The 57,671-nt window shown below is 43.4% G+C and carries 43 protein-coding genes and 5 pseudogenes (2 of these 48 cut by a window edge); 23 read left to right on the top strand and 25 right to left on the bottom strand.

Annotated elements, in window-relative coordinates; genetic code table 11:
* Both DP114_RS11985 and DP114_RS11980 read left to right on the top strand, forming a co-directional pair.
* Nucleotides 1-618: the 3' portion of a TldD/PmbA family protein gene (locus DP114_RS11985; protein ID WP_169264558.1), read on the top strand. The gene continues 822 nt to the left of window position 1, outside the view; only the last 618 of its 1,440 coding nucleotides appear in the window; its start codon lies beyond the left edge, outside the window; it ends in the stop codon at nucleotides 616-618.
* A 136-nt stretch (nucleotides 619-754) separates the two neighbouring features.
* Nucleotides 755-2,101: a metallopeptidase TldD-related protein gene (locus tag DP114_RS11980; RefSeq protein ID WP_171976175.1), complete on the top strand. Its 1,347-nt coding sequence runs from the start codon at nucleotides 755-757 to the stop codon at nucleotides 2,099-2,101.
* A gap of 156 nt (nucleotides 2,102-2,257) precedes the next feature.
* On the opposite strand, the gene DP114_RS11975 is transcribed toward DP114_RS11980, so the two are convergent.
* From DP114_RS11975 to DP114_RS11945, 7 genes and pseudogenes are all read right to left on the bottom strand, one after another.
* Nucleotides 2,258-3,658: a sugar porter family MFS transporter gene (locus tag DP114_RS11975; RefSeq protein WP_169264556.1), complete on the bottom strand. Its 1,401-nt coding sequence runs from the start codon at nucleotides 3,656-3,658 to the stop codon at nucleotides 2,258-2,260.
* A gap of 223 nt (nucleotides 3,659-3,881) precedes the next feature.
* Entirely contained in the window at nucleotides 3,882-4,880 is a 999-nt protein-coding gene (locus DP114_RS11970; protein WP_171976174.1) for an ABC transporter permease subunit, read from the bottom strand.
* A 231-nt stretch (nucleotides 4,881-5,111) separates the two neighbouring features.
* Nucleotides 5,112-5,714 (bottom strand): annotated as a pseudogene (gene iscB / locus DP114_RS11965) (RNA-guided endonuclease IscB); the annotation flags it as partial.
* A 369-nt stretch (nucleotides 5,715-6,083) separates the two neighbouring features.
* Nucleotides 6,084-7,637: a sugar ABC transporter ATP-binding protein gene (locus DP114_RS11960; protein WP_171976173.1), complete on the bottom strand. Its 1,554-nt coding sequence runs from the start codon at nucleotides 7,635-7,637 to the stop codon at nucleotides 6,084-6,086.
* 192 nt (nucleotides 7,638-7,829) lie between these two features.
* Nucleotides 7,830-8,801, bottom strand: coding sequence for an ABC transporter substrate-binding protein (locus DP114_RS11955; RefSeq protein ID WP_171978170.1), 972 nt, complete (start codon nucleotides 8,799-8,801; stop codon nucleotides 7,830-7,832).
* A 31-nt stretch (nucleotides 8,802-8,832) separates the two neighbouring features.
* On the bottom strand, nucleotides 8,833-9,852 hold the full coding sequence (locus tag DP114_RS11950; RefSeq protein WP_171976172.1) for an ABC transporter substrate-binding protein: 1,020 nt from the start codon (nucleotides 9,850-9,852) through the stop codon (nucleotides 8,833-8,835).
* A 795-nt stretch (nucleotides 9,853-10,647) separates the two neighbouring features.
* Nucleotides 10,648-10,797: pseudogene (locus DP114_RS11945) on the bottom strand (inositol oxygenase family protein); the annotation flags it as partial.
* A gap of 619 nt (nucleotides 10,798-11,416) precedes the next feature.
* Here DP114_RS11945 and DP114_RS11940 point away from each other — a divergent pair.
* A complete protein-coding gene (locus tag DP114_RS11940) occupies nucleotides 11,417-12,469 on the top strand; it encodes a LacI family DNA-binding transcriptional regulator (protein ID WP_171976171.1) in 1,053 nt (350 codons plus the stop codon).
* 800 nt (nucleotides 12,470-13,269) lie between these two features.
* A complete protein-coding gene (locus DP114_RS11935) occupies nucleotides 13,270-15,024 on the top strand; it encodes an iron uptake porin (protein ID WP_246163131.1) in 1,755 nt (584 codons plus the stop codon).
* A 292-nt stretch (nucleotides 15,025-15,316) separates the two neighbouring features.
* Here the strand turns inward: DP114_RS11935 and DP114_RS11930 are convergent, their stop codons facing one another.
* The 9 genes and pseudogenes from DP114_RS11930 to DP114_RS11890 all read right to left on the bottom strand — a co-directional run bounded on the left by DP114_RS11930 (nucleotide 15,317) and on the right by DP114_RS11890 (nucleotide 25,999).
* Nucleotides 15,317-15,652, bottom strand: coding sequence for a hypothetical protein (locus DP114_RS11930; RefSeq protein WP_169266811.1), 336 nt, complete (start codon nucleotides 15,650-15,652; stop codon nucleotides 15,317-15,319).
* A gap of 318 nt (nucleotides 15,653-15,970) precedes the next feature.
* Nucleotides 15,971-16,126 carry a hypothetical protein gene (locus DP114_RS11925; RefSeq protein WP_169266812.1) on the bottom strand — a complete coding sequence of 52 codons (156 nt, stop codon included), beginning with the start codon at nucleotides 16,124-16,126 and terminating at the stop codon, nucleotides 15,971-15,973.
* A complete protein-coding gene (lnt, locus tag DP114_RS11920; RefSeq protein ID WP_171976170.1) occupies nucleotides 16,123-17,865 on the bottom strand; it encodes an apolipoprotein N-acyltransferase in 1,743 nt (580 codons plus the stop codon). The genes DP114_RS11925 and lnt overlap by 4 nt, the downstream gene beginning before the upstream one ends.
* On the bottom strand, nucleotides 17,846-20,428 hold the full coding sequence (gene gyrA, locus DP114_RS11915) for a DNA topoisomerase (ATP-hydrolyzing) subunit A (protein WP_171976169.1): 2,583 nt from the start codon (nucleotides 20,426-20,428) through the stop codon (nucleotides 17,846-17,848). Before gyrA ends, lnt begins: the two co-directional genes overlap by 20 nt.
* A gap of 195 nt (nucleotides 20,429-20,623) precedes the next feature.
* A complete protein-coding gene (locus tag DP114_RS11910; protein WP_171976168.1) occupies nucleotides 20,624-21,928 on the bottom strand; it encodes a chloride channel protein in 1,305 nt (434 codons plus the stop codon).
* A gap of 132 nt (nucleotides 21,929-22,060) precedes the next feature.
* Nucleotides 22,061-22,909, bottom strand: a complete 849-nt coding sequence (locus DP114_RS11905) for an alpha/beta fold hydrolase (protein WP_171976167.1) — start codon at nucleotides 22,907-22,909, stop codon at nucleotides 22,061-22,063.
* 248 nt (nucleotides 22,910-23,157) lie between these two features.
* A complete protein-coding gene (locus DP114_RS11900; RefSeq protein WP_171976166.1) occupies nucleotides 23,158-24,717 on the bottom strand; it encodes a GMC family oxidoreductase in 1,560 nt (519 codons plus the stop codon).
* A 114-nt stretch (nucleotides 24,718-24,831) separates the two neighbouring features.
* Nucleotides 24,832-25,038 (bottom strand): annotated as a pseudogene (locus DP114_RS11895) (transposase); the annotation flags it as partial.
* 28 nt (nucleotides 25,039-25,066) lie between these two features.
* Nucleotides 25,067-25,999, bottom strand: a complete 933-nt coding sequence (locus tag DP114_RS11890; RefSeq protein WP_169266817.1) for a LysR substrate-binding domain-containing protein — start codon at nucleotides 25,997-25,999, stop codon at nucleotides 25,067-25,069.
* Nucleotides 26,000-26,151: 152 nt separating this feature from the next.
* On the opposite strand from DP114_RS11890, the gene DP114_RS11885 reads away from it, so the two are divergent.
* Nucleotides 26,152-27,009 (top strand): SDR family NAD(P)-dependent oxidoreductase, encoded by an 858-nt coding sequence (locus DP114_RS11885; protein WP_171976165.1) that lies wholly within the window; start codon nucleotides 26,152-26,154, stop codon nucleotides 27,007-27,009.
* Here the strand turns inward: DP114_RS11885 and DP114_RS34380 are convergent.
* A complete protein-coding gene (locus DP114_RS34380; protein WP_211178597.1) occupies nucleotides 26,926-27,336 on the bottom strand; it encodes a hypothetical protein in 411 nt (136 codons plus the stop codon). The genes DP114_RS11885 and DP114_RS34380 overlap by 84 nt on opposite strands.
* 171 nt (nucleotides 27,337-27,507) lie before the next feature.
* On the opposite strand from DP114_RS34380, the gene DP114_RS11875 reads away from it, so the two are divergent.
* A complete protein-coding gene (locus DP114_RS11875; RefSeq protein ID WP_171976164.1) occupies nucleotides 27,508-29,802 on the top strand; it encodes an FUSC family protein in 2,295 nt (764 codons plus the stop codon).
* 22 nt (nucleotides 29,803-29,824) lie between these two features.
* Here the strand turns inward: DP114_RS11875 and DP114_RS11870 are convergent, their stop codons facing one another.
* Nucleotides 29,825-30,082 (bottom strand): hypothetical protein, encoded by a 258-nt coding sequence (locus DP114_RS11870; RefSeq protein WP_169266820.1) that lies wholly within the window; start codon nucleotides 30,080-30,082, stop codon nucleotides 29,825-29,827.
* A 168-nt stretch (nucleotides 30,083-30,250) separates the two neighbouring features.
* Between DP114_RS11870 and DP114_RS11865 the strand changes: the two genes are divergently transcribed.
* A complete protein-coding gene (locus tag DP114_RS11865; protein ID WP_169266821.1) occupies nucleotides 30,251-30,481 on the top strand; it encodes a hypothetical protein in 231 nt (76 codons plus the stop codon).
* Nucleotides 30,482-30,597: 116 nt separating this feature from the next.
* On the opposite strand, the gene DP114_RS11860 is transcribed toward DP114_RS11865, so the two are convergent.
* On the bottom strand, nucleotides 30,598-31,515 hold the full coding sequence (locus tag DP114_RS11860; RefSeq protein ID WP_171976163.1) for a histone deacetylase family protein: 918 nt from the start codon (nucleotides 31,513-31,515) through the stop codon (nucleotides 30,598-30,600).
* 215 nt (nucleotides 31,516-31,730) lie between these two features.
* On the opposite strand from DP114_RS11860, the gene DP114_RS11855 reads away from it, so the two are divergent.
* Nucleotides 31,731-32,774 carry a mechanosensitive ion channel family protein gene (locus tag DP114_RS11855; protein WP_169266823.1) on the top strand — a complete coding sequence of 348 codons (1,044 nt, stop codon included), beginning with the start codon at nucleotides 31,731-31,733 and terminating at the stop codon, nucleotides 32,772-32,774.
* Nucleotides 32,775-32,829: 55 nt separating this feature from the next.
* Here the strand turns inward: DP114_RS11855 and DP114_RS11850 are convergent, their stop codons facing one another.
* Nucleotides 32,830-33,441: a TetR/AcrR family transcriptional regulator gene (locus tag DP114_RS11850; protein WP_171976162.1), complete on the bottom strand. Its 612-nt coding sequence runs from the start codon at nucleotides 33,439-33,441 to the stop codon at nucleotides 32,830-32,832.
* Nucleotides 33,442-33,517: 76 nt separating this feature from the next.
* Between DP114_RS11850 and DP114_RS11845 the strand changes: the two genes are divergently transcribed.
* From DP114_RS11845 to DP114_RS11835, 3 genes are all read left to right on the top strand, one after another.
* Nucleotides 33,518-33,967, top strand: a complete 450-nt coding sequence (locus tag DP114_RS11845; RefSeq protein ID WP_171976161.1) for an acyl-CoA thioesterase — start codon at nucleotides 33,518-33,520, stop codon at nucleotides 33,965-33,967.
* A gap of 27 nt (nucleotides 33,968-33,994) precedes the next feature.
* Nucleotides 33,995-34,420, top strand: a complete 426-nt coding sequence (locus tag DP114_RS11840; protein ID WP_169266826.1) for a hypothetical protein — start codon at nucleotides 33,995-33,997, stop codon at nucleotides 34,418-34,420.
* A gap of 214 nt (nucleotides 34,421-34,634) precedes the next feature.
* On the top strand, nucleotides 34,635-35,813 hold the full coding sequence (locus tag DP114_RS11835; protein ID WP_246163128.1) for an RNA-guided endonuclease InsQ/TnpB family protein: 1,179 nt from the start codon (nucleotides 34,635-34,637) through the stop codon (nucleotides 35,811-35,813).
* A gap of 198 nt (nucleotides 35,814-36,011) precedes the next feature.
* On the opposite strand, the pseudogene DP114_RS36280 reads toward DP114_RS11835, so the two are convergent.
* Nucleotides 36,012-36,908, bottom strand: a pseudogene (locus tag DP114_RS36280) (aminoglycoside phosphotransferase family protein).
* A gap of 211 nt (nucleotides 36,909-37,119) precedes the next feature.
* On the opposite strand from DP114_RS36280, the gene DP114_RS11825 reads away from it, so the two are divergent.
* The 4 genes from DP114_RS11825 (at nucleotide 37,120) to DP114_RS34370 (ending at nucleotide 40,059) form a co-directional block, all read left to right on the top strand.
* Nucleotides 37,120-38,010 (top strand): alpha/beta fold hydrolase, encoded by an 891-nt coding sequence (locus DP114_RS11825; RefSeq protein ID WP_171976160.1) that lies wholly within the window; start codon nucleotides 37,120-37,122, stop codon nucleotides 38,008-38,010.
* A 74-nt stretch (nucleotides 38,011-38,084) separates the two neighbouring features.
* Complete coding sequence (locus tag DP114_RS11820; protein ID WP_211178600.1) at nucleotides 38,085-38,642, top strand: type I restriction enzyme HsdR N-terminal domain-containing protein; 558 nt, start codon at nucleotides 38,085-38,087, stop codon at nucleotides 38,640-38,642.
* A 371-nt stretch (nucleotides 38,643-39,013) separates the two neighbouring features.
* Nucleotides 39,014-39,766 carry a transposase gene (locus DP114_RS11815; protein WP_216669932.1) on the top strand — a complete coding sequence of 251 codons (753 nt, stop codon included), beginning with the start codon at nucleotides 39,014-39,016 and terminating at the stop codon, nucleotides 39,764-39,766.
* Nucleotides 39,763-40,059 carry a hypothetical protein gene (locus tag DP114_RS34370; RefSeq protein WP_211178817.1) on the top strand — a complete coding sequence of 99 codons (297 nt, stop codon included), beginning with the start codon at nucleotides 39,763-39,765 and terminating at the stop codon, nucleotides 40,057-40,059. Before DP114_RS11815 ends, DP114_RS34370 begins: the two co-directional genes overlap by 4 nt.
* A gap of 322 nt (nucleotides 40,060-40,381) precedes the next feature.
* Here DP114_RS34370 and DP114_RS11810 read toward each other — a convergent pair.
* Nucleotides 40,382-40,555 (bottom strand): annotated as a pseudogene (locus DP114_RS11810) (Uma2 family endonuclease); the annotation flags it as partial.
* A gap of 140 nt (nucleotides 40,556-40,695) precedes the next feature.
* On the opposite strand from DP114_RS11810, the gene uvrA reads away from it, so the two are divergent.
* The 3 genes from uvrA to DP114_RS11795 are packed head-to-tail and all read left to right on the top strand — an operon-like array spanning nucleotide 40,696 to nucleotide 45,822.
* Entirely contained in the window at nucleotides 40,696-43,599 is a 2,904-nt protein-coding gene (gene uvrA / locus DP114_RS11805) for an excinuclease ABC subunit UvrA (protein WP_171976159.1), read from the top strand.
* A gap of 28 nt (nucleotides 43,600-43,627) precedes the next feature.
* Nucleotides 43,628-44,821, top strand: a complete 1,194-nt coding sequence (locus DP114_RS11800; protein WP_169266688.1) for an ATP-binding protein — start codon at nucleotides 43,628-43,630, stop codon at nucleotides 44,819-44,821.
* Nucleotides 44,818-45,822, top strand: coding sequence for a ParA family protein (locus DP114_RS11795; protein WP_169266689.1), 1,005 nt, complete (start codon nucleotides 44,818-44,820; stop codon nucleotides 45,820-45,822). The genes DP114_RS11800 and DP114_RS11795 overlap by 4 nt, the downstream gene beginning before the upstream one ends.
* Nucleotides 45,823-45,867: 45 nt before the next feature.
* Here DP114_RS11795 and DP114_RS11790 read toward each other — a convergent pair whose 3' ends face one another.
* Entirely contained in the window at nucleotides 45,868-46,083 is a 216-nt protein-coding gene (locus tag DP114_RS11790; RefSeq protein WP_169266690.1) for a hypothetical protein, read from the bottom strand.
* Nucleotides 46,084-46,292: 209 nt separating this feature from the next.
* On the bottom strand, nucleotides 46,293-46,997 hold the full coding sequence (locus tag DP114_RS11785; protein ID WP_171976158.1) for a diacylglycerol/polyprenol kinase family protein: 705 nt from the start codon (nucleotides 46,995-46,997) through the stop codon (nucleotides 46,293-46,295).
* 387 nt (nucleotides 46,998-47,384) lie between these two features.
* Here DP114_RS11785 and DP114_RS11780 point away from each other — a divergent pair, with 387 nt between their 5' ends.
* Nucleotides 47,385-48,674 (top strand): Glu/Leu/Phe/Val family dehydrogenase, encoded by a 1,290-nt coding sequence (locus DP114_RS11780; protein WP_171976157.1) that lies wholly within the window; start codon nucleotides 47,385-47,387, stop codon nucleotides 48,672-48,674.
* 64 nt (nucleotides 48,675-48,738) lie between these two features.
* On the opposite strand, the gene DP114_RS11775 is transcribed toward DP114_RS11780, so the two are convergent.
* A complete protein-coding gene (locus tag DP114_RS11775; RefSeq protein ID WP_169266693.1) occupies nucleotides 48,739-50,805 on the bottom strand; it encodes a serine/threonine-protein kinase in 2,067 nt (688 codons plus the stop codon).
* A gap of 464 nt (nucleotides 50,806-51,269) precedes the next feature.
* Between DP114_RS11775 and DP114_RS11770 the strand changes: the two genes are divergently transcribed.
* The 4 genes from DP114_RS11770 to DP114_RS11755 all read left to right on the top strand — a co-directional run.
* Nucleotides 51,270-53,150 carry a ShlB/FhaC/HecB family hemolysin secretion/activation protein gene (locus tag DP114_RS11770; RefSeq protein WP_169266694.1) on the top strand — a complete coding sequence of 627 codons (1,881 nt, stop codon included), beginning with the start codon at nucleotides 51,270-51,272 and terminating at the stop codon, nucleotides 53,148-53,150.
* 147 nt (nucleotides 53,151-53,297) lie between these two features.
* Complete coding sequence (locus DP114_RS11765) at nucleotides 53,298-55,466, top strand: two-partner secretion domain-containing protein (RefSeq protein ID WP_172195199.1); 2,169 nt, start codon at nucleotides 53,298-53,300, stop codon at nucleotides 55,464-55,466.
* The gene (locus DP114_RS11760) at nucleotides 55,411-57,084 is read left to right on the top strand and encodes an S-layer family protein (RefSeq protein WP_172195197.1); all 1,674 of its coding nucleotides are present in this window, start codon (nucleotides 55,411-55,413) and stop codon (nucleotides 57,082-57,084) included. The genes DP114_RS11765 and DP114_RS11760 overlap by 56 nt, the downstream gene beginning before the upstream one ends.
* 136 nt (nucleotides 57,085-57,220) lie before the next feature.
* Nucleotides 57,221-57,671, top strand: the start of a protein-coding gene (locus DP114_RS11755) for a two-partner secretion domain-containing protein (RefSeq protein WP_172195195.1). Its footprint extends 2,363 nt past the window's final position; the window shows 451 of its 2,814 coding nt (coding positions 1-451); it begins with the start codon at nucleotides 57,221-57,223; its stop codon lies beyond the right edge, outside the window.

The raw sequence follows: 57,671 nt of genomic DNA, 5'->3' as shown, positions 1-57,671 counted from the left end.
AATCAGAGGGATTTCGGCACTTTGGCGTATGGTTCTCCCCAGATGAACATTACCTTTGACCCCACCGTACTTGGTGAATTTGCCAGCTATGGCTTTGATGATACAGGTGCTGTGGCAACACGGGAGTATTTAATTAAAGAAGGCGTTCTCCAGCGAGGTTTGGGTAGTTTGGAAAGTCAAGCAAGAGCAGGTGTACCAGGAGTCGCCTGTGCTCGTGCTTGCTCTTGGAATCGACCAGCAATTGATCGTATGGCAAACTTGAATTTAGAACCAGGGGAAGGGTCTTTTGAGGAAGTTATTGCTGGTATAGAACACGGTGTCTACATGGAATCCAATCGCTCCTGGTCAATTGATGACCGCCGTTACAAATTTCAGTTTGGTTGCGAATACGCTAAATTGATTGAAAACGGCAAACTCACCAAAACCCTCCGCAATCCCAACTATCGAGCCACAACACCAGAGTTTTGGCACAGTTTAGTAAAAGTAGGAAACTCCTCTACTTGGGAAATGTACGGGACTCCTTTGTGTGGCAAAGGAGAACCTAACCAAACGATTTGGGTAGGTCATGGTTCACCCATTTGTGTATTTGCTAACGTGGAAGTCTTTGGTGGTGGTTGAAGAAGACACAAGGACAAGTTAATTTGCTGATTCAAAATATCTCCTACGGAAACACCTAGCATCTTAGTAGGAGATATAAGAATTTCCACTCAACATTTCCTCTAGCCGCCCAGCTCCCTCTCGATTTAGAATGCTCATGAAACACGAAGAACTATCTGCTTTAGAAGCCAGCTTTAATCAACTAATTGAAACTCTTTTAAATAAGAAACAAGAAAGTGAAGAATTTACTGTGAAACTTAGCAGTGAACGCAGTCAATTTACTCGTTTCAATCATGCCAAGGTGCGGCAAACAGGCTGTGTGACTGATGGTTCAATTGAACTGACTTTAATGCAAAATCAACGCAGTAGTTTTCGGCAGTTTCCGTTTACTGGAGATTCGGAAATCGATTGGCAATTGGCATACAAAGCATTGCAAGAACTACGAGAAGAACTTCCTCTGTTACCTCTAGATCCATATTTGGTTTTACCATCAGGAACAAATACCAGTCGAGAAGTTCATTGTGGAAATTTATTGGCTGAAGAAGTGCTTGTACCAACAGTGCTAGAACAGCTTGCTGAACTAGATTTTGCTGGGATATATGCTGGGGGGGTTGTTATTAAAGCGTATGCTGATTCTTGTGGTCAAAAGCACTGGTTTAGTACCGAAACTTTTTCCTTGGACTATTCTATATTCACAACTGAAGCACAAGCTGTAAAAGGAACTTTTGCTGGTAGTGAGTGGAATCAAGAAGCTTATAGCGAGAAAATTAGCGATGCGAAAAGACAATTACAATTGCTTTCTCGTCCAATAAAAGAATTGCCACGAGGACACTATAAAACCTACTTTGCACCAGCCGCAGTTGCTGATTTAGCGGCAATGCTTTCTTGGGGAGGTGTGAGTGAAGCTGATTTACAACAGGGAGGGAGTTCTTTAGCATCACTGTGGCGCAAAGAAAAGCAGTTATCTGTTGCATTTCATGTCAAAGAAAACTTTCAACGAGGATTGGTACCGCGATTTAATGAATTAGGAGAAATGGCTCCGCTAGAATTACCTGTTATTGAAAAAGGAGTCTTAGTTAATACGCTCGTCAATTCTCGCACTGCTAGAGAATATCAAAAAACTGCTAATGGTGCTAATAGTTATGAGAGTTTACGTGCACCAGAAATTAGTCCAGGAAATTTAAGCTTTGAAGATATTCTTACTCATTTAAATACGGGTTTGTATGTCTCTAATTTACATTACTTGAATTGGAGCGATCGCCCCACAGGTAGAATTACAGGTATGACCCGTTATGCCTGCTTTTGGGTAGAAAATGGTGAAATTGTTGCTCCTATCGAAAATTTGCGTTTTGATGAAAGTCTTTATCGATTTTGGGGAGATAATCTTGTAGATTTGACCAATTTCCAAGAATTCGTGTCTGAAGTCGGAACATATGATGGTCGTCAACTGGGAGGTAGTATGGTTCCAGGTATGTTGGTAGAGGATTTTACGTATACCCTCTAAAAAAAATAGCCCCAATTATAATAAGCTAAAACACATTTAAAATGATTTAGGACTGCCATAGTAGGTGAGATGGGGACGGCATGAGGGAGAGAGCTAAGAATCTTTTCCCACACTCCCACAGTCCCACAGTCCCACACTCCCCTAGTTCGATGCCAATTACATATCCTCTAACTCAATTCCTTTGGTTTCCTTAATAAAAAACAGAACAAAGAATAACGAGATAGCCGCCGCAATTGTATAAACACCATAAGCGGAACCCAGCCCAAAGTATTGCAGTATGGGAGGAAAGGTTGTAGAAATGAGGAAATTAGCAACCCATTGCATTGCAGCAGCAACTGAAAGGGCAGCACCTCGAATCTTGTTATTAAACATTTCTCCTAATAGTACCCAGGTCACTGGCCCCCAGGAGAAACCGAAGCAAAATACATAGAAGTTGGCTGCTATGAGAGCGATAATACCCGCGCTTCCACTCAAAGTTGGGTTGCCAGCAGCATCCACCGCAGCAGTCCCAAAAATAGAAGCCATCGTTCCCAAGGTCACGGTCATGCCAATTGACCCTATAATGAGCAAAGGCTTGCGACCAAATTTATCTACAAAGGCGATCGCAATAAGCGTAGTAATAATATTTACCGCTCCTGTGATCACCGTGATCGTTAAGGAATTTTTTTCGGAAAACCCAACTGCTTGCCACAAAACGCTGCTGTAGTAGAAGATGACGTTAATACCAACAAATTGCTGAAGTACAGATAAGCCTATTCCTACCCAAACAATCGGTAAGAGTCCACCACTTCTGCTTAAAAGGTCAGAAAACTGAGGCTGGCGTTCTCGAAGCACTGTTTGGCGAATTTCTTCGATTTTTGTCAGCACATTACCGCCCAAAATTTTGCTCAGAACGTTAGCAGCTTCTGACTCGCGGTTTTGGGCAACTAAGTAGCGCGGAGATTCAGGAATTGTTAAAGCTGCCATCCCGTAAAGTATGGCTGGAGGAATTTCCGTCCAAAACATCCAGCGCCAAGCAGCGATTCCAAACAAAAATGGTGACTCAGCTGAACCTGCTGAAACAGCGATAAAGTAATCGGAGAGGAGGGCAATGAAAATTCCTACTACAATCGCTAGTTGCTGGAGAGATCCTAACCTTCCCCGCAAATGCGTGGGAGAACATTCTGCAATGTAAGCTGGTGCAATCACACTGGCAACACCAACTGCAATTCCACCCAATAATCGCCAAAAGGTAAAATCCCAGATACCTATCGGAAGCCCGGAGCCAATAGCACTAATGGTAAACAACACCGAAGCTGCAACCATTGCCTTAACTCGACCATAACGATCTGCGATCTTCCCTGCATAAAACGCTCCTACTGCAGATCCCAACAATGCCAGCGATACAGCAAGTCCTGTCTCTAAACTGTTGGCGTTAAAGGCTTTGGAGAGGGCTGCAACCGCACCGTTGATCACTGCTGTGTCAAAACCGAACAAAAAGCCCCCGAGGGCAGCAGCACCAGCAATCAAGATGACATAATACGTGTTGGCTTTACGACGTGTAGCAGTAGGGTTCATGATTATATCTCATATATTAAGTGAGAGTGTTTACTAGATTGGGTAAAAACGAATAGTGATTTACTCCTGGTGTCTGTGTCACAGAAATTCACAGAAGTGTTTTCCTGTGTGCCTATAACGCTTAAATAGATATTCTTTTCTGACACCGAAGGGAGTAAATCCCCCACTAATTACATTGCTCAGTTTTGAGTTCTTTAATTTTTTACTAAAGCCGCGTGATGCTTCACCGTCTAGAACGTCTGCGCAGCCGATCTATCGTCACCGCCAAAATAATGACTAATCCTTTGACGACTAGTTGCCAGAAGTAAGACAAGTTCAACAAAGTCAAACCATTGTTGAGAACAGCAATGATCAATGCACCAAGAAGAGTTCCCCCAATAGTACCAATACCGCCTGTAAAGCTGGTTCCACCAAGGATAACAGCAGCGATCGCATCCAATTCGTAACCAGTACCGACAATACCACTAGCACTATAAAGACGGCTGCCACTCATGATTCCTGCCAAACCTGCCAGTAATCCGCTGACGCCATAGACAAATAGCAACACACGATCAACTTTAATCCCAGTTAATCTTGCTGCTCGCTCATTACCACCCACTGCATATATTTGCACCCCCAAAACAGTTTGTCGCAGGACAAACCAACTGACTACTATACTTAGTAGCGCAATGATGACCAGCCAAGGAAGGGGACCGACATAGCTATTGCCTATCCAAGCAAAATTGATGTCACGGTTAATAACTGTTGTACCTTTGGCAACCAAAAAAGCAACGCCCCGCAAGGCAGTTAGTGAACCCAGGGTAACAATAAAAGGCGGCACATCCAAAAAGGTGATCAGAGCGCCGTTAATTAAGCCCAAAAGCAGTCCTGTCAGCAAACCAGCAGGCACAGCCGCCCAACCAATAGCGGGAAGTAGCGATACCAGTAACGTAACGACTGCAGAAACAGCCAATATTGACCCAACTGAAAGGTCAATACCTCCAGTCAGAATGACAAACGTCATTCCTGTTGCCAGCACAATATTGATTGATGCTTGACGCAAGATATTAACGATGTTTCCGCCTGTGAGGAAGCTGGGAGAAAGTAATGTAAATAAGATGCAGATAATTATTAGAATCGGCAGAATACCTGCAACCTCAAGCAGAGTGTTGATTGATTTGCGGTTGCGCTGCGTTGAATTCTTGTCTGATCTATTATTGACTGGTCTTATTGTCTGACTCATGACGACCTCGCGGGAGTGTGGAAACTCTGTGTCTTTAGACCAGAGAGGAAACACGACACGGTTGATAAATCAACCGTCAAGTTCTCCAAATTAGGCATACGAGTAACCATCCTTTTTGTGAATGTGTTTACAAAACTTGTGGCTAATTCCTTGGACTAATCCGTCTTTGGTTGAAATATTGAAACTACCTGTTGCACGTGTTGCAATCCTTCCGAGGTACACACCAACTTTCTTCATATCAAAACGTACAAGCTCTTGGCTAATCGCTTCAATTCGGGCTACCTTGCGCAGTTTGTTAACCCAGGTTTTGATATTTTCGACTCGACTTTGTAAGCTAGGCGCTAACCAACCTTTAGGACGTGTTCTGTTTAAAAACCTTGGTTGACGATATCTGGTCTTACGGTTTCGTCTGCTGCGTCTTATCTGTCTCCTGGAAGCTAAAGACTCTCTGATTGCAAAACCTCTATGCTTTAGTTCGGCAGCAAAGACAACTTCACCGGGGGAATGACTGGAAAAATGGGGCAAGCCCTCTTGCGTTGATCTGGAAGCATCACGATTTATCGTGTTGTTATTAGGGCTTGCCCCATTTTTTTGTCCCAATGCGTCACCCCTTGAGTCATTCACCAAAGCAATTCCTGTATGCTTAGCACCAGGGTCTATTTTTAGCCTGAGCAGTGAAACAGTAACGTCAATAGCGGATTTTTTAAGAATCAAAGTAAATGGAAAGCGTTTAAAAACGGCTGCTTTCTTATTTCTTAACAGTTGTCTTGCTTGCGCCGGATGTATTGGAGCTAAAGGTCTTTTTTCTGAATCAATTACAAACACTTTGGACATAAATGTCCCTCCTTACGGGTAAAGTTAGCTTTGACAATGTTCAGAATCGGTGAGGCAGCGCGGTCTTGGGGAGCGCTAGCCATGCAGGAGGGTTTCCCTCCGTAGGTGTCTGGCGTTGGTTTCCCCCAGGAGCGACTGCCGTTCGGCCTCAAGCCGTGCGCTTTGCGCATACCCCGAAGGGGTACTATCCAAAAGACACTTCCTTAACCCATACAGATGTTTAATCTTTTGGTTCTAGAGCTACAAACTAGCTACGCATTTGTAGGTAGAAACTTTAACACTTATTCTGAACGTAGTACACGAAGTACTTAGTCTGGTAAGCTGGGCTTCAACATTTGTCGAAGCCCCTAGCCTTTAGGCAGGGGTTGCTTACGATGCTGAAACCTCCGATGCTCCTGTTGCATAATGCATAATGTTTTCTTGGGTAATTTCTTTACCAAGACTGCCGTCGAGTTCGCCCACTAGTTGTCCTTCTCGCATCACTAGGACGCGATCGCTCAACCCCACAACTTCTGGTAGTTCACTGGAAACCATCAGAACTGCAACGCCTTGTGCTGCTAACTCGCTGATAATTCGGTAAATTTCGCTTTTGGCACCGATATCTACGCCGCGTGTCGGCTCATCCAACATCAGTACTCTGGGGTTAATCGCTAGCCAACGCGCCAGTAGTAGCTTCTGCTGATTCCCACCAGAAAGGTTCACTGCTCTGATTTCCAAATTGGCTAGCCGGATATTAAAGTTTTCAACTGCTTGCGTCGCCAACTTATTAACAGAACCCCAGTTGATGATACCAGCCTTTGCATCCTGCTTGAGTGTGTTAATGGCAATATTCTTACGAGAACTCATCTCCAGAAATAAACCTTGGTCTTTGCGGTCTTCCGGAACGTAGCCAATTCCCGCAGTTATGGCATCACTGGGGCTATTAATATTAAGTTTTGTGCCATTCAGAAAAACTTCACCACTTGTCTTGCGATCAGCACCAAAAATCAGCCGGGATACTTCCGTTCGTCCTGCACCAACCAGCCCAGCTAGACCGACAATTTCGCCAGCGCGAAGTTGAAAACTAGTTGGCTCAACCTTGCGTCCATCACTCATATTTCTGACATCCAGCACCACCGGACCTGGATTAGTTTGCCGTTGATGTTCGTAAAAGTCCTGCATCGAACGACCAACCATCATCTGTACCAATCGCTGTGCAGAAATTTCATCCCGTGTGAGACTGCCAATGTATTGACCATCGCGCAACACGCTAATCCGGTCAGCCAAAGCATATATTTCTTCCATGCGGTGACTGATGTAGATAATGGCAATGCCATCGTTTTTTAGTTTACGAATGACCTCAAACAACAGCTCTGTTTCACGATCAGATAGTGCTGCTGTTGGCTCGTCCATAACCAAAACGCGGCTATTGTCTTTCAGCGCCCGCGCAATTTCCACCTGCTGTTGTTCGGCAACTACCAAGCTACCAACCACTGTTTGTGGTGTAAAACTAGCTCCAAGGCTTTGAAGCACTTTTTGTGCTTCCAATTCCATACCCTTGCGGTCTAAAAGCTGACCTCGCTGTAACTCGCTACCCATAAAAATATTTTCGGCAACGGTTAGGTTAGGTGCAACGTTCAGTTCTTGATAAATGAGATTAATACCTGCTTTACGTGCTGTAGCCGGATCGGTAATTTTTACAGGGTTACCGTTAATGAAAATCTCTCCTTCATCAGCAATGTAAGCCCCAGCAAGGATTTTCATCAATGTGCTTTTGCCTGCTCCGTTCTCACCCATCAGGGCGTGAACCTCTCCTGGGTAAATCGTGAGATTGACATTTTGGAGGGCAGGTACACCATTAAATCGTTTACCAATCCCTCGCATTTCTAATACAGGGGTAGCAGTTGGTACATGAGGAAAAGAGGTTTCAATACTTGTTGTCATGAGCAGCTCCTGTAAAAACAATTTGGAGTTGGCGTTTTTTGAGTCAGAAATCAACAAACTCATACCTAATGTGAAATTAAAATCATTCCGCAGATACATACATCTAGATGGATATGTGCAATGACTGTGGGAATATACCAAAGCATTCACATTAGACAAAATTTTTCATTCCAAATGGACAATTTTTATGACTTACCAACCTTTCTCTGTGCTGACATTGTCCTTTGTAATCAGGTTGGGTGTCAGCAGAATGGTGGAAGTACTAGGTTTTTTACCATTCAAAATGTCGTTACCAACCTTAACTGCTTCTGTAGCCATCCCTCGGGGATTTTGAGTAGCAGTTGCGGCATAGATACCATTTTTGTCGGCGATCGCCTTAATTGCTTCTGGCGCACCATCAACCCCAACAATAAAGAAATCTTTACGTCGTGCTTGGTTAGCTGCTAGTTCTGCCCCTACCCCACTTGGATCGTTGATTGCAAAAACAGCATCAATTTTCGGAAAGGTTGTCAGCAAATCAGTCATGACTCTAAGTCCTCCATCCCTACTTCCTTCTGCATTCTGGTTTTTAGAGAGTATTTTTATATTGGGATATTTGGATAATACTTTTTCGCAACCACTCACTCGCTGAAGCACCGATTCCACGGGAGGACCGTTAACTATGACGACATTGCCTTTGCCTTTGAGGCGATCAGCAATATATTGGCAACCTAGTTCTCCAGCTTTCACATTATTAGTCGTAATAGTGGCGTCAACACCTCCATCAGCACCTGTATCTACTGCGATCACAATTTTGCCTGCTTGCTTAGCTTTTTCAACTGCTGGCTGAATACCACTTTTATCAGCAGCATTCAGGACAATGATGTCAGTATTCGCTGCAATGAAATTTTCAATTTGGTTAGTTTGTAGGTTCAAGTCATAGGCACTGGAAGCCACAATAACTTTGACATTATTTCCCCCAAATTTCTTGGCTGCTGTCTCAACTGCCTGTCCCATAACGACAAAGAAGGGGTTACTCAGATCGCCAACTGTGAAGCCAACTGCTCGTAATTTTGCATCTGTAGCCTTACTCTGTGCATTTTGAGAGTTATTTGTGCAACCAATAACAGCAGTACTGACGAGACCTAATATGCTAGCTAGAATCGCAATCCTTTTCACATTCATCATCTCCTTGAGGTGATTGTATTTTTAAGAATTACCAGCCTTTGTAAGTACTGAGATTATCTCGGGTGACCAAATTGACTGGAATCAGAATCTCGGGATGACTCGGTTTTTTGCCTTGAATGACATCGTTGCCAATCTCAACTGCCTTTTGAGCCATTTTTGCTGGATTTTGAGCAGCAGTTGCAACAAATACACCATCTTTGTCTTCCATTGCTTTAGTTGCATCTGGTGAACCGTCAACCCCGACAATAAAAAATTCTTTGCGTCTTGCTTGTCTAGCGGCTAAATCTGCTCCTACACCGCTTTGATCGTTAGTGGCAAAAACTGCATCAATTTTGGGAAAGGTTGTGAGTAAATCGCTCATAACTCTGAGTCCTCCATCCCTTGTTCCTTCTGCGTTTTGGTCTTTAGAGATGAGTTTGATATCAGGATATTTAGACAATGACTTTTCGCAGCCACTCACTCGCTGATTTATTGAGTCCATCGGCGTACCGTTGAGGATGACGACATGACCTTTACCTTTGAGGCGATCGGCAATATATTGGCAAGCAATCTCTCCAGCTTGCATATTGTTAGAGCTAATTATCGCATCCACTTCTGCATCAACCGCTGAATCTACCGCAATCACAACTCTACCTGAAAGCCTTGCTTGATCAATTGCTCCTTTTATTCCTTTTTTGTCAACAGCGCTGAGGATAATTAAGTCAGTATTCGCGACAGTAAAGTTTTCGATTTGGTTAGTTTGTTGGTTTAAATCAAAAGCACTGGAAACCGCATTAACCTTGATGCTATTACCCCCGATTTTCTTGGCTTCTGCTTCTGCTCCCTTATGTACTGCTACGTAGAAAGGATTACCCAAATCACCAAGAGCAACGCCAATGGTTTGCAATTTTCCCTTTGGAATCTTAGTCGTACTCTCTAAGGTGTTGGTAGCAATCTTAGTATCAAGATTTGCAACAGTTTTGCTATTTTGGGAGCTATTTGTGCAACCAAAAATACCGCTGACAAAACCTAAGATACTAGCTGCAATCGCAAATTGTTTCACATTCATTTCTCTTCACAACACATTTTAAGGAAGTCAGCAGAATACAAATCTGCCAATTCATCACAATAGAAACTAGGTCTGAAAACTTACTTCAGACCTAACCTAGTGGCACTACTAGCTTTGGCAATTTAACTCATCTCAAACGTCTTATCATCTGACGTGATTTGAATTATTACTATTAGTCCAACTAAACTAGATTTTTTTGGTTTATTAAAGCCAAACTATGAGCGCAGCACTACGGCAATTCATCACAATATTTATTTGTGAAAATACATTTCCAAGTGCAGATTCTGAAAACAGCTTTTCACTAAAAACTCTAGAATTTGATGTTATAAAAATTGCGGTTTTCTATTCGGTTTGTCTTTCTTTATATTTTATATTGCATCATGGCATAAATGAGTTTAGTTTATCCTTCTTTACAAAATTAAAAATGCTATTCTATGTCTCGTTACTTCCAACTTTTTTTATCACACGAGTTGCACTAATTCAAGAATGTTGACTTGACAAAGAATGTAACAATATTTCATATATGTATGTCAAAAATGATTTACATAAATTAACAGCATAGTAGACGTATGTTGAAATTTTCATTATAGATTTGAGTGTGTATTAACTTGTAGGACAACACGTAAAATCATCCTTATGGGTTATATTCAGAATTCAATAAAATAGGCTTTTCAAACATATTTAGTTCTGATCGCTACACCATTAGCCTGCTCAGAGTGAGCATAGAGCGTTTCTTTCTAATTTTTGATAGAAGACTTCTGTGACGATGAGACGTTTAAAATTTCATGTTTTGGGTCAAATTTTTCCCACTAAAGCTTCATAGTATGGCTTGAGTTTTTGCCAATCTGGAGAAATATTTATTTGGGAATAGAAATCGTAAACTTTTAAGAATTTCACCCATGAAAATTTTTCTTGCTCATCTTGATCTATCAAATGTTCGTATGCATCGTCACGGTGTTAAGGATAATGTGAATGTAAGGGATTGTTTTGAGCTTGATGAATGGAATTATTTAAAGTTTTAAGCATATCTACTTTTTGATGTTGATTTGTGAAAAAGTGATTTCGTATTGTTTTTTGCACAGGTGTGCATAACTATTACACATCAAATCTTCTTTTCTATGTCAAGCGTTTTTTCCTTTGTTTGACCCAGAAGAAATTCGGTCCTAATTATTGACAAGTTACAACATGTGTGGATTTTCTTCAGACTTACAGCGCATTGCAAGTAATTGAGGTACAACGCTCTTGTCTCAAAGTCAGGCAGAAAGCCATTTTTACTTCTGACTTCTGACTTGTGAATTCTGCTGTAAGCACTCGTGACGAAAAATAAGGCTTTGCACTAACGCAAAGTGTGCCGCGTCCCTGCACAAGACATTACTTTGTTGGTACAAACCTCTACAGAACTTGGGTACTGAAGATTTGTATTAAAATCGCTTGACAAATGACTAAAGTTTATTATAAGTCTATAAATGCACACGTGTGCACAAAAATGAGATAGCAAGTCAATAACTCAGATCTAAAGACACTGACCTTGTAAACTGAGTTTCCCGCATACCAGGAAAACACTATGAGCAAACGAAGAATTTCAATTCAAGATATTGCTCGCAGAGCAGGCGTTTCTCATTCTACGGTTTCACGAGCTTTGCGAGATAACTCTGTGATTAGCCCGAAGGTGCGAGAGGAAATTAAGCAACTGGCGCGGGAGATGAACTATGTGCCGAATGCGATCGCTCAAAGCTTACTTTCTTCACGCACCAATACCATTGGGGTAGTGGTAACTTCAATAGCAGATCCCTTTTTTGCTGAGGTTGTAGAGGGAATCGAACAGGTTGCGAGATCGGCAGGTTTGAGTGTTGTGTTAAGTGCTTCACACCGAGATGTTGAGGAGGAAATAGCAGCGATTAATAATTTTAATCGTCGGAGAGTGGACGGTATCTTGGTAGCCGACTCCCGAACCGGCAAACAGCATATGAAGCAATTAGCACAAATTGCTATGCCAACAGTTCTGATTAATAGCCAATCCAAAGAGCAATCCCAGATGTTTCACTCAGTGGAAATAGACGATCGCTTAGGTGGTAAGTTAGCCGTAGAGCATCTAGTCAGTCTTGGACATAAGCGTATTGGTTACTTGGGTGTGGGCGATCACAGCAAATCAAACCAACAGCGTCTGGAAGGATATCGTATGGCTCTGAGTGAAGCTAATCTATCACCAATGAGTGTAGTGGTGGCAATTAGTGATGAAGATAATATCAGGGCAAGCGATGTTGCTACAGGACAACAGATGCTACCTAAACTAGTCACTGCTGGGGTAACAGGCATCTTTTGTTATAACGATATGGTAGCTGTTGGAGCTCTGTTGGCTTGCCAAGAACTAGGCATTTCTGTACCGCAAGATTTAAGTCTAGTCGGATTTGATGGTATTGCTCTGTCTGGTTACGTTACGCCACCACTTACGACAATCTGCCAGCCAATGTTAGAAATTGGTTGCTCTGCGATGCAAATGTTACTCGATTTATTACAAGAAAAAACTGTGGAAAACCGCGTTTTATCTCCTTTTCTAGTCCAGCGGGGTAGTAGCGCCGCATTACTCCCTAAGGTGCCCAAACAATACCTGATTTAACGAAGTGCCAAAACTCCAAAGATATCAAGTTTAGTTAATTTTTAAAAATGTTTACTTAACACATATTTACTTTTAAAAAGTAAATATGTGTTAAGTAATCTACCAAAAATAGTAAGCTAATCAAACATCAAGAAAATGATCATAAAATTAAATTTACTGACTAACTTAAGAACTTACTTAATTAAACAGCAATAAAATTGAGATATTGAGTTATGTATAAATATTTGAATGGCAGCAAAAACACAACAAAATTTAGTATTGAGTCAAAATTTTGATGACTATTATACTTAAAATTTTGTTGAGAAGTTGAGTCTATATAAAGATAATATTCGGCTGAAACCCTCAGTAGACCTCTCCAAAAATGGCTATGAAACCTTTACTGCGCTTGCAATAAAAATCGATTTTTGGAGAGGTCTAGTTAACAAACCTTGTATTTCATATACAAGGAAGTATGCTTGCAACAAAGTAAGGAATTGAGGCATTTTTTAAAAAGAAAAATATTTTTAAAAACTGGCTTAACAACCAACCGCTTATATTATTTACGCTTGCGTCGGAGTTATTCTATTTTTTCTTCTTAAAAACTTGGCGAACCTTGGCATCAGCCCCCGTGATTCAATGATTCGTGAAAAAACAAGTTCCCGGACAACTCTTACGAAGTCGGCGATCTGAATACAAGTGTAAACGGCAATTTACTTTGTGAGTATTTAGCAAAAAACGAGATTTCTGAAAATCAGGGTAATAACATGATAAAAATGCATAAAATACTACAACTAATTTTGGCAACTCTAACGTTCAATTTAATGAGTATTGAGACGTTATGTGCTCAAGAAATTCATGGGATAATGGAAGTTGCCAAGAAACCAATTACTGTTAATGAACAAAATACTGATTTCGTTCAATCACCCCAAGTAGTTGAGTCTAACTCTGCAAGTAATGCCAACACTGAAGAGCTTGTAGACAAGAATCTTTTAGGACAAACTGATACCTCTGCTAGCCAGACTTTGCCAGTGGTTACAGATTCCCCAAATGTGCGAGAAAAAACGGTGAACAATCAGACAATAGCTCAAATAACTTCTGTTTCTCAGCTATCGGATGTACAACCTACTGATTGGGCATTTCAAGCATTGCAGTCTTTGGTGGAGCGTTATGGGGCGATCACTGGTTATCCTAACGCCACCTTCCGGGGTAACCGGGCACTCACTCGCTATGAGTTTGCAGCTGGTTTAAATGCTGCTTTAAACCGGCTCAACGAATTGATTGCAACGGGTACTGCTGATTTAGTTAGGCAAGAAGATTTGGCTACACTGCAAAAACTACAGTCAGAGTTTGCTGCAGAACTTACCACCTTACGAGGTCGTGTCGATACGCTAGAAGCGAATACGGCTACACTAGAAGCCAACCAATTTTCTACTACTACCAAGCTTAACGCTGAAGTCGTCGTTGGTTTTGCAAGTGTGCTTACTGGCGATAATGCTAACGGTCAGCCCATTGACAGAATTCCTACCTTAAGTAGCCGGCTACGCCTCAATTTAGACACTAGCTTCACAGGCAAAGATCTCCTGACAACCCGCCTCCAAGCCAACAATGTCACACCTCTTGGTAGCACAAATAGTGGTCCAACGCTCACCAACGAAGGTCGGCTAGAGTATGACGGCGATAGCGGTAATGACCTCGGAATAGGGCTGTTGCGATATCGCTTTCCTCTTAGTCCTACAACCAATGTTTACCTTGCTGGGACAGGCAATGGTTTTGTGGATCTGGATGCTTCGTATGAATTAAACCCTTATTTTGATGGGGGAGCAGTATCGCTGTTCGGTTTACGCAACCCAATCTACAACTACAGTGGTGGTGCAGGCCTTGGATTGAGACAGCTTTTTGGTGACAAACTGCAACTGAATTTGGCCTATTTGAGTCCTGATAGCAATGCTGGAAAACCTACTGCTAAAAATGGTCTGTTCGACGGTGTTTATGCAGCTTTAGCTCAAGTTATTATTAGTCCTAGTGATAACGCCAAAATCGGGCTGACGTATATCAATAGCTATAGCCCTTCTTACTACACCACTGGTGATAATTTAGCCTCTGCTCTTAATCCTGACTTTATACCTTTTGGCACGAGTACTGGCAGTAATCTGTCCAATAGCAACTTTAATACACCAGTTGTTACCAATGCTTACGGTTTATCAGGAATTTTTAAACTTAGCACCAATTTTGCCATAGGTGGCTGGGTTGGATATGCTAACCAGCGTTACATCGGCAAAGGAGATGCGGATGTTTGGAACTGGGCAGTTACATTTGCTTTTCCTGATATAGGTAAAAAAGGAAATTTGGGAGGCTTCTTAGTTGGAATGGAACCCAAGGTAACAGGGATTGATAGTACGTTGAATGGTGGTAGAGCAGATAAAGACACCTCACTGCATTTTGAGGCTTTCTACAGATACCAGTTAACAGACAATATTCAGATTACTCCTGGTGTGATCTGGCTGACTGCTCCAAATCATGACCAAAACAATGACGACATTGTTATTGGTGTACTCAGAACTGTCTATAAGTTTTAGTAGTGGGGATTTGTAGTAGTCCGCCAGACTAACTTTGACGGGTTGATGAGGTGAAAAAATTCTTACTCTCCCCTACTTCCCCTACTTCCCCTACTTGCCTTAAGCTGGCAATTTTGGGTTGGTCGAGCAGTAAGTATTGTTCAAAACTTGGCAAGTTGAAGCCAAAAAAACCACCGAGTGCTCACCCTGGTGGTTTTGAATTTTGTGTTTTTCGGGATCCTCGCGCCCAGAAGTTCCATCACATCAAAATCACAAGCCTGACCTGGGCGTTTACCATTGGTTCAACAATTCTTTATCGAACAACTTCGTACTTCAATTCGTAGTTGACACCGCTCTTAATAAACTTGAGTTTACCTGCCCCTGTTTTTGATGAATCTACGGTATTTGTGCCTAAAAAGTCATCAGCATCTACAGAATCTTGGTCAAAAAGCCTAACCTCTGCTTTTCCCGTAAAATTGATGGTATTGTTTTTAAGACTTACCGACTGACTTTTGGCAATAGGGAAAGAACCTGCAGTGGGAACTCGAAGTGAACGATCAGTAGTGATGATTCGGATATAAGCCTCGTCCTTCATATCTGTGTCTTCAGGATCTATGCACAATAACTCGATCAGTTTTAGTGTTGCCATGATTTGTTCGATTTAAGTTTGATAATCTTAGATACAAGCGGTATTTGCGATTTTACGGATTTGGTTGTGTTGCACCACACTCCAATTAATATAAGGATTCCCGAACTTTAACGATTAATCCATTTAAGTTGGGAAATCCTTGATAAACAAGTATTTTTTCCTGATCTGAGCCGCGTACCAGATTCCACCGAGTAAGTGGTAAAACCTTCTTAATTGAGGAATTCGGCTATTCTGTTGTAGCCTTCCTTTGTTAGAGTAATCACCAACTTCAAAGTACCCCACACCATCTACCAGGAGGATTATGGTCAAAACTATACGTCAACCCACTCGCAAAGCAATCACCTGCACGGCTAAAAATTTATCACTGATAATAAATAAGGTTGTCAATTTTCTCATCAACCACCCTTGGTTCATTTCCCGCCCTTGGACTTTAGGAGTAGTGCGCAAGTTGCTAAAAATAGACCTGGAAATCATCCGCTTTGTGGTGAAGATGAATCAGCCTTAGATATCAACCATGCTAATATTCCCACTCCCAACAATAACGGCGTCAACCAATCGCCCCAACGGACGTATAAAGTTTCAGTTTGTCGTTGATAAATCGTTTCTGCATGGACTTCATACGTATTATGTCCAGAGATCCAGACTGTTTCGCCGTGGGGATTGACAAAAGCTGAATATCCTGTATTAGTTGCTCGCACTGCCCATCTGTCAGTTTCTATTGCCCGCATGATATCCTGTGCGTGATGTTGAGCAGGCATCGCTGCACTGTAATGAGCATCATTTGAAGGACTCAGTATAAATTGCCCACCCGCAGCAGCTTGACGGCGAAATTGGCCAGAAAACGCAGATTCATAACAGATACCAACAATAGCGCGACCAAAAGGTGTGTCAAATAGCTGATTTGACGAACCAGGAACTTGATGTTCATCTAAAGGCGATAAACGGCTAATAATACCACCTAAAATTGATTCAAACGGAATGTATTCCCCAATCGGAACCATTTTTGCTTTACCGTAGCGGCTTTTGATCTCACCATCGCCAGCGACTGTAAATAAACTATTTGTATAGCTGGTTCCCTGTTTGTAAAAACCGCCAATCCATGCAACCACACCTTTTTCGCGCACTGCTGCGACCAATGAACTACGTATAATTTCATTCTGGAAAAAAGGTAAAGCGCCTTCTGGGGTTAACACTGCAGCTACATTTTGATTTGCTAGTTTCAAATATCCAGTGGTGTAACCTTCAATAGCGCGACGAAAACCTTCTGGGTAAAGCTTGATTTCGTTGGGGACATTTCCCTGAACAATCCCCACTTTGAGTGCTGCTTCTGCTGGTTGGGTAAGCGGACGGCTGTATAAACCAAATCCGATGAGGTGAACAGTGATCAACAATGCTGCAGCGCTTGATAAATAAACGAACCGCCAAGACGCAGAGGAAGACACTTCCGTGCGGGGGTTCCCTCCGTTGTTCGCCTTTGGCGTCTCCCTTTGGGAGAAGAAAGTGTCCGTTGACGCGGAGGAAATCTTGGCGTTCTTGGCACGGCAGGTGCTACAACGGGGGGAACCCCCGCAACGCACTGCCTCGTCTTGGCGGTTTATTAAACCTTCAGCAATTAAGCCATTCACAGCAACAATAGCAGCTGTCACCACACTAGGTCCAGAAAGTTGACCAAGGTGTAAAATAACAAGATTATGCGGGCTTTGGGTGTAAGAAAGAGAACTCCACCAAAGAGGACCTGCACTCCAAAACGCTTCTAACCCACACCATAAAGCTGTGCCAATTAAGACACGAGCAAAGCCATTATGAATAGAACGAGAAATCACTCGCATTCCTGTTGCCCAACTCGCGACTAATGCAGCTCCCCAAAGGGTAATGAATAGCCAGCAAAAAAGGGCGATCGCCAAACTTGCCAACCAAGGAACCCCCATCCAAGTCATCGGGTGAATCCCGGTAATCCAGGATAGAGCAATTCCGTGATATCCAATACCCCAGGCGAGGGCGAGGGCGAGAGAGGGAGATAAATTTTTGCGTTGTGCAGAACGAATAACTAATACCCAGAGGGGAGCAAGGGAGAACCATGCAAAGAACCATGCACCAAAAGGTGCGACAGTCAGTCCCATCAAAACTCCACTACATAGAGCAATCACGTAAGGGATCAAGTTGGTAAACTTCATCCCCTGCTTTCCCTGCTTTTTACTCTGCTTCTGCTGCATCTCCAGTATCGGGGGGAACTATTGCCACTCCCGTGATCACGTCATCTTCGTCTAGGCGCTGCACTCGTACTCCTGTTGCCGATCGCGATTGGACGGAGATCGCATTTACCGCCTGACGTATGATGATACCGCGACTGGTAACCATCATAGTTTCATCGTCACTGTTGACAATATGCAGAGTTGCCAGCTGGTCTTTTATTTTGCGATTTTTGAACTTAGTTGCTGTTAAACCCTGACCTGCACGGTTTTGCAAACGAAACTGGGCAACTGGTACGCGCTTGCCGTATCCTCCCATTGTAATCACTAACACCCAAGGTCCTATACTGCCGTTGGCTGGGACTTCGGTAGACTCTTCATTTTCAATCTCTTCCGTTTCTACTTCCTCAATTTCGGGTTCTGTTTCTGTATTCAAAGTGGCAAGAATGGCAGCGGGAAGAATATCCATTCCCACTAGTTCATCTCCTTTCTTGAGTTTCATGGATTTCACCCCACGAGTTGCCCGACTCAAAGGACGCAGTTGTTCGTGGTCGCATCTAAAGTGAATTGCTACACCCCGACGCGAACCGATGATCACGCTGTCTTCGACTCTGGCGCGTCGCACCCAACGCAGTTGGTCGCCTTCTTCCAAGGAAATGGCAATCAAGCCGTTAGCACGAATGTTGCTAAACGCTGCTAACTCGGTTTTCTTGATATAGCCGCCCTTGGTCAGCATGACCAAATATTCATCACTGCTAAACTCTGTAACAGGGACAATTGAAGTGATTTTTTCCTCTTTGGGAATGGGTAGCATTTGCACAATTGGTGTGCCGCGACTTGTACGGGAACTAATGGGGATCTGATACGTTTTCAGGCAGTAAACAACACCTCGTTCGCTAAAAAATAGAACGCTGTCATGATCGCAGCAAGTCAAAAAATGCTCAACGTTATCATCTTCTTTCATCTTGGCAGCTGCTTTGCCTCTGGTTGCACGGCTTTGTGCCTCAAAGGTATTAACTGCCATTCGTTTGATGTAACCTTGCTCGGTCAGCAGAATCAGAGCTTTTTCATTGGCTATGAGGTCACGCTCATCAATTTCTCCTTCCAGGGGTGAAATGACCGTGCGACGAGGTGTGGCGTGTTTTTCCCTAAGTTGCTTAACTTCGGTTTCAATAATTTCTAAAATCCGCTCTCGCCGTGCCAAGATATCCTGCAAGTCAGTAATTATTGCCTGCAATTGCTCGTGTTCCTGGCGGATTTTGTCTGCTTCTAGAGCTGTTAAACGCCGCAGTTGCATTTGCAATATTGCATCTGCTTGCGCTTCGGAAAGTCCGTAGGTTGTCATCAACTCGCCTTTGGCTGTTGGTGCATCAGGTGCGTGGCGAATTAAGTTAATGATTTCATCTAAACGCCCTAGGGCAATCAACAAACCTTGCAGTATGTGGTCGCGTTCTTCGGCTTTGCGCAGTTCGTAACGAGTGCGTCTGGTAATAGCTTCAACGCGGAAATCCAAAAATACTTGCAAAAAGTTCTTCAGGGTAAGTATCTGGGGTTCGCCATTGACTAGCGCCAGCATATTTGCCCCAAAGTTGGCTTGCAGTGGCGTTTGCTTGTAGAGGTTATTTAACACAACTCGGGGATAAGCATCGCGCTTGAGTTCGATCACAATTCGCATGCCATCGCGATCGCTTTCATCCCGAATATCGGCAATTCCCTCGAGCCTTTTTTCGTTCACCATCTCGGCGATTTTTTCTATCAGCGCCGCCTTGTTGGTTTGGTAAGGCAATTCGGTGATGATAATTGCGTCTCTGTCAGGGCGTCCCCGTTGTTCAATAGTTTCAATTGTAGCCACGCCGCGCATGGTGATTGAACCGCGCCCGGTGGTATAAGCTTCTTTAATTGCCGTCGTCCCTAGAATCTGACTCCCAGTAGGAAAGTCAGGTCCGGGGATATACTGCATTAACTGAATGTCGGTTATTTCTGGATTTTCAATCAGTGCTACCAACCCATCAATCAATTCAGCCAAGTTATGCGGGGGGATGTTGGTTGCCATACCCACCGCAATCCCAGAGGAACCATTGAGCAGCAACTGTGGGATACGTGCTGGCAGGACTGTAGGTTCTTGCTGGGAAGCATCGAAGTTGTCGATGAAATCTACTGTTTCCGATTCGATATCTTGTAGCAGAGAATCGCTGGTTAAAGCTTCCAAGCGGCATTCTGTGTATCGCATTGCCGCTGGTGGATCGTTGTCTACCGAACCAAAGTTTCCATGCCCTGCGATCAGGGGAGATCTCATGGAAAAATCCTGCGCCATCCGCACCAAAGCATCATAGACTGCTGTGTCGCCGTGGGGGTGATATTTACCCAACACTTCCCCTACCACACGAGCGCATTTACGAAAGGGGCGATCAGCACTCAACCCGAGTTCATGCATTGCGTAGAGAATGCGACGATGCACAGGTTTCAGACCATCCCTGGCGTCTGGTAGTGCCCTACCTACAATGACGCTCATTGCGTATTCCAAATATGACCGGGACATTTCAATCCGCAGGTCAGTAGGGATAATCCTCTCCTGAGAGGTTGTCATAACCCAAAAAACTCCAAAAATTGCAAATTTTAGGCTTTTTACTGGAAAAAAATGATTTTTTTTCCCAGTTATTGCTGAATCACTGCTATAATCTGATACAATTATAGCATCTTTTGCCGTTTTCTGGGTTTACGGTAAGCAGTGAGCCGTTATAGTAAGCTGTTATTAGGATGTTAATTGATAGCTGATATGTGACTACTGATGACTAATCACTGTTTGTTTTTCAGACTTGAGTTGAGAAGCAATAAAGGGTACCTTAGGGGCAAGAAAAAATCCAATCAGACTGGCAAACAGAATTGGAGTTAAGGGATTAAAATTTGTCAATTTTGACAGTAGCAAGGTCGTACTGATAGGTGTGCGCGTGACAGATACATTGATAGCCGCCATTGTACAAATCATGGCAAGCGTGGGATTTAGTCCAGGAATAAAGACTGCGACAGCTTTACCAACACAAGCACCAATGAAAAATAACGGAATGATAAATCCACCGCGCCATCCACCAGCTACAGTTATGCTAATGGTAGCCATTTTCGCGAATGCAAGCATAAATAAGAAAATAACAGGAAAGCTTTGATTAACAACCTCATCTAACTCCTCATGTCCAAAATAACGAGTCAAAGGTAAGAATGTTGCTAAAATGCCCAATCCCAACCCCGCTATGGTAGTGCGTAGATAAATTGGTCCAGGAATCAAGGCAAAAATTCGGTCACATCCGCGAAAAATGCCCATAAAAATCCATCCTGCCACGACTCCTATGATCCCAAACATGATCGCTACAGCTAAATCATCAATGCTATCTAGGTGGTACTGAGGAAAATGCCAAGTTGGTGCAATTCCCAAGTGTGTGATAGCTGCAAAGACCACATAACTCGCGCAACTCGAAACAATAGCTGGCATAAGCGCTTCGTAGTACTCGACAATATGCTGATGGTGCAAAATTTCTAGGGCGAACATTGCACCACCAAGGGGTGCGCCAAATAAAGCAGTAAAACCTGCAGCCATCGCTGCTAAACTCATAGATCTGACATCTTCACCTTCGAGTCTTAAACGGTCAGCTACCCAAGTGCCAAAAGAACCTGTAACTTGTACCAGTGGTGCTTCTGGTCCGGCGCTGCCGCCAGCTGATATACTGACTAAGGAAGCAAGAATCATTGAGGGATTTTTGCGAGCATCCAGCCGTCCGCCCCGAAAATGGATGTTATCGACAATAACGGCAATTTCGCCAGGATTGCCAAGGAAATGAATCACCAAACCAATTACTAAACCGGCTAATGGCATGACCAACAAAAGACTCAAACCCTGAAATCTTTGCAGTCCGTGAGTCATCAGTTCTAGAATATTCCAGTACAGCCCAGCAAATAAACCACAAAAAGTTCCCACAATAGCCCAGCTTAAAACCCAACGTGAAATCATGAAAGGATGACGTCTTGCTCGTCCAAAAAGCTGAGAAAAAGTCCAACGTTGAGTTTGCTCTGTAGGAGGGCGCTTGTTTGGTAGCACTGCTAATTTCCCTGTGTAAGTGAAACGAAGGATACAAAATTTGTTCTTTTTCTATGCTATGCCTCATTTGCACCTGACTTTTCACGGAATTGAGGAAAAAGCGGGATTTAAACTATTTAGCTCAACTCTGTACTATGCTTTTTCGAGAAACTGCAAGACTCGTCGATTAAACTTTTCCGGATTCTCGATGAACATGAAATGTCCTCCGCCTTCAGCTTCCTCAAAGATTTCCAACTCAGAGTCAGGAATGCTTTTATTAATCCAGACTTGCGATCGCCACGGGATAACACTTTTTCTGCCAGCAATAATTAGGGCAGGCTTGCGAATCTTCACAATTTGATCTCGCCAGTCCATATGAAACTGGTTATAGAGTAGAGTTGCAGCAAGCTGTCGCGGACACCGAAGATTGCACTGTACTATCCACTCGAATTGTTCGGTTGACATGGCATTCGTGACCATCGAAGCCAGGGTGTTTCGGGTCACTTCCTCGGCAGAAGAACTTTCTAGAGCGTACACCATTTCATTGAGCTGTTCGGATGTAACAATCGCTCCAGCTTCCTCCATTTCTTGAGAACTCCAATGCGGTCTAGATGTGTATAGTGGAGATTGATCGACCAATACTAATCGATCTATTTCATCTTGCCCAAACAGATCGAGGTAACTCCAGACAACGGCACACCCCATAGAGTGAGCAAGCAGGTGTGGCTTTTCTAGTTGCAGAAAGCTGATCAGTTCCTGGATGTCTTTGGATAAGCGAGAAATTCGGTAACCGTAGGTGACTTTCTCTGACTCGCCGTGTCCTCTTAAATCGACAGCTATGACATGATACCTTTGGGCAAAGGCAGAAATTTGATATTTAAATTGTTGAGCTGACTGCGACCAACCGTGAATCAGGACAATCGATTTTCCCCTCCCTGCACTGATGTAGCTTAATTCAGCACCATCGGATGTTTTGAATGTCTTTCTTTGGAACTCATCCATCAGTTAGTAATCCTTTGGTAAAACACCAACAACGTAAATTCAGACAGTTAGGCGATCGCAGTTCTCAAAAGCGTTTACTCACCGAACACGATCACCGGCTTTAATCAAACAGATGCGCTCTTAAAGAAATTGATTAGGAGTGTGGTAAATGTGGCACTGTGAATCCGAGTATGGAAAAGCATAACGTATGATTTACCGTTAAACTCAAAGTCTCTTTACGCGCAATCAGGTGTAAAAGAGGTTAGATTTCATGACAGCTTTGTTAATTCCAATCTTTGATATGGAACACGACCTGCGGCTTTAATCAAATCTGCTGCCTTTTCACCAATCATAATTGTAGGTGCATTCGTATTTCCCGTAGTGAGGCTTGGCATAATTGATGCATCCACAACTCGCAACCCCTCAACACCATGTACCCGTAGTTCGGGATCTACAACTGAATCGGCGTCAGTTCCCATTTTGCAAGTGCCGACAGGGTGGTATACACTGTCGCAGGTTTCTCTGATATAAGCTCGCAGTGCTTCATCGCTAGTTACATTGGCACCAGGAGCAACTTCCTCGCCTCGGAACTCATCAAATATACTTGAGTCAAACAACTGGCGGATAATTTTAATTCCTGCAACTAGCTTTTGCATATCGGATTCACTCTGGAGATAGTTCATTCGGATTATCGGTGAATCATTGGGGGAAGCAGAACGCAGACTGACACTGCCACGACTTTGGGGATTAGTCAGACACACTGAAGCAGCGAATCCTGGACCAGAGCGGGCATAAGCAGGATGTGTCCACAATACAGGAGCAGAGTAAAGCTGTAAATCTGGCGCAGCATCTAAACGACCTTCAGTATGCAGGAATAATCCAGCTTCCGCGATATTGCTGGTTGGGGCAGGTTGCAGATCCTGGGTGGCTTGATGTGCCACGGCAACGTGAAGGTGATCTTGAAGATTCTGACCGACACCAGGTAAATTAACGACTACGGGAATGTCGAGCGATCGCAGGTGTTCTGCATTTCCAATTCCAGAAAGCATCAGCAGCTTGGGGGAATCGATTGCCCCAGCAGAAAGAATCACTTCCTGTTGCACAAAGGATTGGTGTATCGTTCCCTGGTGTATGTATTCCACTCCTACCGTGCGCGTTCCCTCAAATAATAACCGAGTCACTAACGCACCAGTAGTAACTCTTAAGTTAGGGCGATCCAAAATAGGTACTAAAAATGCTGCCGCTGTACTGTGCCGCTTACCATCTTTGATAGTCAACTGATAAAGTCCAGCACCTTCTTGTTGCTCTCCGTTGAAGTCGAGATTGCGTTTGTAGCCAAGTGCGACGGCTGCTTCTACAAATCTTTGTGATGTCACCGCCGGGGCAATTGGATCGGTAACGCTCAACTCCCCATCGACTCCGTGAAACTCGGATGCGCCATGCTGCTGGTTTTCAGATTTCTTGAAGTAAGGCAACACATCTTCGTAACTCCAACCGGGATTACCTAACTCTTGCCAGCGATCATAATCATGACAGTTGCCTCGGATGTAGATCATGGCGTTGATCGAACTGGAACCACCCAGGACTTTGCCACGTGGACAATAGATTTTGCGCCCATTGAGGTATGGTTCTTCTTCTGTAAAATATGCCCAGTCCGCCTCAGTACCCCACAGTTTAACCCAACCTAGAGGAACTTCGTGCTCTGGTAAGTTAGGCGGATTGCCTGCTTCCAGCAACAACACAGTTGTTTTACCGTCTTCTGTCAAACGATTGGCGACGACACAACCCGCTGAACCTGCACCAATGACAACATAATCGTATTGATTCATAAGATCCTCACTTGTGTTTTGGTATCAGCTATTTTTGCACTTTAAATAAGCTCAATTTGTTACTTTATAAAACAACCAAGTTCCCCAAATCTGCAATTGAACACCATTCATTCAACCAGTCCATAAATAACTTAAACCCAAAAGTCTCTTTACAGTATTAAAAGCATCTTCAATTCGCCATCTTCGGTGGTACAGATCTGCTACAACGTATGGTGGTAAAACAGTTGGGTCAAGTACACTTGTTAAATAAGAATGCCAGGTATTCTGTGAACGAACTTCAATTAAACGTAAAGTGATAAATGGAGTTGTTTTTGTTTCAGATTACTGCTGAGACAGTACTTGGAGGCTATTAGGTGAGGTGATTGATCCCTAACTGCTCACGATCATCACGATTTAACTCCCCTTGTGTCGTCTTCCGTGCCAAGCTGAGAAATGCTCTCACTGCTGGAGAGGAATCATGCTGCCGCCAAGTAAGATAAAGTCCGGTTTTAGGTGTCTGCTCTTGTAAGGGTCTGTAAATGACTCCGCTTCTGTGAAAGTTTTGCAACGAGGCGGGAACGAAAGCAATGCCCAGTCCTGCTGCAACCAAGCCGATGATAGTTTGCATCTGAACTGCCTCCTGAGCAACTTTCGGACGAAATCCAGCTTGTTGACAAATGTTAATAATCTGTTCGTAAAAGACGGGTCCCATTTTGGCAGGAAATAGGATAAATGATTCCGAAGCCAAAGTGGAGAGAGACACTTTGGTCTGGGCAGAGAGCGGATGGGTTTCTGGCAACGCCAAGATTATTGATTCTTGCAAAACGCATTCTGTACTTAGACCTGGGTCGATGATAACAGAACGAACAATGCCAACATCAACCTGTTTGTGATGCAAGGCTTGAATTTGCTCTTGCGTCGTCAGTTCATGCAATCGCAGTTCTACAGCAGGAAACTGTTCTCGAAACACACTTAAAATATCTGGCAGTACGGTATACGTTGCAGATCCGACAAACCCAATCGCCAACCGTCCAACTTCACCCCGCCCTATCCGTTGTGTCACTGCGATCGCCTGTTCGAGTTGGGCTAACACCAAGTAGGAGCGATCTAAAAACACTTTGCCTGCTTCAGTCAGATGCACGTGTCGCTTCGTTCGTTCAAACAACTTGACGCCTAGTTCATCTTCCAAACTGCGAATCTGCTGACTGAGCGGGGGTTGGGAAATGCGCAACCGCTCTGCTGCTCGGCTAAAATGCAGCTCCTCAGCCACGGCGATGAAGTAGTGCAGGTGCCGTAGTTCCATCACAATTTATATCTCTAACCTATTAATCTTAGTCAAATATATATTGGACAGTCACATGAGTGTCTCCTATCGTAAGAAATATGAGGCGCGTCTCATGATTAGACGGTGCATACGCCCACTAAAATTCAGACTTTAAGCCAGGAGAAAGTTAAGTGATTCGACTCGACGATCAAGTAGCGATTATTACTGGAAGCGGACGAGGTTTGGGAGCAGCCTATGCCTGCTTGCTAGCGAGTAGAGGAGCGCAAGTCATCGTACACGATGCAGGCGTTAATAAAGATGGAACTGGTTTCGATCCGAACGTGGCGGCTGATGCTGCAAGGAGAATTCACGAAGCAAGCGGGATTGCGTTCGCGATCACCGAATTTCTTGATAGTAGAGAGAACTGCAGACACCTAGTGGAAACCGCGCTGGAGAAATTTGGCCGCCTTGACATCTTGATCCACAACGCTGGATGGGTCGCATACCAATCAGTAGAAGAGCTAACTCCTGATTTTTTGCAGCGGGCCATTAAAGTTAACGTTGAAGCGCCAACGTGGTTGGCTCAAGCGGCCTTTCCAATTATGAAGCGGCAAAACTACGGACGAATCGTGCTGACGACTTCGGATAGAGCTATTTATCAGCAATATGCACTTAGTGGTCTCGCCCCTTATGCGATGGGAAAAATGGCACAGATAGGTCTGATGAACGTGCTGGCGGTTGAAGGCAAAGAGCATGGAATTCTCGTTAATGCGATTTCGCCAGTAGCCAAAACGCGGATGTGGAACGTACAAGATGAGCCAGAGGATTTGCGACCCGACCAAGTAGCCCCCGGTGTTTTATATCTCGCTTCTGGTGAATGCCGAGAGTCTGGATTTATATTAAGGGCAAGCAATGGTCAATTCACAGCCGTGCGCTGGGTCGAGCGAGACAACGTAGATTATCCGTTAAACCTTGCCGCTGTTGAGGTGTCTACTGGGGAGGATGTGGCTACTCGCTGGCAGCAGATTGCTGCGGATGTTGCGTTTTAAGGACTGGGCTTGTACTTCGAGATGGTCTTTGGGGAAACAATCGAGGTTTTTGGTGGGGGGGTAGTTCAAAGGATGTGGTAAAGGGCGATTGGGAACTTCTTCCAGGCTTTTGAGCTTACAAAATAATGCTGACAAAGTTGAGCTATAATCACGGGGCAACTCGACTGGTTTATTATTAGCTCCTAACTTCAACCCAACATTCGGGTTGAGTTCTTCAGTGAATTCTGCCAGCTTATTGTCTGCAACAGCACCAGCGATCGCTCCCGCAATTCTACCAATAGCAGCACCCATCTTATCGATGGAGCGACCTAGCGCAGATCCTGGCACGCCCGACAGCAGCTAAACCCGTAGTAATTTGGGAATCCGTCGCTTCTGAGTCAAAACTTATAGCTGATTCACCTCAAAAGGCATATTCCTCTACACAGTTCTATCTGGCTAAAATTCTGTAAGAGGCGTTCTGCTTTGTACTTTTTTCATTTACAATCGCCAGCCTAATAAATGCCATCTACAGATAAACGTCCTTTCTTGTGGTTGTTGCAGCAGTTTCAACTCAAGCCAGGTAAGCCCGCCATTTTCTCCGGATTACGTAGCCTTTTTATACTGGGTGTCCCTATTGGAGTTGGAGTCATTACAGGTCATGCTGCTACAAGTGCGATCGCCACTATGGCAGCTTGGTTCGTTGGTATGGTAAATGTTGACGGAACCTATCGCCAGAGAGCAACTGCTATGATAGCAGCCACTGTGGGGATAACTACGGTGTTCCTGATCGCGAGTCTGGTTAGCAGTCATCTCGCTTTAGCAGTCCCAACGACATTCCTTGTGATATTTATAGCAGGTTTAGCTGGACTGTATGGCAGCGTGGCTGCATCTGTTAGCTTGGTGACTTCGATCATGTTTGTGATTGCGCTTGCTAAACTTGCTTCATTTTCCAATTTCTCTACTCTTATTCAACACTGCGCGCTATGTCTGGCTGGTGGAACATGGACAACTGTGTTGTCATTAGGAGTATGGGTGCTGCGTCCTAACGTACCTGCAATGCAGGTAGTCGCTAACTGCTATCTCTCGTTGAGTAAATTTGTAGACTTGGCAAGCGAGAGAACATTAAATCCAAAGGATCATCAGGAGTGGGAACAGCGATTTTTGCAAGCGCAAGATACTGTTATTCAAGATTTGACATCTGCCCGTAGCGTTTGGACAACTATATGGACTAGGCAAAAAGGAGCTGACTTACGGGGAAATAGCTTACTGTTGTTAATTGAGGATGTCAATCAAATTGTGAATTCTGTTGTAGCACTGAGGGAACTGTTGGTGATTGCATCCGAACATCAACTATTTCCTCGGTTACACAAAGAAATTCAGCAAGTCATACAACAGTTGGCAATTGGTTTGAAAATGTTGTCAAAAGCAATCACCAAAGGAAAAAACTCACCTCACCTGGGGGATCTGGATCGGACGGTTGAAGCACTAGAACACCAGTGGAAAGTTCTACGTTCTCAAGTCTTCAATCAAAAGATAAATGTTCAGACAGACGAATATTCCGATCTAGTCAACCTTGGGAAAATTACAGCCAGTCTTAAAAACCTGGCACAGCAAATTCATACTGATGCGGATATTGTTACAGATTTAAGACAGGGAAAACAGCGTAGCATTGCTCAGCGAAACATTTCCCCTCCAGCACAGTCAGAACGTTCTACAATTATTGATACACTGCGGCATAACTTTACTTTTGATTCAGTTTTGTTTCGTCATGCCTTGCGCCTAGCACTGATCACAACCCTGGCTGAATTACTTGCCTCACTATTGCAACTACCTAGAGGTTACTGGATAACCCTAACAGCTTTAGTTGCGCTTAAGCCCAACTATGGTGGAACATCCGAGACAACAGTACAAAGAGTCATCGGTACTATTTTGGGTGGAATCATTGGCATTATTCTGATCTTATTAGTTAAGAATTCTTTGGCGATAGCACTCTGTTTCCTGCTGCTGGTGTTTACTGCTATGTCGGTGCGACCATTAAGCTATAGCATATTCACTATACTGCTCACTCCTGCAATCATCTTGCTACTCAACCTTATTAGTGCGGGTGGCTGGCAGGTTGGAGTATTGCGTATCGTTGATAGCCTAGTTGGGGGTGTTTTAGCACTGCTTGGCAGCTATTTGCTTTTCCCCCGTTGGGAACGACACCAACTTCCTGCACAACTGGAAAAGACCATTCGAGCAAATCTTGCCTACTTTCAACAGGTCATTGCTAACTATCTCCATCCACACCAGGATGCATCAGCTGATTCTATCAATATGCTACGCCATCAAGCGGCATTAGAAAACGTCAACGCTGCCGCCGCCGCCCAACGATTGTTCAGCGAACCTCGTCACGTCCAGGGAGAAATCGAACCTGTAATGACGCTGATGGTATACATTCGTGGCTTTTTCAGTTCGGTGACAACTCTGGCAGAACATCTGCGGGAATTCAGTGGTAAGTACCAATTTACTGAACTCAAACCACTTGCCGATACCATTATCCAAATTTTGGAAAACTTAGCAGATGCCCTTAGGCAGGGACAGCCACCCCAACAGTTACCAGCGCTGGATAGCTATCTTGAAGCAATTAACAACCAAATTCAACAGCTACATACCGCTCGAATATCAGAGATTGCCAGAAATTGCAACACTTTAACTCCCACATTACAAGCCGTTCGAGAACAAACTCCTCTATCCATAGAATTGGATCGAATTGTTAATGAAATTAAAGTTATGCACTGTGTCATTGCTCGTGTCGTCTCAAAACGTAGTTAATCGGATGCGGGATCGTTCATTCCTATGCAGCCAAAGCCGACTCTTGTTGTCCATAACCCATACTGCACAAGCTTCTATCACCTTTGAAGGTCGCTACGAATATGGCATCTAACACCATCTGCCAGCAGTACTTGCGCCGCATGTCCAACTTGCCCATCCCATGTTCTATTGCCCATTTCTTGACCAATTTGGTATCTAGTACGCCCAGCAGGTCTTTCACGTTATGGCGCAGCATACCTATTGTGACTTTATTGAAAGTTTTGGTAATATGTTTGTACATGATAAATGTCCAAGCCGATGATTAACGTCTTGGTCTGGGTATTGTTCAAATCCCACCGCCAAACTTTTTACAGGAGTGGTGGGGCTGGTTATTAACCTTTGTATTTATTAAACCTCTTTTAGAATAGGTTAACCTATTTTATAAGTCAAGAGTAAAAAATATATTTTTATGTCACACACTTATGGTAAGGCAGTAAAAGGTCACCGAGGCTTTGTATCACAAGGTAAGGATATTGGTGGCGACGTTAAAGTTATTGGTTGTAAGTTTCCACCTGAAGTTGATGCAGTCTTAAGGACTCTTCCTAACCGCTCAGAGAAGCTTCGGCAGTGGGTGATTCGATGTATGCTCGAAGAGGGTCTGCTTGACCAACATTCATCAACTCAGTCTCCCAACAGCTAGTTAATTCTAGTACAGCTATTAATAAAGATACATTCTTGGGCGGACACCTGGAACGATGTCTGCCCCTTTTGCTTTTGTAAACCACACTGGAGTTTAGACTAAATTATTTACGAAGGTCAAAGTCTGTATTGCTGATAAACTTCACTCGCAGCCCGATGCACTAAGGAGTGACGATACACAAGTGATTTGAGATCATCCGCATATCCACCACCAATCACACAGGCTACTCTATAGCCAGCCGCAATACAAGTACTCAACACTTGCATTTCTCTGCGGTATAAACCAGTATCAGTTAAGGCTAATTTTCCTAGCTTGTCCCCAATATGAGGGTCAACACCAGCATCGTATAACACTAAATCTGGCTTGACATCAGACAACAAATCTGGTAAGTATTGAGCTAATGTTTGCAGATAAGCATCATCTTCCATCCCCACAGGTAGGGGAACATCCAAATCACTTTTTTGCTTAGTTCCAGGGAAATTGACTTCGCAGTGCATAGAGAAGGTGAAAACACTATTATCCCCTTCAAAGATAAAAGCAGTACCATCCCCTTGATGCACGTCTAAGTCTACAATCAAGATTTTCTGAACTAGGCGGAGTTTTTGCAATACTCGAACTGCAATTGCCAAATCATTGAAAATACAAAAACCAGATCCATAACTGGGAAAGGCGTGATGAGTACCACCAGCAGTGTTACAAGCCAAACCGTACTTGAGGGCTAATTGTGCCGTCAGGATTGTTCCACCAACGGCGACACATGTACGATTAACCAGTGAGGAACTCCAAGGTAACCCAATACGTCGCTGTGCTTTGGCATCCAGAGTGCCTGTACAATAAGCTTGCACGTACTCTGGGGTATGAACTAACTCTATTAATTCTTCTGGTGGGCGTGAGGGCAGATAAAATTGTTCTTTTTGCGCCACGCCATCTGCTAATAATAGTTCATACAGTTGCCGAAATTTTGGCATCGGGAAGCGATGACCTTCAGGTAGTGGGGCAACGTAGTCAGGGTGGTAGACTATCGGCAGATCCATGAACTCACTGTTGTAAAAAGTTTTGACGATCAAAACACCAAGAGATATTATTGCGTTGATTTAGTTGTTTCGACGCAATACGAGAAAATGAGTAATATTTTTCTGTCTACTCAATAATTGAATTTACGTAGATTCCACGTGTTTTATTTACACTGGACAAGGAAACAATTGACCAATCTTAATCTCAAATTGAAAATTGAAAATTAAAAATTGTCATGATACAACATTGGATTTTGCCACTTGTATTTATCTTGGCTGGCTTGCTTGGTGGAATTATAACCGAAAAAATAATTTTTACAAGACTGCACAAATTTGTTACTAGTAGACGAATTCCGGGAAGTGCAGTTATATTTCGTTCCCTAAACCGTATGCCCTTCTTTTGGTGCTTCCTTGCTGGCTTTTACGGTGCAACAGTTAGTTACCGTCCTGAAGCAGATGTTGCAGCATTATTGATAAAACTTATCACTGGCTGTTTTTTATACACATTTACTATTGTTTTTGCTAGACTCACTGCTGGATTTGTCAATTTATTTTTTCGCAGAGCAGATGGTTTTTCTGCCTCACTACTTTCTAATGTTGCTAAAACTGCCGTTTTAGTTTTAGGAACATTAATTGTATTGCAAACACTAGGAGTTCAAATTACACCAATATTAACAACTTTAGGTGTTGGTGGTTTAGCAGTTGGTCTCGCACTTCAAGATACACTAGCAAATTTGTTTTCTGGTTTTTATTTAATTATTTCTAAGCAAGTCAGAACGGGAGATTATGTTAAATTAGATGGTGGTGGTCATGAAGGATACGTTACAGATATAACTTGGCGAAATACCACTATCAAAGAGCTTTCTAATAACGTCATAATAGTACCAAATTCTAAGCTTGCCTCTGCTATTTTCACTAACTATCATCTGCCAGTCAAAGAAATTACATTAACGATGAACGTGGGAGTGAGCTATGATAGCGACCTTGAACAAGTCGAAAAAGTCACTGTAGAAGTTGCTAAAGAAGTCATGGAAGAAATCGCTCCTGAATTAACAGCAAATGCACCTTATATAAGATTTAACGAATTTGCAGATTTTAGTATAAATTTTACCCTCTATATGCGGGTCAATGAATTCTTTGACCAGCGCTTGGCTAGGCATTTATTTATTAAGAAATTACACAAACGCTATCAGAAAGAGGGAATTACGATTCCCTTCCCAGCTAGAGATATTTATCTGCAAGGTAATGGAAGTAAGAATGGAGCAATGACTTTGGAATGATAAATTGGTGGTTTACTCGTAATAGTGCAAGATCTCAGTATATAGAGAAGCTGCTTTATTCCTCAGTTTCAACCATTGGCTGAATCAAAGATGCAATCGCCTCTTCAATCCGCTGCCATCCGGTTGGTGAACTAAAATCAATTCCTAAGAATGTATTGCTGACTTTGGTTCGCAGAACTAGATAAACAATTCCAGCAATCAACACCGCACTGATAGCAGGAATATCTTTATCTGCCGGGAAGGAACACTTTTGCTTGAGAAATTCCAGGCTTTCAATCGCCACGCGATCGCGCACTGTTGCCAATTCATGCGTTAACTCATTGCCTTCTAGTAACTCCCAGCGCATAATTTCTTGCGTAATAGGTCGTTTTTGCAAGTCATGTAGAAAGCGCGTCAATAACAAAACCATCCACTCAGCCGTCGATTCTGCATCGACGGCTGTTTCATCCCCAACTAATTCTTCAACACTCATCCAGTAGTTCCCCTCCTTGCCAAAGGTTTCCAGCAGGGAGGGGAGGTTCTCAAAATATCGATAAATCAAGACTTTATCGACCCCGGCTTCACGGGCGATCGCATTCACCCCCAGTTGCTTAAAGCCCGATTCTGCCAATAGTTTACCAACGGCTGCCAGAATTCGTGCCTTCGTTTCTTCTTTATCCCTAGCCATAAATCGTTCTCATCTACTTGTCACCAATTGGTGACTATGATACATTGTCACTGAACAGTGACTTTAAGGATTGAGGATGCAAAAGATTTCCTTTGAGTTAGAGGTGTATTCTTTCCACATTGATTTCATTGGACACGTGAACAACACTGTCTATATTCAGTGGATGGAAATTGGACGGACAAAACTGTTGGAAGCCGTTGGAATGCCAACGCAAGAAATTTTTCAGCAAGGGTTTGCTCCGGTGCTGGTTCAAACGAACATCACTTATAAATCGCCGCTTTATTTGGGCGATCGCGTGCGGATGGAAATGTGGGTCTCAGAACTGAAAAACGCATCTGCTATTATGCAGTTCCAGTTTTATAAAGAACAAGGAACACTGGCAGCAGAGGGATGGCAAAAAGGATTGTTTGTGGATACACAAACAATGCGTCCAAGACGTTTACGCCCAGAGGAACGTTGTTTGTTCGCACCTTACGTGGATTCAATGGGAGATGCTCAACGTACAACATCGCTGATATCCAGCTAAAAATATTCAATTTGAGGAAACCTAATTATGAATCTTGAGGTTAACCATCAGAAATTACTGAAAATTCTTCTTCTTACCAGCATTATTTCTACAGGCATTCATTTCACTGATAATTATCTATTCATCAAGCAATATCCCCAACCTGAATGGATTACAGCCCCTTCAATTTATCAATCGTGGCTTATTCTTACAGCAGTGGGCATCACTGGGTATTGGTTGTATAAATACCGAAAGTTTTGGCTTGCTTATAGCTGTCTATTCGTCTACTCATTAACAGGTTTATCAAGCTTAGGGCATTACCTTTATGGAACTTTGTCAAAGTTCTCAGCGAAGATGCACCTCTTTATTTGGACTGATGGGTTGACTGGTTTGGCTATATTGGGATTTCTTTTTTGGTCAGCACTGATTCTCAAACCGTGGCGACGAGAGCTTAGTCCGGTTGACCGTAATTAATGGGATACAAGCCCCGTCCTTCTAGGACAGCTTTTTATTGATTTTCAGTTTCCGAATGAGATCTCTAAGCACATCAGACTTAGTTCTTCCAGATATTTGGCAATACTCTTCTAGATGTGCCAGTTCCCCTTCTGTCAAACGAAAAAATACGCTTTTATTCATTGCGCTTGTATGTCGATATGCTATACAATGATAACAGAGTTAAAAGAAAACAGTGAAAGCCAGATATCAGTTCCGATTTTATCCAACCAGTCAGCAACAAGTGAGTTTAGCTCAATTGTTCGGTTGCGTTCGGACAGTTTGGAATGATGCGCTGGCGATTTGCAAACAATCGGAGAAGCTGCCAAGTAACAACGATTTGCAGAAACTTGTCATCACACAAGCAAAGAAAAAAGTAGAACGTGAATGGTTGGCAAATGTCTCAAACATCCCGTTACAACAATCGGTCGCTGATTTAGGAGTAGCTTACAAAAACTTTTTTGATTCACTCAAAAGTAAGCGGAAAGGAAAGAAAATAGGCACTCCTAAGTTTAAGAAAAGAACAAATCAGCAATCTGCCCGTTTTAGAATTGGTGGATTTTCAATAAAAAATGAAGAAATCTACTTGGCTAAGATTGGTAATGTTAAACCTATTTGGTCAAGACAGTTACCATCAGCACCAAGCTCGGTAACAGTAATAAAAGACTGCGCTAATCGTTATTTTCTCAGTTTCGTAGTAGAAGTTGTACCCATTCAAGTCGAAGCCAAAAACCAAAGCATCGGGATTGATTTGGGAATAAAAACTTTTGCAGTGATGAGCAATGGTGAAAAAGCCGTCAGTCCCGACTACTCAAAGCTAGACAAGAAAATACGACGCAAACAACGCCAGTTAGCGCGTCAACAAAAAGATTCAAAGCGTCGGAATAAGACCCGAGTTAAAATAGCCAAGTTGCAGAATCGGGTAGCTGATACCAGAAAAGATTTCTTGCACAAACTATCAACCAAAGTGGTTAGTGAAAACCAGACAATTGTCTTGGAAGATTTGAATGTATCCGGAATGGTTAAGAACCGCAAACTAGCGCGAGCGATTAGCTTGCAAGGTTGGCGTCAATTCCGAACATTTTGTGAGGCAAAGTCTGAAAAGCTGGGTAGAACATTTCGCGTTATTAGTCGATGGGAGCCAACCAGCCAAATCTGTTTTGATTGGGGGTTTAGGTGGGGTAAAGTTGATCTATCAATTCGTTCTATTCTCTGCTTAAACTGTGGAACGGAACAGGACAGAGACGAGAACGCAGCGAAAAATATAAATAAAGTCGGGATAGGGCATTGCCCGACTCTAAATGGACGCACAGAGAAGGTAAGACTGGCTTGCCAGCACATCTCAGTGAAGCGTCAAGAATCCCCGCACTTGTAGGGCGGGGAGTATGTCAAATTACCCAATCTTAGATTTTGGAACTTCCAAAGAATAAATTAATCAAAAAAATCAAGAATCCACACCTAAACAATAATGATAATTATTATTGCCGCAGAGCTACGGACGGCGAAGCGTCCGGTACAAGCCATTGTTGGGAAGGTTCAAACTACTCAACGACATCTGCGGGAGCAGGCTCCCTCAATTGCTCGCCCTATAGTCGGCAAGAACTTCATCGATCATGCGTCGGGCGTTGCCAACTCCCACAGGGTTGGTGTTTAAGTAGTATGGGATGAAGATCACCGCTTGGGACAGTGCGTGACCCCGACCTCGCGCCCACGTCGCGTCATCAACCGCTAGTGCTGCGCGGAACACGTCGCGGCTCTCGCCGGAGAACAGACCCCATGCGATTATCAAGTCACAGGCGGGGTCTCCCACGCCCAGACCCCCGAAGTCGATGACGGCACTTAAGCGACCCCGTTCGACCAGCAGGTTCCCGGGTAGCAAATCTCCGTGGAACTAGACAGGCGCGCGATCCCATTCGGGTGCCTGAAGGGCGGCTTCCCACACGATCATTGCTATATCAACATTGATCGTGTCATGTAGGGCTGCAATTGCCTGACGGGTTCCCGTGTCTCGCCTTGTTAGGGGAATGCCGCGCAAGTTGTGATCCACAGCTAGCGGTCCGCCTGTGGTATCAATCTGTTGCAGAGCGGTGATGAATTGCGCCAGATCCGTCGCCGCCTGAGGTGGATCAGCAATCCGCTTGATCGTCGCGCTCTCGCCTTCAAGCCACCGATAGACCGACCACTGCCAGGGGTAGCCCTCGCCGGGTTCGCCCATCGCGAGCGGAATGGGGATGGTAAGCGGCAGGAACGAGGCAAGTCTTGGCAACCACTGGTGCTCCTTCTCCACCTGACCGATAGCCCAATGGATGCGGGGTAGTCGCACAGCCATGTCATCGCCAAGACGATAGACCGCGTTGTCTGTGCCAGCGGACTGAACCGGCTCGATGGGAAGGTCGGCCCACTGCGGGAACTGCGACGCGAGCAACCGGCTCACGAGTGATGCGTCGGTGTCTACCTCGTCAACATGCATTTTGCCAGAAGTCATAGGCACCTTTAATAATCTTCCAACATGGCGGACGGATATACTTTCAATACACGCTCCGCTCTTTACGCCTAGAGGGCACGCTTTGCCCTTACGTAATTGACTTATATTTATCCAGACATGATATTAGCACGTTGTTCCTAATCCTTTGAAATTAGAGAAAATGAATATATGAGGAAAAACGTTAAGAATCTTAATAATGACTGTAACAACTCAGCAGCAAGTAACACCCAACTTTGAAAAACTCTTTTGGACTTGGCAAGGTCACAAAATCCAGTACACTGTCATGGGTACTGGACGCCCCCTTGTACTGGTTCATGGCTTTGGTGCTTCTATTGGACATTGGCGGAAAAATATCCCCGTTTTAGCAGCCAGTGGCTACCGAGTTTTTGCTCTTGACCTTTTGGGATTTGGTGGTTCTGATAAAGCTCCGTTAAATTATACTGTAGAACTGTGGGTGGAATTGCTCAAGGATTTTTGGACAGCACACATTACTGAACCTGCTGTATTTATCGGGAACTCGATTGGTGCACTTTTGAGCTTAACAGTGGTGGCGGAACATCCGGAAATAGCTGCAGGTGGCGTTTTGATTAACTGTGCAGGTGGATTAAGCCATCGATCGCACGAGTTGAACCCGCCGTTACGCATCGTGATGGGAGCTTTTAACTCTTTGGTGCGATCGCGCATCACCGGAGCACTTGTCTTCAACCGCATCCGTCAAAAAGCCCAAATTCGCCGTACTTTATACCAAGTTTATCGCAATCGGGAAGCAGTCACCGATGAATTGGTAGACTTACTATATGCTCCTTCTTGTGATCCAGGAGCGCAACAAGTTTTCACTTCTATCCTCACTGCACCTCCGGGTCCTTCTCCAATAGAACTTTTGCCCAAAGTCGCCCGCCCATTGCTGGTGATATGGGGTGCAGATGACCCTTGGACACCAATCACTGGGGCAAAGATTTACGAAAAAGCGCGGGAGAATGGCAAAAATATCCAAATTGTGCCAATTCCAGGTGCTGGACATTGTCCTCATGATGAAGTACCAGATGTTGTAAATCAGCAGATTTCGGACTGGTTATCGTCTTTGTAAATTTCAAGAGAAACTTGGTTTTCTAAAACTGAGTTTCTTGATCACTACGCCTATTTAAGTGAAATCATAAAATTATGGTTCAAACAATACAAGCAAAAGATATTAATCTTGCTCACTTAAGCGAAAAATTTGGGCTAGAACGTATAGAGGACGAACAATTTTTCCGAGACTGGCAGGATAATTTGCCTGAACTCAGTGACTTAGAAAAGCAACTTGTTGACGAAGTTAAGGGTGAGTTTTTTCATTTATCTCAATATGAAATTCTGGAACCTGTCGTTAAAATGGTTGTACTATCACCTTTATTAAAGCTGGCAGGTTTTTATCGTCCGCCTTTTTACATTACTGCTGAAAAGGGGATAGAAATTGTATCCGAAGATGAAGGCACAATCGTACGCGGGCAAATAGACATTTTGGTATTTCATCCTCCGTTTTGGATCATTACGATTGAAGCAAAACGCGCACAATACTCCCTAGAGGCAGCAATTCCTCAAGTTCTGGCATATATACTTGGCAGTCCTGATTCTAGAAAACCCGTGTTTGGTTTTCTAACCAATGGTAGGGAGTTCCAATTTCTTAAATTGACCAAGAAAGGGGTATACTCACATCTTGCACCTAACCGAACAAACCCGTAAAAGGCAAATAAGGAGTACAAAAATATAACAGAAGATGAATCAATAATTTAAGTACATAAGAGTGATAAAGAAACTTAAAGTAGCCGTAATTTTACATAAAAAGCTTCCAAAAATACAAGATGTAGGGATGACTATTTGCGTCATCCTGTAGTGCGATCGCCTACGGCGAGCGCGGAGCGCCAGCGCTAACTTTAATTTCAAAAACGGAATTTGCTTTGATAGCAGAAAATATGAGAGAAAGGGCGTGAAATATCGAATTTTTTATAGCAAGAACAATGCTTACCTACGCCCAAAAGCTAGTATACAATCTCAAAGAGTTAATGCCGACGCAATACCAAAAAGATAATCTTGATGCAATGCTGGGATGATTTTTGGAAGCGCAAGGGCATCCCTTACCTGAACACTCTCAAACCAAATCTCCGAGTGCATTGAGTCGGTTTTTAAATATCAATCCTTGGTCAACAAGGGATATGATTCGTATTGTTCGTAACCATGTATTAGAGACGAGCTTAAAGGTTTTTTCAGCAGAAGGGAAAGGACGTAAACCATTTTTACAGGTTATCATTGACCTAACGACTCTTGAAAAACGGGGTAAATTTAAAAACTTTGAGGATTTAATAAGAGTTTATAACGGTAAACGTGGTCTGCATATAGTAGTAGTTTATTTAGTTGTCGGAAAGTGGCGCATACCTTGGAACTTCCGTGTTTGGAGAGGTAAGGGTACACCTTCACCCGCTCAACTAGGACTCAGGTTAGTTAAGCGTTTACCTAAATCTTTAACTGAACGCTTTCGGGTGAATATTTTGGTTGATACGGCTTTTGGGAGCGTGGAATTTCTTCATGGTGTACGCAAGTTGAAATATCATGCGGTTACAGGTGTGGCTATTAACCGTAAATTAGTTGATGGAAGAGTTTTAAGACATTTACACAAACAGGGACAACAAGTCCGTTTGGTTGGTTTAAAGTTTCCCGTTACCGTATCTTGGTATTACTTAAAGCGCGATAAGGGCAAGCTTGAAAAACGTTTTGTCTTGTCTACTCGTCCCATTAAAGCTTCTACTCTCAAGTGGTGGGGTAAGCGTCGTTGGCAAATTGAGGGATGGTTTAAAACCGCAAAGCAATGACCCAAAGGGTCACGCTTCGCGAACGTTTTGGTTTGCACCGTTTTGGACAGGGTTCTCTCCTTGGCATGTATCGCTGGCTGATTCTTTCTCTGACTGCCTACCTCATTGCTCATTGGACTTATCTTCATATTCAGTCTGGATCACCACCTGATTGGGGTCAGGCTGCACAAACTGCCTTAGAATCAATTTTTACCCAAATAGTCGTGTCTCTTCTTTTACTTGATATTGAACGCTTAGCTCCCCTCGCACGTAGTTGTGGTTTTGACATTCATATTTCCAGGTGCAAGATGTGAGTATAGGGGTATAGGGGTGTAAGGGTGTAGGGGGGAAGAGAGGATTTTCCTTGTGGTACACCCCTGCCCCGGAATCAAAAGGGTACAAGCCCCCACCAAATCATAGATTTGGTGGTCTCCAATCAGTGGTGGGTACAAGCTCCCACTGATTGTATCCCCTACACCCTTACACCCTTACCCCCTTACACCCCTAGTTTTTGACCAAACAAGATAAACCGAAATATGCCCTATCCTACACACTGTCTCTCAATCGTGGTGATGACCTATATGTTGTTTTGCGGGCGTTGAAGCGCCTTGGTCAAACGGTCATTCAATGAAAGGTTCACACATCTGGTTCTACTCCCAAGGCACGTAGTTGAGCTACTAATCTTTCTGCTCGCTGTCGTTCCTTAGCTGCTAACTCCGAACCCCACAGCAAGAGTTCTCCTGTTTCATCCCACCAACGCAACCAATAACCCGTTCGATTTTCTCTGCTTCCCTGCCATATTCCCAAAAAAGCGTCTTGGTGATTGGCGAGGACGATTTGAAAGGAGGGAATCATCACCTAAAGCAGTACTATTGTTCTACCATAGTAAAGCTGACAATGATAACATTAAGAACTGTTTCGCCCCTACTGCTTTGTCTCAACGCGCCAATATGTCAAATAGCCAGCAGATAGCCACGTCCTTAAATGGACATCTTCCTAACTCCAGCAACAACCAAAACACAATCCGCATTCGCGGTGCGAGGCAACATAATCTCAAGAATATTGATTTGGAACTGCCACGCGATCGCCTAATTGTCTTTACTGGCGTTTCTGGTTCTGGCAAGTCTTCCCTAGCATTTGACACCATTTTCGCAGAAGGACAACGCCGCTACGTAGAATCCCTGAGCGCTTATGCACGACAATTTTTGGGACAGGTGGAAAAACCTGATGTGGAGGCGATAGAGGGTTTAAGTCCAGCGATTTCCATTGACCAAAAGTCTACTTCTCATAACCCCCGTTCTACGGTGGGGACGGTGACGGAAATTTACGATTATATGCGGTTGTTATTTGGACGGGCGGGTGAACCTCATTGTCCGATATGCGATCGCTGTATTGCTCCTCAGACGATAGATCAGATGTGCGATCGCATTTTAGAACTAAGCGATCGCACTCGTTTTCAAATCCTTGCGCCTGTCGTCCGGGGTAAAAAAGGGACTCATAAAAAGCTGTTATCAGGTTTAGCCTCCCAAGGTTTTGTCCGTGTCCGGATAAATGGCGAGGTGCGAGAACTTTCTGATGCGATTGATTTAGATAAAAATTTGACTCACACCATTGAAGTCGTCATAGACCGACTTGTGAAAAAGCCTGGTATGCAAGAGCGTTTGGTCGATTCACTTGCCACTTGCCTCAAACAGTCCAGTGGAATTGCGGTTATTGAAATTATAAAAGATACAAAAGAACAAGAACCAGGATCAGAATTGGTCTTTTCCGAAAACTTCGCTTGTCCGGAACACGGGGCGGTTATGGAAGAGTTATCACCGCGCTTGTTTTCGTTTAATTCTCCTTATGGTGCTTGTCCCCACTGTCACGGGATTGGAAGTTTAAGAAGGTTTTCAAAAGAGTTGGTGGTTCCTGATCCCAAAGCACCTGTGTATTCTGCGATCGCTCCTTGGTCGGAGAAGGAGAATTCCTATTATATAGAATTGTTGTATAAGGTAGGGCAAGAGTTTGGGTTTGAGTTGCAGACGCTGTGGTGTCAGTTGACTGAGGAACAGCGGGAGGCGATTTTGCATGGAGAGGAAACAACTGCAGAAGCACACAACAAGCATAACTCAGGGTTTAAAGGAGTGCTGCCTATGTTGCAAAGGCAGTATGATGGAGCATCAGAGTTAATTAAGCAAAAGTTAGAGCAGTATTTGATTGACCAGCCGTGTCCCGTGTGTAAAGGGAAGCGGTTGAAACCAGAGGCGTTGGCGGTGCGCTTGGGACAATACGGAATTTTGGAGCTGACTGGTACTTCAATTCGCGAGTGTCGGGAGAGAATTGATCACTTGGAGTTGAGTAAACGTCAGATGCAAATTGCAGATTTGGTGTTGCGGGAAATTAGAGCACGATTGCAATTTCTGTTGGATGTCGGGTTAGATTATCTCACGCTTGACCGTCCGGCGATGACCCTTTCGGGTGGGGAAGCACAACGAATTCGTCTGGCTACTCAAATTGGTTCTGGGTTGACTGGGGTTTTATACGTTTTGGATGAACCGAGTATTGGTTTGCATCAAAGAGATAATGGGCGATTGCTGAAAACTTTAACAAAATTGAGGGATTTGGGTAATACGTTGATTGTGGTAGAGCATGATGAAGAAACGATTCGTGCTGCTAACCACATTGTTGATATTGGTCCTCACGCAGGTATTCATGGCGGAAATATTGTTGCTCAAGGTGACTTGCAAGCATTACTGGAATCTGAAGAATCGCTGACAGGTGCATATTTGTCAGGACGACGGATGATTACAACTCCGGCTGAACGCAGAGATGGAAATGGACGCAGTTTAGTTATCAAAAATGCTCGTCGCAATAACCTAAAGAATGTAGATGTCGAAATACCTTTAGGTAAACTTGTTGCTGTAACTGGTGTTTCTGGTTCTGGAAAATCTACCTTAATTAATGAGTTACTTTACCCTGCACTGCAACATCAACTGACGCGCAAAGTTCCATTTCCCAAAGAAATAGATGCAATTGAGGGATTAGATACTATTGATAAAGCTATTGTCGTTGACCAATCACCTATTGGTAGAACACCACGTTCTAACACAGCAACTTATACAGGGGTTTTTGATATTATTCGTGATGTCTTTACACAAACAATTGAAGCAAAAGCAAGAGGTTATAAAGCGGGACAATTTTCCTTCAACGTCAAAGGTGGACGCTGCGAAGCTTGCAGTGGTCAAGGTGTGAATGTTATTGAAATGAACTTTTTGCCGGATGTTTATGTACAATGTGAAGTTTGCAAAGGGGCAAGATATAACCGCGAAACTTTGCAGGTGAAGTACAAAGACAAATCTATTTCTGATGTTCTCAACATGACAGTTGAGGAAGCTTTAGAGTTTTTTACAAACATTCCCAAAGCCGCGAGTAAACTGCAAACTTTGGTTGATGTTGGCTTGGGATACATTCATCTTGGACAACCAGCAACAACTTTATCTGGTGGGGAAGCACAGCGGGTGAAATTAGCAACAGAACTTTCTCGCCGCGCGACAGGTAAGACACTTTATTTAATAGATGAACCCACCACAGGTTTATCTTTTTATGATGTCCATAAGTTATTAGATGTGTTACAACGTTTGGTGGATAAAGGGAATTCAATTTTAGTGATTGAACACAATTTAGATGTGATTCGTTGTGCTGATTGGTTAATAGATTTGGGACCAGAAGGCGGAGATAAAGGAGGAGAGGTGATTGCTGTAGGCACGCCAGAGGAAGTGGCCCAGAATTCTCGGTCGTATACTGGGGAGTATGTTAAGCAGGTTTTGCAGCACTATCGGGCACAGACAAGTAATATGAAGAATATAGAGTGAGGCTAGCGAGATTTGAAAGGATGGATAAATGAATGATGAGGAGTTGGAAGTTCTCCTGAGTGACTTGGAATCAGACCGAGTAGAACGCAAGGCTTCGATATCTGACAAAGGAAAGCTTTGTGACGCTATTTGTGCATTTGCAAACGATTTGCCGAACCACCAAAAACCAGGAGTTTTATTTATTGGTGTTAACGATAATGGCAGTTGCGCCAACCTTCACATAGACGATAAGCTTTTGCTTACACTTTCGAGTTTGCGCTCGGATGGGAACATCTTGCCTTTCCCATCTATGATTGTTCAGAAGCGAACTATCTGTAGATGTGAACTAGCAGTTGTGATTGTGGAACCATCGGATGCTCCACCTGTACGTTTTAATGGACGTGTTTGTGTACGGGTTGGTCCTCGCAGGGCTACTGCTACAGCTGAGGAAGAGCGTCGTTTAGCAGAGAAAAGACGCTCAAAGGATTTACCTTTCGATCTTCGATCCATAGCATTCGCTAGTTTGGATGACCTAGATTTAGATTTATTTCGTCGAGTTTATTTGCCCTCATCCTTAGCCATCGAAGTTCTTGAAGAAAATCAACGTTCGGTTGAGCAACAACTTACAGCATTGAGATTTGCGACAGTTGAGCCGTTGCTCAAACCAACTATCTTGGGTGTACTGGTGATAGGTAATGATCCAAGACAATTTGTTCCTTGTGCTTATGTTCAGTTTCTTCGTATTGATGGGAGTGAGTTAACTGACCCAATTAAAGACCAAAAAGAAATAGGCGGTCCACTTCCTGATTTACTGCGGATGCTAGATGAAACTTTTCAGGCTCATATCTCAGTGGCGACAGATATCACTGCTAGTGCTGTTGAAATTCGGCAGCCTGATTACCCGATAGTTGCTCTGCAACAACTGGCAAGAAATGCTGTCATGCACCGTACATTTGAAGGGACAAATGCGCCAGTCAGAATTACTTGGTTCAATGACCGCATCGAAATTCAAAATCCAGGCGGGCCTTTTGGTCAGGTAAATAGGCAAAACTTTGGACAACCAGCCATAACAGATTATCGAAATCCTCACCTCGCCGAAGCGATGAAAAATCTTGGCTATGTTCAACGCTTTGGGGTAGGAATTCAACTTGCACGTCAGCAACTTCAAAAGAACGGTAACCCGCCACTGGAGTTTGTGGTTGAAGATAGCTATGTGCTAGCCATGCTTAGGAGAAGACCATGAATACTACAACTATTGCTTTCTTCAATAATAAAGGTGGTGTTGGTAAAACCTCCTTAGTGTATCACCTGGCATGGATGTATTGTAATTTAGGCTATCGGGTAGTTGCCGTTGATTTAGACCCCCAAGCAAATCTTACTGCTGGCTTTATTGACGAGGAACGCTTGGAAGAACTTTGGCCAGATGGCAATCATCCAAACACTGTCTTTGGTTGTGTTCAGCCTTTAATTAGAGCCATTGGTGATATTGCTGAGCCACACTTGGAATATGTTGATAATCAGCAGTCGCTTCTGCTTAGTAAGCTAGCACTTCTAGTAGGTGACCTGTCGCTTTCGGGTTTTGAGGATCAGCTTTCAGAAGTGTGGCCAAAATGCATGGATGGTGATGAGCGTGCTTTTCGTGTCATATCTGCTTTTTGGAGAATGATGCAGAAGACAGCCTTAGTCCACAAAGCTGATGTAATTCTGATGGACTTAGGACCAAACCTAGGGGCGATCAATCGTGCTGCGCTGATTGCAGCGGATTACGTTGTTGTACCTCTTTCACCAGATTTATTCTCTTTGCAAGGCTTACGCAACCTTGGTCCCACATTACGACGCTGGCGAAAAAATTGGAAAGACCGACTTCCCCGAAACCCGGCGGATGATGTATTGTTGCCGAAGGGTCGTATGCAACCTGTTGGTTACGTTGTTTTACAGCACTCAGTGCGATTAGATCGTCCAGTAAAGGCATATAATCGTTGGATTGCCCGCATCCCAAAAGTTTACCGAGACGCTGTATTAAATGAGCCTGGGGACGACAACACCTCTGTAGAAAACGATCCTAATTGTCTAGCTTTGCTCAAAAACTACCAAAGCCTAATGCCGATGGCTCAGGAGGTTCGCAAGCCTATGTTTTATTTGAAACCGGCTGATGGTGCTATTGGAGCTCATACTAAGGCTGTAAAAAATGTTTATCGTGATTTTGAGATGTTGGCTCGCAAAATAGCAGAACGAACACAGTAACAATTTGATGAAGCTCTTTACTAGCTTGCCTTAATGGAACAAGCATTAAGGCAAGCTGGACTGTCTGACTTCGGCAATGTCTGACTCAGTGATATTGCTACCCCGCCACAGCCCTCTCAAAGACTTTCGCGGTTTGGATCCAACAGTTCTCAATTCCCTTTCAATTTGGGGCGCAACTTGCGAAATCAAGCGCACTTTATCTACTAAGGAAAGCTGCTTTATCAATTCTAAAGCTTCCTCTAGAGTTACTGCTTTCTGCATTATAATTACCTGCGTTGTCACTTACCTTTTTTCAACGCTTAAACATTATGTATTTGCAATTTTCTTATACCATATTTATTCTTATCATGAAAATTAAACTATTCATTCCTTGGCTTTGCTAGGGAATGACACAATCACGTTTTTTAGATCCTTGAATTTTTCGCCTATGCAGGTAAATTATGTTTACATAGCCAAACAGTTTGGATTAGTTAAACAAAACTTGCTGCCACAATAACTGCCACTGGAATGAGGATGTTATCAATCTCTTTTGGACTACATCCTTCAACTATTGTGGCAATAAATGCCAGCAATAAAATCCTGATAATATTTAGTTGACTTGGTATGATAAGCCAAACAAAAAAGACGCTGGCGGCGAAAGCAAAAACAAACATCGAAAAGCTTCCTTCCCAGCTTTTGTTACTAAGAATTGTGTATTTGAGTTTGCCATATTTCGAGCCAATTATCGGTGCAACACCATCGCCCCAGCCAAGAGTTGTCATTGCGACAATTCCAGGAAAAGTTTTATACAGTAGTGTCCCGCAAAGAGTTGCCACAATAACGAAATAAAGCGGTCCTTTGAGGAGTTCACGCCTGTCACCCGTGCGAGTCATAGTATTAACAGCTTGATCATCTGGTTGGGCAAATAGCCCTTTGTATACAAGAAGGACTATCCACACCACAAAAATCGTCACATTCAAATACTTCGACCAATGTAAATTACTGTAAAGAGGCAAAAATCCAATAACCGATCCAGCACCAATATGTGTAATTTTACGGCTAATATCTTGCGGTAGTCCAAACTTGGTTACAAAAATATTCAATAGTGCTACCAGCCCGAACACATAAACAAACGTTAGCGCTGTTGCTATCAAATTTCCTAGTAGCGGACTGACACCTAAAGCAGTAAACAACATAGACTCAGCACCCAGGACTTAAACACGACAAATTCCTCTTCTAAAGTAGAGTAGCTGTGTTGATGGTGGTGAGTCTATAACTTGATAAAAAATAATCACCTCATCCGCAATACTCTGTGCACCCACAGCTAACTACTTTTGAGAATTAGTATAAACTTTGGTTGCAGCAGTTCGACTTTTAGCTTGACATGATGTTCTCTGCTTTGCATTGTTGCATACAAGCTAAGCAAAAGTAAAACTGTAACGAAATTTACCAAATTCCGTTTTTTTCGAGAAAATAAAGCTATGCTAGCCATACACATCTGATTCACAGCATCTTTGCGAATCAGAAAAACTCTAAGCTTTCACAGTCTTCGCACTTCTTAACTGCGAAGAGGAGAAAATGTTATGCTTTCATCATCTCTACCTCGGTTGGAGCAGGAGTCTCCAGCGTATATTTGCCCATATGACCAAGCCTGTAGCTACCTAGAAGCAGCGGCAAAAGAATTGCAGCTAGACGAAGGTATTTTGGAGGTTCTCAGTCATCCCCGTAAAGTTGTCACGGTTTCGATTCCTGTGAAACGGGATAATGGACAAGTGCAAGTTCTTGCTGGACATCGGGTACAACACTGCGATATTTTAGGTCCTTACAAAGGTGGTACTCGTTACCACCCAGCCGTGACACTGCGAGAAGTTTCAGCCCTGGCAATGCTGATGACTTGGAAATGTGCACTCTTGGGAATTCCTTATGGTGGTGCCAAAGGAGGTATTGCCATAGATCCAAAACTCTACAGCGTTGGTGAATTAGAACGCATTACTCGTCGTTATACTAGCGAACTGATTAAAGATATCGGCCCTGCTGTAGACATCCCAGCACCAGATATGGGAACTTCTGCGCGTGAAATGGCTTGGATGATGGATACCTACTCAGTCAATGTCGGTCACGCCGTACCTGGGGTTGTGACTGGTAAACCCATTTCCATCGGTGGTTCGCGGGGACGGGAAATGGCGACTGGACGCGGTGTTATGTTTATTGTCCGCGAGGCGCTGACAGACAAAGGTCAGTCACTGGTGGGAGCTAGAATAGCTATCCAAGGTTTCGGCAATGTTGGGAGTGCAGCGGCTTTATTACTACACGAAGCCGGAGCAAAAGTGATAGCTGTTTCGACTGGTTCTGGGGGAATTTTTTGTGAAGATGGTTTAGATATCCCAGCTTTAAAAGCTTATGCTGCTGAGAGGCGCAAGAGCATTGTTGGTTTTGGGCAAGCAACACCAATTAGCAACGCAGACTTACTAACTTTGCCCTGCGATGTCTTAATTCCCGCTGCTTTGGAAAACCAGATTACTGAAGACAATGCCAATCAAATACAAGCCAAGATCATCGCAGAGGCGGCTAATGGTCCAGTGACTCTCGTGGCAAACCAAGCACTTGAGGCAAGAGGTGTGATGGTGCTACCAGATATCTTGGCAAATGCTGGCGGTGTTGTTGTGAGTTATCTGGAGTGGGTACAAGGTCTTTCTTATGTCTTTTGGGATGAAGAGCGCGTTAATAAGGAATTGGAACAGTTAATGGTGCAAGCATACCGCCAAGTTATGCAACAATCACTACATAGGCAAATTCCTCTAAGACTCGCAGCTTACACGCTGGGTGTTGGTCGTGTGGCTCAAGCGCTTGGCGATCGCGGTCTTTACCCATGACCACAATCTCTCAAATAAGTTAACAATCCTAGTCTACTAACGCTGGGATTCTAGATTGTTTTTTTTAATTTTTGGGTAATTGGTCGCGAGGAAATCCAAGTTCAACGGCTTTATTATATGATTCTTGTGCTTCTGCTTTTTTTCCTAAACTCTGTAAGACATCTCCTCGATTAGCCCAAACATATTTGTCTTTTGGTTGAAGCTCTTTAGCTTTGTCTAATGCTGCCAGTGCCTCATTGTAGCGTTTTAGTTCTGAGAGTGCTATTCCTTTGGACAGCCAGGCAGGAGAGAAGTCATTTTTTTTTGCGATCGCTTTGTCTAATGATTGTAAAGCTTCTTCATGCTTCTGAAAGCGCTGTGTTAGTAAAACTCCACGACCATACCAAGGTTGATAAGCATCCGGACGAATTTCACTGGCTCTATTAAAAGCTAGAAGAGCTTCTTGAGGGTTTTCTCCACTTAGGATATTGCCTTTACCGATTAGAGCTTCATAGAAATTTTTATCGACGTCCAGTGCTTTCTGATAAGAAACAAGCGCATCTTGAGGACGAATTAACTTTTGCAAGATAAAGCCTTGATCAGTCCAAGCAATTGGATCTTGTGGATGTTGTTTGAGAAAAGCTTCAAAAGCTCCCAACGCTTCTTCAAAGTATGGCTTGGCTGCGTTTGGACCTTCTACGATTTCTATTGCAAAACCAATTTCCTGCCAAGCATATGGTATGTCTGGTCTGATTTGCTTCATTTTCTCGAAGGCATCTTTTGCTTCTTTTTTCTTTCCTAAGCCAAAATAAGCTACTCCTTTTCCACTCCAAGCATCGACATCATTCTCGTTTTGTCTTAGTACCTTTTCATGAGCATCTAGGGCTTCTTGATATCTCCCTAATTTAGAGAGAACTTTCCCTTTGTTATTTAACGCTTTGATGTAATTTGGTTGAATATTGAGGGCTTTTTCATAATATCCTAACGCTCCCAATAAGCGTCCCGAGCTCAAAAGAGCATCTCCTCGTCCTCTCCAACCTTCAGCAGAATATGGTTGGATGTCTGTAACCTTTTGAAATTCGTTATTAGCTTTTTCTGGTTGACGTAAATTCAGGAAAGTATCACCTTGATGCAAGTAATATAAAGGGCGGATAAATGGATTAATCAATTCTATGACAATTAGGATAATTCCAGCTGCTCCTAGAGCAATCAAAAGGTACCATAGCTTGAACAAACTCCCTGATTCATATGGTCTTGCCGTGAACTCAGATAATTGTGACGACTCAATTTCTGTATTCGTTGTAAAATCGTTGTAATTAATATGTTCATTGACAACTGTTATTTGTTCAAGATCTCGGAAAATTTCGTCTACATATTGATAACGCTCATCAGGGTTTGAGTCAACCATTTTTGTTAAAATGGAAGCTAACAAATGATCGACATTAAACTCATCAGACCATATTATTTGGTCTTGAATATCACGTCTTAAATGTTTTGGGTGTATTCCCGTCAACAGCTGAATTGCTGTCATCCCTAAACCATATATGTCGCTGTTATAGCCTGGTTTTCCTGCCAATTGTTCTCGTGGAGCATATCCAGGAGTGCCAATCATGGTTTGAGTTGTATATAACTGTTGCTGAGGTGATGGATATCTAGGATCTAATTGTTTTACCGCACCAAAATCAATCAAGACAAATTTACTATCTTCCTTCCTGAGCATGATGTTAGAAGGTTTGACATCACGATGAATAATATTTATTCGATGGAGATATCTCAAAATTTCCAGTATTTCTCGTATAAAAGTAATAACCCTGTCCCTAGGCCATTTGTTATCAAGCAGATTCTGCAATGATTTACCTTCTATATATTCTTGAACTAAATAATAACTTTCCTCTTCCTCAAAGTAATCAAAATATTTTGGAATTTGTTGGTTTTGTTGTAGTAAATGAAAAAGAGCGTTTGCCTCTCTTTTAAATAATATTTTTGCTGTTTCAATATCAGCATTCTGAGGATCGAGTTTTTTAATGACACACGGAGAATTGGATGCCTGAGTATCTTCAGCAAGATAGGTTATACCAAAACCCCCTCGAGCTATTTCTCTGACAATCTTGTAGCGTCCACCCAATATTTTTTTTCCCCTTGTTGTCTTCATATCATTAAGTTTTGAGTTTTTGAATAATGTCTATGTAACAAAACCTGGTAGACAGAATTAAGAATATGTGCATCTGTTAACGAATAATAACCTTCCTATACAATCTTGGATTTTGGTGAATCTCCTTATACCTCCTGAACTAACACGACAACACTTTGACTGTATGCTTTTACTCTTTATACAAAAAACAATCAGGTTAAGGAATCGTGACCTAATTATTTTTTAATCAAAGGTAAAAAGAAACCTTTTACTTTATCTTTACTTTCTATTTATCTTCTACTTCATAACTTATGGCTTATACAAGGATTTGAGCTACGGCACTTAGTAAAATTTTATTATGCCTTTAGTAGAAATAAACAACCAATGTGCTAAATAAATTTTAAATCATCATAACTAGTGTTTTATATTTTAATGCTACATAGTTATATCATGGCAACGAAAATTTCGTGTGAGGAGCCAATAATATGAATCGAGGCGGGCAGCTTGGGTTTGGTAATCTCAATTTAGCTGTAGCATTGCTGATAAATATGTGCTTTTTTTTACCTCAATATAAAGCTTCTGCCCAGAAGTTGATAAATGAGGGTTATAAGAGCGAAGTTTTACCTCCTAAATTTCAGATTTCGACTGATAGTCCAAAAAGCAGTCCTAAAAGTATAGGCTCAACAGCTATTCTATCTCAGGTTCCAAATCCTATCACTCCAGAACCACCACTACCAGCTCCACAACCAATTCCGACTCCAGAACCATCACCGCAAATTCCACTGGATGTCACTCCATCAACACCTCCCACAACACCTTTCCCTCCAGAATCGCGTCCTGGCGTACCTGGAACTCTTACCGTTAAAGAGTTTGAAATTGTAGGTAACAAAAAAAAGATCTTTAGCAAGGAAAAGTTACGTGAGATAACGAAGAAATTTACCGGTAGAGCAATCACCTTTGCTGAATTGCTGCAAGTAGAAACTGAAATCACGAAGCTTTACACAGATGCTGGCTATGTGAATTCTGCTGCTGTGATTAATGTTGACGACCAACAACCTCTTCCTCAACAGGGAGCAGTTATCAAAATTCAGATTATTGAAGGTGGAGTAGAAGAGATTAAGGTCACAGGTACGCGACGGTTGAACCCAGACTACATACGCAGTCGCATAGCACTTGCTACCTCTACACCGTTGAACCGATTTCGCCTGTTAGAAGCACTGCAACTCTTACAGCTTAACCCTTTGATTAAAAATATTTCTGCTGATTTGTCTACGGGATCACGTTCAGACCAGAATTTAGTGGAAGTCAGGATCGTAGAAGCAGACTCCTTTCGGACAGAGTTGTTTGTCGATAATGGTCGTGCTCCTAGTGTCGGTAGTTTCCGACGAGGTCTCCGTATCACCGAAGGCAATGTCTTCGGCTTGGGCGATAGCTTTGGTGCAACATACACTAATACTGATGGAAGTAATGCCCTGGATCTCAGCTATGCTCTGCCAGTGAATCCTCGCAATGGCACACTGAATGTGGCAGGTGGATTTACAGACACCACCATCGTTGAGCCACCATTTGACCGCATTGATATTATAGGTGACTCTTTTTATATTGATGTTGGTTTTCGTCAGCCAATCTTCCAATCTCCAACTCAGGAATTGGCGCTGGGTTTAACTTTTTCTAGAGAGCAAAGTAAGACGACACTTTTGGGAAGAGGTGATGTCTTCCAGAATTTAGGAGCCGACAAGAATGGAGAAACCCGCATCTCAGCACTGCGATTTATTCAGGAATATACACAGCGCAATTCCCAACAAGTCTTTGGTTTTCGCTCTCAGTTTACTCTGGGAGTAGGGTTTTTTGACGCCACTACTAATGGCACAACTCCTGATAGTCGGTTTTTCTCCTGGCGTGGACAAGGACAGTATATACGACAATTAGCACGAGACACCTTACTGGTGTTACGTTCTGATCTACAATTAGCAACAAGAGCCTTAGTACCCTTAGAGCAAATTAGCGTCGGTGGTATACAAAGCGTCCGGGGTTATAGGCAGGATGAGTTTTTGGTAGATAACGGCTTTTTTGCTTCCGCAGAAGTGAGATTTCCTATTCTGCGGGTAGAAGAAGTCAAAGGAGTTTTACAACTCATACCCTTTGTTGATTTTGGCGTTGGCTGGAATAATTCCATCAGAGGTCGTCCGAATCCAGTTCTTGATCCCAATACTTTGATTGGTGTGGGTTTGGGTTTGCGATGGCAGATGGATGATAAATTGGATGCTCGCATTGACTACGGTATCCCGCTAACTGATGTGAATTCTAGGGATCGAACGTTGCAAGAGCAAGGTTTGTATTTCTCAATCAATTACAGTCCTTTTTAGAAGGATAATCATGACACGGTCGAAGTACGCCATGCTGTACTCCTGAAGATAGTACTTTAAACAATTATACAGTGGTCTTTATTAGAAGAAGTGACATTTGTCAAGATCCGCATCAGAAAACGTAAGTTAAATTTACATTTGGAGATCATGATGAAACAGGGTTGGCATTCACTAATTTTATTCACCTTACCCTTATGCGCCATAGGGAGTTTAACTTTTCTAGATACAGCCACAGCACAACAAGTGACTCAACAAGTCACTCCTGATGGAACTGTATCCACGACAGTTACCACTCCTGATGGCAGAAATTTCACCATCAATGATGGGACAAGAAGAGAAGGAAACCTTTTTCACAGCTTCAAAGAATTTTCTGTACCCACAGGTGGTTCGGCTAACTTCAACAATGCAGCTGATGTGCAAAACATCATCGGTAGAGTGACGGGTGGTTCTGTTTCTAATATTGATGGTTTGATTAGAACAGTGGGCAAGGCAAACTTATTTTTACTCAATCCCGCCGGGATCATTTTTGGACCAAATGCCAGCTTAAATATCGGTGGTTCATTTTTTGGGACTACAGCGAATAGTTTTTTATTTGATAATAATTTTGAGTTTAGTGCGACTAACCCGCAAGCACCGCCATTGTTAACAATCAATGTTCCGATTGGGTTGGGATTTCGGAATAATCCCCAACCAATTCGCGTACAGGGTTCTGGTCAATCTGAGGGGACAGATGGTGCAACTCGCAGTTTTTCTAACCCAACTCTTGCAGTGAATCCAGGAAAGACCCTAGCTTTAGTGGGTGGCAATGTCAGTTTAGAAGGTGGCGTTTTGAACGCTTCCGGAGGTCAAGTCTTATTGGGAGGTTTGGCAGCCGAAGGAACGGTTGGACTGAATTTTACGGACAACAATTTTAACTTCCCTACAAATGTTGCGCGAGCAGACGTTTTTCTTGGTAAAGGAAATGGAATTGATGATCTAGGAGCTGGCATAAATGTCATTACTAACGACCAAACTGGTGGAAGTATTACTATCAACGCTCGAAATATAGATATTTCCAACGAAAGTTTATTGACTGCTGGCATAGCTGCAAATTCGGGAACAGTTAACACAATTGCTGGAGATATTAGGCTTAACGCTACTGGAGACATAAAAATAAATCAAAGCAGAATCGAGAACAATGTAAACCAGGGGTCTCGTGCTCTCAGAAGTGGCAACATCGATATTACAGCTAGCACGCTCTCACTCACTGAAGGTGCTCAACTTAGTGGCAGCACCTATGGACAGGGCAATGGAGGTAATATAACGATTTCTGCCAGCGATACAGTCTCTTTTTCTGGAGTCAATCCGATAAATGGAAACCCCACTGCCGCTTTTAGTAACGTAAACGCCGGAGGTATAGGCAACGGCGGCGAAATCAACATTACTGCAGGCTCACTCGAGTTGACAAATGGGGGTCAATTGAATGCTTTTGTCCGTGGTGCTTCCGGAACAACTGCTGGTGGAAATGGCAATGCCGGAAACGTCAAGCTTAATATTCGCAACGGCATCACGATTGCGGGAGTGAGTAACGAAGGTTTGCGCAGTAGCATCAACAGTGATGTGGAAAGTGGGGCACAAGGCAACGGTGGCAACATTGAACTGCAAGCGAGATCAGTCTCAGTCACTGATGGGGCGCAACTGTCTGCCAGTACTTCTGGACAGGGAAATGGAGGTAATATCACGATTAATGCCAGCGATACTGTTTCCTTGGCAGGAGATGGCACTTTGGTCATCAGTGATGTCAACAAAGTAGACACTGAACAACTCAAGCGCCAAGGAGGGGATATCATTATCACTACTGGCACGCTCTCAGTCACTGATGGTGCACAATTGTCTGCCAGTACCTATGGACTAGGGGATGCAGGCAATATCAGGATTAATGCTAGCGATACCGTCTCTTTTTCTGGAGTCAATCCAATCAACGGAAACCCCACTGCCGCCTTCAGTAATGTTAACGCTGGAGGTGTGGGCAACGGCGGCGAAATCAACATTACTGCAGGCTCACTCGAGTTGACCAATGGGGGTCAATTGAATGCTTTTGTCCGTGCTGCTTCCGGAACAACTGCTGGAGGAAATGGCAATGCCGGAAATGTCAAGCTTGATATTCGCAACGGTATCACGATTGCGGGAGTTAGTAACAGACGTGATGTCAATGGCAATTTCCAGCGCAGTAGCATCAACAGTAATGTGGAAAGCGGCGCACAAGGCAAAGGTGGCAACATTGAACTGCAAGCTAGAACGGTCTCAGTCGCTGATGGAGGGCTACTGTCTGGTTAGTACTTCTGGTAAGGGAGATGCAGGCAATATCAGGATTAATGCTAGCGATACCGTCTCTTTTTCTGGAGTCAATCCAATCAACGGAGACCCCACTGCCGCCTTCAGTAATGTTAACGCTGGAGGTGTGGGCAACGGCGGCGAAATCAACATTACTGCAGGCTCACTCGAGTTGACAAATGGGGGTCAATTGAATGCTTTTGTCCGTAGTGACTCAGGAACAACTCCAGCAGGAAATGGCAATGCCGGAAATGTCAAGCTTAATATTCGCAACGGTATCACGATTGCGGGAGTTAGTAACGAAGGTACCCGCAGTAGCATCAACAGTAATGTGGAAAGCGGCGCACAAGGCAAAGGTGGCAACATTGAACTGCAAGCTAGAACGGTCTCAGTCGCTGATGGAGGGCTACTGTTGGTTAGTACTTCTGGTAAGGGAGATGCAGGCAATATCAGGATTAATGCTAGCGATACCGTCTCTTTTTCTGGAGTCAATCCAATCAACGGAAACCCCACTGCCGCCTTCAGTACCGTAGAAGCAGGAGGTGAGGGCAACGGCGGCGAAATCAACATTACTGCAGGCTCACTCGAGTTGACCAATGGGGGTCAATTGAATGCTTTTGTCCGTAGTGGCTCAGGAACAACTCCAGCAGGAAATGGCAATGCCGGAAATGTCAAGCTTGATATTCGCAACGGTATCACGATTGCGGGAGTGAGTGGCAGACCTGCAGCCAATGGTATTTTCCCGCGCAGTGGTATCTTCAGTAATGTGGAAGTAGGAGGCGTGGGCAACGCAGGTGGCATTGATATCACCGCGCGATCGCTCTCTCTAACCAATGGCGGTAGACTTTCTAGCACGAATTTCAGCAACGGTACCGCAGGCAACATAAAAGTTACAACCGCTAATGACATCCGCCTGGACAACAAAGCATCTATTCAAGCCAATACCAAAAACGGAGAGGGCAACATTAGCCTAAACGCCCGTGACTTAATCTTGCGCCGCAACAGCAGCATCACCACTAACGCCACAGGCAAAGCTGATGGAGGCGACATCAGAATTAACACTGGCAACTTAGTTGCCCTAGAAGATAGCAATATTACCGCCAATGCAGAAAAAGGCTTTGGGGGGAGAATCTTCATCACAGCTCAAGGTATATTTCGTTCCCCAGACAGTGATATCACCGCCATTTCTGAAGCTGGCTCGCAGTTTAATGGCACTGTGCAATTTAACACACCAGAAACTGACCCCACTAAAGGGTTATTTGAATTCCCAGAAATTGTCACAGACGCCGCACAGCAGGTTGCCCAAAACCCCTGTCAAAGAGGTGTAGGAAGCAGCTTTACCATCACCGGACGTGGCGGACTTCCAACTGATCCCCAAAAAGTCCTCAGTAGTAATAATGTGCGTGTTGATTTAATTAAGCCTGTTACTAGTACAGTAAGTTCAACAACTGCAACAGAAAAGAAACCATCTCAACAGCCAACTGTCAAGCGCATAATACCAGCACAGGGTTGGATATATAACGAAAAAGGTCAGGTGGTCTTGGTTGGTTATGATCCCACCAAAACTGGCCCACAACGTCAACCGCAAACACCTGCTAGTAGTTGTGCTGCAGTCAGATAGAAGTCATTAGGCAGTAGTAGGGTAGGGTTGTGTCTATCAATGACAAACGTAAATGCAAGATAAACAATGCCCACCTTACAGATGGACTGCACTCAGATGAGAGTGTACACAAGTGTTTATAAAAAACGCATTTCCTATGAAAAAGATATCCCTGTTTTTACTCACCTTACCCCTATGCGCCATAGGGAGTTTAACTTTTGTAGATACAGCCACAGCACAACAAGTCACTCAACAAGTCACTCCTGATGGAACTGTATCCACCACCGTCACGACTCCTGACGGCAAAAACTTCACCATCAATGATGGGACAAGAAGGGGAGGAAACCTTTTTCACAGCTTTAAAGAATTTTCTGTACCTGCAGGTGGTTCGGCTAACTTCAACAATGCAGCTGATGTCCTAAACATCATCGGTCGAGTCACAGGTGGTTCTGTTTCTAATATTGATGGTGCGATTACAGCACTGGGGAAGGCGAACTTATTTTTACTCAATCCCAATGGGATTATTTTTGGACCAAATGCTAGCTTGAGAATTGGTGGTTCATTTTTGGGGAGTACGGCGAATAGTTTGCTATTTGACAATGGGTTTG

This window comes from Brasilonema sennae CENA114 (assembly GCF_006968745.1).
Lineage (GTDB): Bacteria > Cyanobacteriota > Cyanobacteriia > Cyanobacteriales > Nostocaceae > Brasilonema > Brasilonema sennae.
Note: the sequence above shows the minus strand (reverse complement) of the source record. Positions and strands in the feature narration are given on the sequence as shown.

Excerpts from the sequence above, each read along its gene's own strand:
- DP114_RS11800 (WP_169266688.1), top strand. The coding sequence starts at position 43,628 with ATGAATGATGAGGAGTTGGAAGTTCTCCTGAGTGACTTGGAATCAGAC.
- DP114_RS11960 (WP_171976173.1), bottom strand. The coding sequence starts at position 7,637 with ATGACAACAAGTATTGAAACCTCTTTTCCTCATGTACCAACTGCTACC.
- DP114_RS11865 (WP_169266821.1), top strand. The coding sequence starts at position 30,251 with ATGTCACACACTTATGGTAAGGCAGTAAAAGGTCACCGAGGCTTTGTA.
- DP114_RS11940 (WP_171976171.1), top strand. The coding sequence starts at position 11,417 with ATGAGCAAACGAAGAATTTCAATTCAAGATATTGCTCGCAGAGCAGGC.
- DP114_RS11790 (WP_169266690.1), bottom strand. The coding sequence starts at position 46,083 with ATGCAGAAAGCAGTAACTCTAGAGGAAGCTTTAGAATTGATAAAGCAG.
- DP114_RS11930 (WP_169266811.1), bottom strand. The coding sequence starts at position 15,652 with ATGGCAACACTAAAACTGATCGAGTTATTGTGCATAGATCCTGAAGAC.
- DP114_RS11780 (WP_171976157.1), top strand. The coding sequence starts at position 47,385 with ATGCTTTCATCATCTCTACCTCGGTTGGAGCAGGAGTCTCCAGCGTAT.
- lnt (WP_171976170.1), bottom strand. The coding sequence starts at position 17,865 with ATGCAGCAGAAGCAGAGTAAAAAGCAGGGAAAGCAGGGGATGAAGTTT.
- DP114_RS11845 (WP_171976161.1), top strand. The coding sequence starts at position 33,518 with ATGCAAAAGATTTCCTTTGAGTTAGAGGTGTATTCTTTCCACATTGAT.
- DP114_RS11840 (WP_169266826.1), top strand. The coding sequence starts at position 33,995 with ATGAATCTTGAGGTTAACCATCAGAAATTACTGAAAATTCTTCTTCTT.
- DP114_RS11890 (WP_169266817.1), bottom strand. The coding sequence starts at position 25,999 with ATGGAACTACGGCACCTGCACTACTTCATCGCCGTGGCTGAGGAGCTG.
- DP114_RS11905 (WP_171976167.1), bottom strand. The coding sequence starts at position 22,909 with ATGGATGAGTTCCAAAGAAAGACATTCAAAACATCCGATGGTGCTGAA.
- gyrA (WP_171976169.1), bottom strand. The coding sequence starts at position 20,428 with ATGACAACCTCTCAGGAGAGGATTATCCCTACTGACCTGCGGATTGAA.
- DP114_RS34370 (WP_211178817.1), top strand. The coding sequence starts at position 39,763 with ATGACCCAAAGGGTCACGCTTCGCGAACGTTTTGGTTTGCACCGTTTT.
- DP114_RS11955 (WP_171978170.1), bottom strand. The coding sequence starts at position 8,801 with ATGAATGTGAAAAGGATTGCGATTCTAGCTAGCATATTAGGTCTCGTC.
- DP114_RS11770 (WP_169266694.1), top strand. The coding sequence starts at position 51,270 with ATGAATCGAGGCGGGCAGCTTGGGTTTGGTAATCTCAATTTAGCTGTA.
- DP114_RS11875 (WP_171976164.1), top strand. The coding sequence starts at position 27,508 with ATGCCATCTACAGATAAACGTCCTTTCTTGTGGTTGTTGCAGCAGTTT.
- DP114_RS11850 (WP_171976162.1), bottom strand. The coding sequence starts at position 33,441 with ATGGCTAGGGATAAAGAAGAAACGAAGGCACGAATTCTGGCAGCCGTT.
- DP114_RS11950 (WP_171976172.1), bottom strand. The coding sequence starts at position 9,852 with ATGAATGTGAAACAATTTGCGATTGCAGCTAGTATCTTAGGTTTTGTC.
- DP114_RS11980 (WP_171976175.1), top strand. The coding sequence starts at position 755 with ATGAAACACGAAGAACTATCTGCTTTAGAAGCCAGCTTTAATCAACTA.
- DP114_RS11925 (WP_169266812.1), bottom strand. The coding sequence starts at position 16,126 with ATGATTTCCAGGTCTATTTTTAGCAACTTGCGCACTACTCCTAAAGTC.
- DP114_RS11785 (WP_171976158.1), bottom strand. The coding sequence starts at position 46,997 with ATGTTGTTTACTGCTTTAGGTGTCAGTCCGCTACTAGGAAATTTGATA.
- DP114_RS11870 (WP_169266820.1), bottom strand. The coding sequence starts at position 30,082 with ATGTACAAACATATTACCAAAACTTTCAATAAAGTCACAATAGGTATG.
- DP114_RS11900 (WP_171976166.1), bottom strand. The coding sequence starts at position 24,717 with ATGAATCAATACGATTATGTTGTCATTGGTGCAGGTTCAGCGGGTTGT.
- DP114_RS11825 (WP_171976160.1), top strand. The coding sequence starts at position 37,120 with ATGACTGTAACAACTCAGCAGCAAGTAACACCCAACTTTGAAAAACTC.
- DP114_RS11775 (WP_169266693.1), bottom strand. The coding sequence starts at position 50,805 with ATGAAGACAACAAGGGGAAAAAAAATATTGGGTGGACGCTACAAGATT.
- DP114_RS11795 (WP_169266689.1), top strand. The coding sequence starts at position 44,818 with ATGAATACTACAACTATTGCTTTCTTCAATAATAAAGGTGGTGTTGGT.
- DP114_RS11820 (WP_211178600.1), top strand. The coding sequence starts at position 38,085 with ATGGTTCAAACAATACAAGCAAAAGATATTAATCTTGCTCACTTAAGC.
- DP114_RS11855 (WP_169266823.1), top strand. The coding sequence starts at position 31,731 with ATGATACAACATTGGATTTTGCCACTTGTATTTATCTTGGCTGGCTTG.
- DP114_RS11970 (WP_171976174.1), bottom strand. The coding sequence starts at position 4,880 with ATGAGTCAGACAATAAGACCAGTCAATAATAGATCAGACAAGAATTCA.
- DP114_RS11765 (WP_172195199.1), top strand. The coding sequence starts at position 53,298 with ATGATGAAACAGGGTTGGCATTCACTAATTTTATTCACCTTACCCTTA.
- DP114_RS11935 (WP_246163131.1), top strand. The coding sequence starts at position 13,270 with ATGAGTATTGAGACGTTATGTGCTCAAGAAATTCATGGGATAATGGAA.
- uvrA (WP_171976159.1), top strand. The coding sequence starts at position 40,696 with ATGTCAAATAGCCAGCAGATAGCCACGTCCTTAAATGGACATCTTCCT.
- DP114_RS11975 (WP_169264556.1), bottom strand. The coding sequence starts at position 3,658 with ATGAACCCTACTGCTACACGTCGTAAAGCCAACACGTATTATGTCATC.
- DP114_RS11860 (WP_171976163.1), bottom strand. The coding sequence starts at position 31,515 with ATGGATCTGCCGATAGTCTACCACCCTGACTACGTTGCCCCACTACCT.